At 69.4% G+C, this 43172-nt stretch carries 43 protein-coding genes; 19 read left to right on the forward strand and 24 right to left on the reverse strand.

Annotated elements, in window-relative coordinates:
- Positions 1–163 precede the first annotated feature (163 nt).
- The 6 genes from WS95_RS01350 to WS95_RS01375 all read left to right on the forward strand — a co-directional run bounded on the left by WS95_RS01350 (position 164) and on the right by WS95_RS01375 (position 6928).
- On the forward strand, positions 164–2437 hold the full coding sequence (locus WS95_RS01350) for a TonB-dependent hemoglobin/transferrin/lactoferrin family receptor (RefSeq protein ID WP_059821884.1): 2274 nt from the start codon (positions 164–166) through the stop codon (positions 2435–2437).
- A gap of 49 nt (positions 2438–2486) precedes the next feature.
- Positions 2487–3578, forward strand: a complete 1092-nt coding sequence (locus tag WS95_RS01355) for a hemin-degrading factor (protein WP_059821886.1) — start codon at positions 2487–2489, stop codon at positions 3576–3578.
- Positions 3575–4480 (forward strand): heme/hemin ABC transporter substrate-binding protein, encoded by a 906-nt coding sequence (locus tag WS95_RS01360; RefSeq protein ID WP_059821888.1) that lies wholly within the window; start codon positions 3575–3577, stop codon positions 4478–4480. The genes WS95_RS01355 and WS95_RS01360 overlap by 4 nt, the downstream gene beginning before the upstream one ends.
- Before the next feature lie 15 nt (positions 4481–4495).
- Positions 4496–5584: a FecCD family ABC transporter permease gene (locus WS95_RS01365; protein ID WP_059821889.1), complete on the forward strand. Its 1089-nt coding sequence runs from the start codon at positions 4496–4498 to the stop codon at positions 5582–5584.
- A 19-nt stretch (positions 5585–5603) separates the two neighbouring features.
- On the forward strand, positions 5604–6434 hold the full coding sequence (locus WS95_RS01370) for a heme ABC transporter ATP-binding protein (protein WP_059821891.1): 831 nt from the start codon (positions 5604–5606) through the stop codon (positions 6432–6434).
- A 116-nt stretch (positions 6435–6550) separates the two neighbouring features.
- A complete protein-coding gene (locus tag WS95_RS01375) occupies positions 6551–6928 on the forward strand; it encodes a VOC family protein (RefSeq protein ID WP_082746829.1) in 378 nt (125 codons plus the stop codon).
- A 30-nt stretch (positions 6929–6958) separates the two neighbouring features.
- Here the strand turns inward: WS95_RS01375 and WS95_RS01380 are convergent, their stop codons facing one another.
- Positions 6959–7570 carry a trimeric intracellular cation channel family protein gene (locus tag WS95_RS01380; RefSeq protein ID WP_034206008.1) on the reverse strand — a complete coding sequence of 204 codons (612 nt, stop codon included), beginning with the start codon at positions 7568–7570 and terminating at the stop codon, positions 6959–6961.
- 8 nt (positions 7571–7578) lie between these two features.
- Positions 7579–9723 (reverse strand): penicillin-binding protein 1A, encoded by a 2145-nt coding sequence (locus WS95_RS01385; protein WP_059821894.1) that lies wholly within the window; start codon positions 9721–9723, stop codon positions 7579–7581.
- A 239-nt stretch (positions 9724–9962) separates the two neighbouring features.
- On the opposite strand from WS95_RS01385, the gene WS95_RS01390 reads away from it, so the two are divergent.
- On the forward strand, positions 9963–10757 hold the full coding sequence (locus WS95_RS01390) for an aminoglycoside phosphotransferase family protein (protein WP_034206006.1): 795 nt from the start codon (positions 9963–9965) through the stop codon (positions 10755–10757).
- A gap of 80 nt (positions 10758–10837) precedes the next feature.
- Here the strand turns inward: WS95_RS01390 and WS95_RS01395 are convergent, their stop codons facing one another.
- The 5 genes from WS95_RS01395 to WS95_RS01410 form a co-directional block, all read right to left on the reverse strand.
- The gene (locus WS95_RS01395) at positions 10838–11674 is read right to left on the reverse strand and encodes a bifunctional allantoicase/(S)-ureidoglycine aminohydrolase (RefSeq protein ID WP_059821896.1); all 837 of its coding nucleotides are present in this window, start codon (positions 11672–11674) and stop codon (positions 10838–10840) included.
- Between the two features lie 856 nt (positions 11675–12530).
- Positions 12531–12968 (reverse strand): hypothetical protein, encoded by a 438-nt coding sequence (locus tag WS95_RS01400; RefSeq protein WP_027781621.1) that lies wholly within the window; start codon positions 12966–12968, stop codon positions 12531–12533.
- Between the two features lie 375 nt (positions 12969–13343).
- Positions 13344–14003: a methyltransferase family protein gene (locus WS95_RS01405; protein WP_059780081.1), complete on the reverse strand. Its 660-nt coding sequence runs from the start codon at positions 14001–14003 to the stop codon at positions 13344–13346.
- Between the two features lie 159 nt (positions 14004–14162).
- On the reverse strand, positions 14163–14339 hold the full coding sequence (locus WS95_RS35260; RefSeq protein ID WP_179949012.1) for a hypothetical protein: 177 nt from the start codon (positions 14337–14339) through the stop codon (positions 14163–14165).
- A gap of 248 nt (positions 14340–14587) precedes the next feature.
- Complete coding sequence (locus tag WS95_RS01410) at positions 14588–15007, reverse strand: HIT family protein (protein WP_034206003.1); 420 nt, start codon at positions 15005–15007, stop codon at positions 14588–14590.
- Between the two features lie 245 nt (positions 15008–15252).
- Between WS95_RS01410 and WS95_RS01415 the strand changes: the two genes are divergently transcribed.
- Positions 15253–16665: a serine hydrolase domain-containing protein gene (locus WS95_RS01415; protein WP_059821898.1), complete on the forward strand. Its 1413-nt coding sequence runs from the start codon at positions 15253–15255 to the stop codon at positions 16663–16665.
- Positions 16666–16740: 75 nt separating this feature from the next.
- Here the strand turns inward: WS95_RS01415 and WS95_RS01420 are convergent, their stop codons facing one another.
- The 6 genes from WS95_RS01420 to WS95_RS01445 all read right to left on the reverse strand — a co-directional run bounded on the left by WS95_RS01420 (position 16741) and on the right by WS95_RS01445 (position 22305).
- Positions 16741–17364, reverse strand: coding sequence for a glutathione S-transferase family protein (locus WS95_RS01420; RefSeq protein WP_034206001.1), 624 nt, complete (start codon positions 17362–17364; stop codon positions 16741–16743).
- Between the two features lie 72 nt (positions 17365–17436).
- Positions 17437–18936 (reverse strand): TIGR01777 family oxidoreductase, encoded by a 1500-nt coding sequence (locus WS95_RS01425; protein WP_059821900.1) that lies wholly within the window; start codon positions 18934–18936, stop codon positions 17437–17439.
- Entirely contained in the window at positions 18933–19802 is an 870-nt protein-coding gene (locus tag WS95_RS01430; RefSeq protein ID WP_059821902.1) for a thiol-disulfide oxidoreductase DCC family protein, read from the reverse strand. The genes WS95_RS01425 and WS95_RS01430 overlap by 4 nt, the downstream gene beginning before the upstream one ends.
- Positions 19803–19896: 94 nt before the next feature.
- Positions 19897–20367, reverse strand: a complete 471-nt coding sequence (locus tag WS95_RS01435) for a DUF2269 family protein (protein ID WP_059821904.1) — start codon at positions 20365–20367, stop codon at positions 19897–19899.
- Positions 20364–21683, reverse strand: a complete 1320-nt coding sequence (locus WS95_RS01440) for an SDR family oxidoreductase (RefSeq protein WP_059821934.1) — start codon at positions 21681–21683, stop codon at positions 20364–20366. The genes WS95_RS01435 and WS95_RS01440 overlap by 4 nt, the downstream gene beginning before the upstream one ends.
- Before the next feature lie 88 nt (positions 21684–21771).
- Positions 21772–22305 carry a GbsR/MarR family transcriptional regulator gene (locus WS95_RS01445; protein WP_034205998.1) on the reverse strand — a complete coding sequence of 178 codons (534 nt, stop codon included), beginning with the start codon at positions 22303–22305 and terminating at the stop codon, positions 21772–21774.
- Positions 22306–22468: 163 nt separating this feature from the next.
- On the opposite strand from WS95_RS01445, the gene fabV reads away from it, so the two are divergent.
- Entirely contained in the window at positions 22469–23671 is a 1203-nt protein-coding gene (fabV, locus tag WS95_RS01450) for an enoyl-ACP reductase FabV (RefSeq protein WP_034205997.1), read from the forward strand.
- A 49-nt stretch (positions 23672–23720) separates the two neighbouring features.
- Here fabV and WS95_RS01455 read toward each other — a convergent pair whose 3' ends face one another.
- Positions 23721–24425: an SDR family oxidoreductase gene (locus WS95_RS01455; RefSeq protein WP_059821906.1), complete on the reverse strand. Its 705-nt coding sequence runs from the start codon at positions 24423–24425 to the stop codon at positions 23721–23723.
- A 337-nt stretch (positions 24426–24762) separates the two neighbouring features.
- Between WS95_RS01455 and WS95_RS01460 the strand changes: the two genes are divergently transcribed.
- Complete coding sequence (locus WS95_RS01460) at positions 24763–25347, forward strand: TetR/AcrR family transcriptional regulator (protein ID WP_059821907.1); 585 nt, start codon at positions 24763–24765, stop codon at positions 25345–25347.
- A gap of 39 nt (positions 25348–25386) precedes the next feature.
- Here the strand turns inward: WS95_RS01460 and WS95_RS01465 are convergent, their stop codons facing one another.
- Both WS95_RS01465 and WS95_RS01470 read right to left on the reverse strand, forming a co-directional pair.
- Positions 25387–25965, reverse strand: a complete 579-nt coding sequence (locus WS95_RS01465; protein WP_059821909.1) for a hypothetical protein — start codon at positions 25963–25965, stop codon at positions 25387–25389.
- Between the two features lie 25 nt (positions 25966–25990).
- Positions 25991–26521, reverse strand: a complete 531-nt coding sequence (locus tag WS95_RS01470; protein WP_059821911.1) for a GNAT family N-acetyltransferase — start codon at positions 26519–26521, stop codon at positions 25991–25993.
- Positions 26522–26725: 204 nt separating this feature from the next.
- On the opposite strand from WS95_RS01470, the gene WS95_RS01475 reads away from it, so the two are divergent.
- The 3 genes from WS95_RS01475 (at position 26726) to WS95_RS01485 (ending at position 28144) form a co-directional block, all read left to right on the forward strand.
- Positions 26726–27091 carry an ArsR/SmtB family transcription factor gene (locus WS95_RS01475; protein ID WP_059780090.1) on the forward strand — a complete coding sequence of 122 codons (366 nt, stop codon included), beginning with the start codon at positions 26726–26728 and terminating at the stop codon, positions 27089–27091.
- Positions 27063–27548, forward strand: coding sequence for an SRPBCC family protein (locus tag WS95_RS01480; RefSeq protein WP_059821913.1), 486 nt, complete (start codon positions 27063–27065; stop codon positions 27546–27548). The genes WS95_RS01475 and WS95_RS01480 overlap by 29 nt, the downstream gene beginning before the upstream one ends.
- A 119-nt stretch (positions 27549–27667) precedes the next feature.
- Positions 27668–28144 (forward strand): SRPBCC family protein, encoded by a 477-nt coding sequence (locus tag WS95_RS01485; RefSeq protein WP_059821935.1) that lies wholly within the window; start codon positions 27668–27670, stop codon positions 28142–28144.
- Between the two features lie 15 nt (positions 28145–28159).
- Here the strand turns inward: WS95_RS01485 and WS95_RS01490 are convergent, their stop codons facing one another.
- The 4 genes from WS95_RS01490 to WS95_RS01505 form a co-directional block, all read right to left on the reverse strand.
- Positions 28160–29275 (reverse strand): amidohydrolase family protein, encoded by a 1116-nt coding sequence (locus tag WS95_RS01490; protein WP_059821915.1) that lies wholly within the window; start codon positions 29273–29275, stop codon positions 28160–28162.
- 1 nt (position 29276) lies between these two features.
- Positions 29277–30584, reverse strand: coding sequence for an MFS transporter (locus WS95_RS01495; protein WP_059821917.1), 1308 nt, complete (start codon positions 30582–30584; stop codon positions 29277–29279).
- Between the two features lie 83 nt (positions 30585–30667).
- Positions 30668–31960, reverse strand: a complete 1293-nt coding sequence (locus WS95_RS01500) for a CaiB/BaiF CoA transferase family protein (protein WP_059821919.1) — start codon at positions 31958–31960, stop codon at positions 30668–30670.
- Positions 31957–32943, reverse strand: coding sequence for a hydroxymethylglutaryl-CoA lyase (locus WS95_RS01505; protein ID WP_059821921.1), 987 nt, complete (start codon positions 32941–32943; stop codon positions 31957–31959). Before WS95_RS01505 ends, WS95_RS01500 begins: the two co-directional genes overlap by 4 nt.
- A gap of 172 nt (positions 32944–33115) precedes the next feature.
- Here WS95_RS01505 and WS95_RS01510 point away from each other — a divergent pair, with 172 nt between their 5' ends.
- On the forward strand, positions 33116–33934 hold the full coding sequence (locus WS95_RS01510) for an IclR family transcriptional regulator (RefSeq protein WP_059821923.1): 819 nt from the start codon (positions 33116–33118) through the stop codon (positions 33932–33934).
- Between the two features lie 144 nt (positions 33935–34078).
- Entirely contained in the window at positions 34079–34717 is a 639-nt protein-coding gene (locus WS95_RS01515) for a 2-hydroxychromene-2-carboxylate isomerase (RefSeq protein WP_034205985.1), read from the forward strand.
- 27 nt (positions 34718–34744) lie between these two features.
- On the opposite strand, the gene WS95_RS01520 is transcribed toward WS95_RS01515, so the two are convergent.
- Complete coding sequence (locus WS95_RS01520; protein WP_059834305.1) at positions 34745–35728, reverse strand: LysR family transcriptional regulator; 984 nt, start codon at positions 35726–35728, stop codon at positions 34745–34747.
- Between the two features lie 101 nt (positions 35729–35829).
- On the opposite strand from WS95_RS01520, the gene WS95_RS01525 reads away from it, so the two are divergent.
- Entirely contained in the window at positions 35830–37074 is a 1245-nt protein-coding gene (locus WS95_RS01525) for an MFS transporter (RefSeq protein WP_059821937.1), read from the forward strand.
- Positions 37075–37500: 426 nt separating this feature from the next.
- Positions 37501–38193 carry a phosphatase PAP2 family protein gene (locus tag WS95_RS01530; RefSeq protein ID WP_034205983.1) on the forward strand — a complete coding sequence of 231 codons (693 nt, stop codon included), beginning with the start codon at positions 37501–37503 and terminating at the stop codon, positions 38191–38193.
- A gap of 100 nt (positions 38194–38293) precedes the next feature.
- On the opposite strand, the gene WS95_RS01535 is transcribed toward WS95_RS01530, so the two are convergent.
- Complete coding sequence (locus WS95_RS01535) at positions 38294–38953, reverse strand: glutathione S-transferase family protein (RefSeq protein ID WP_059780097.1); 660 nt, start codon at positions 38951–38953, stop codon at positions 38294–38296.
- A gap of 122 nt (positions 38954–39075) precedes the next feature.
- Entirely contained in the window at positions 39076–40146 is a 1071-nt protein-coding gene (locus WS95_RS01540; RefSeq protein WP_059821925.1) for a rhodanese-like domain-containing protein, read from the reverse strand.
- A gap of 319 nt (positions 40147–40465) precedes the next feature.
- Here WS95_RS01540 and WS95_RS01545 point away from each other — a divergent pair, with 319 nt between their 5' ends.
- Both WS95_RS01545 and WS95_RS01550 read left to right on the forward strand, forming a co-directional pair.
- Positions 40466–41371: an HTH-type transcriptional regulator ArgP gene (locus WS95_RS01545; protein ID WP_059821927.1), complete on the forward strand. Its 906-nt coding sequence runs from the start codon at positions 40466–40468 to the stop codon at positions 41369–41371.
- A gap of 147 nt (positions 41372–41518) precedes the next feature.
- Positions 41519–41731 carry a DUF1059 domain-containing protein gene (locus tag WS95_RS01550; protein ID WP_034205979.1) on the forward strand — a complete coding sequence of 71 codons (213 nt, stop codon included), beginning with the start codon at positions 41519–41521 and terminating at the stop codon, positions 41729–41731.
- A 109-nt stretch (positions 41732–41840) separates the two neighbouring features.
- Here WS95_RS01550 and ltaE read toward each other — a convergent pair whose 3' ends face one another.
- Positions 41841–42854 carry a low-specificity L-threonine aldolase gene (ltaE, locus tag WS95_RS01555; protein ID WP_059821929.1) on the reverse strand — a complete coding sequence of 338 codons (1014 nt, stop codon included), beginning with the start codon at positions 42852–42854 and terminating at the stop codon, positions 41841–41843.
- Positions 42855–43172: the final 318 nt, after the last annotated feature.

The following is a 43172-nucleotide window of genomic DNA, read 5'->3' on the forward strand; positions in this document are numbered from 1 at the left end:
CGCTTCGCGTCCTTGTATCGATAATAATTCTCATTTACACTGACAAAATTGTCAGTTGCCTTTCAAATCGCCGTTTGCCGCATGCCGCGCGCAAACGGGCCAGCCAGGTGAACGCGTCACCCAGCCAGCCTTCGGGCTTGTTATCGTCAATGGGAGACCACCTGTGCATTGCTATACGCTGGCGCGGCGGCCGATCTGTGCCGCGCTGTTCGGCGCGTTCGGCCTGTCCGCCGCCACGGCTCACGCCGATTCGTCGCCGCAAGGCGCCACCCCGCCTGCCGCCGTCCTGACCGCCGCCGCGTCCACGCGCGGCGATGCGGCGCTGCTCGACCCCGTCACCGTCACGGCCACCCGCACCGCCACCGCGGCGAGCCGCACGGCGGCGTCCGTGTCGGTGATCACCGACGAGGATCTCGAAGCGCAGCAGGCCACCAACATCAAGGACGCGCTGCGCTACGAGCCCGGCATCACGGTGCGCCGCACCGCGTACCGGCCCGGCAGCGCCGCGCTCGGCGGCGGCCGCGACGGCGATTCGAGCATCAACATCCGCGGCCTCGAGGGCAATCGCGTGCTGCTGATGGAAGACGGTATTCGCCTGCCGAACGCGTTCTCGTTCGGGCCGCTCGAAGCCGGGCGCGGCGACTACGCCGATCTCGACACGCTCAAGCGCATCGAGATCCTGCGCGGGCCGGCGTCGGCGCTCTACGGCAGCGACGGCCTGACCGGCGCGGTGAACTTCATCACGAAGGATCCGCGCGACCTGCTGTCGATCTACGGCAAACCCCATTACTTCTCGTTCCGGCCGAGCTACGACTCGGCCGACCGCAGCGTCGGCGCGACCGTGTCGGCCGCGGGCGGCAACGATCGCATCCAGGGGATGATCATCGCCGACGGCCGGCGCGGCCACGAGGTCGACACGCGCGGCGGCAACAACTCGGCGAGCACGCTGCGCACGACGTCGAACCCGCAGGACGTCTATTCGGAATCGTTGCTCGGCAAGCTCGTGCTGACGCCGACCGCGCGCGACACGATCAAGCTCACCGCCGAAACGGTGCAGCGGCGCGTGAGCACGGATGTGCTCTCCGCGATCAATGCGCCGGCGACGCGCGGCCTCACGACTCGCGACCGGCTCGAGCGCAACCGCTTCAGCGTCGACTACGACTTCCGCGACGACGCATTTCGCTGGTTCCAGACCGCGCACGTGCAGTTCTACTACCAGGACGCGAAGCAGGACCAGTACGCGTTCGAGACGCGCGGCGCGCCGCTGAAATCGCGCTCGCGCGACAACCAGTACAAGGAACGCACGTTCGGCGGCGCCGCGTTCGCCGAAAGCGGCTTCGCGACCGGCCCGCTCGCGCACAAGCTGCTGTACGGCGTGGACGGCAGCCTGTCGCGCGTGACGAACATGCGCGACGGCACGGTGCCGGGCGTCGGCGAAGCGTTCCCGAACAAGGCGTTCCCCGACACCGACTACACGCTGTTCGGCGCGTTCGTGCAGGACCAGATCGGCTACGGCCGCCTGCTCGTCACGCCGGGCCTGCGCTTCGACACGTACCGGCTGAGCCCGACCGAAAACGATCCGCTGTTCACCGGCAAGGCCGTGTCGACGAGCGCGAACGAACTGTCGCCGCGCGTCGCCGTGCTCTACGAGATCACGCCCGCGGTCATTCCGTACGTGCAGTACGCGCATGGCTTCCGCGCGCCGACGCCCGACCAGGTGAACAGCAGCTTCTCGAATCCGGTGTACGGCTACACGTCGATCGGCAATCCGAACCTGAAGCCCGAAACCAGCGACACGTTCGAAGCCGGCCTGCGCGGAAAGGCCGGCACCGGCTACGGCGTCGTGCGCTACAGCGCGGCCGCGTTCACCGGCCGCTACCGCAACTTCATCTCGCGCACGACGATCGCCGGCAGCGGCCGCCCGGTCGACCCGTTCGTGTTCCAGTACGTGAACTTCGCCGACGCGCGCATCCACGGCCTCGAAGGCCGCGCCGAATGGGTGATGCCGAACGGCGTCACGCTGAAGACGGCGATGGCGTTCACGAAAGGCTCGACGCAGAACGACGGCGCGGCCAGCCAGCCGCTCAACACCGTGAACCCGTTCTCGGCCGTGTTCGGCGTGCGGTACGAGCCGGGCGAACGCTGGTTCGTGCAGACCGACCTGCTGTTCCAGGCCGCCAAACGCGACAAGGACGTCGACAAGTCCGACTGTTCGAACAAGGCGTGCTTCACGCCGCCGTCGTCGTTCGTCGTCGACCTGCGCGGCGGCTACCGCTTCAACAAGCACGTGAGCGCGACGATCGGCATCCGCAACCTGTTCGACCGCAAGTACTGGAACTGGTCGGACGTGCGCGGCATCGCGGCCGATTCGCAGGTGCTCGATGCGTATTCGTCGCCCGGCCGCACGGTCGCCGTCAGCATGAAAGTGGATTTCTGATGCGCGGTGCCCGCGCTGCCACCCCAACCGTTACTTGAAGGAGTCCGACATGATGCCATCCGCCCTTCCCGGTCAATCGGCCACGCCGGCCCGCGCGGCCGCCGCGCTGCGCGACGCGTTCATCAAGCTCAAGACCGAGCGCCAACTGCGCAACCGCGACGTCGCGCAGGCGCTCGGCGTCAGCGAAGCCGAGGCGCTCGCCGCGTTCGTCGGCGAGCACGTCGTGCGGCTCGACGCGCGCTTTCCGACGATGTTCGAGGAAATGCCGCGTCTTGGCCGCGTGATGGCGCTCACGCGCAACGACACGGCCGTCCACGAAAAAGACGGCGAGTACGCGCAGATGAGCCACGACGGCCCCGTCGGCCTCGCGCTCGGCGACATCGACCTGCGCATCTTCTATCGTCACTGGGTGTCGGCGTTCGCGGTGCGCGACGAAACCGCGCACGGCCCGCTGAAGAGCCTGCAGTTCTTCGATGCGCAGGGTTATGCGATCCACAAGGTCTACCTGCGCGCGCACAGCGATCATGCCGCATACGACGCGTTCGTCGAACGCTGGCGCGCGCCGTCGCAGGAGCCGGGCCTCGAGGTCGCGCCCGCCGCGCCGAAAACGCCCGAGCGCGCGGACACCGAGATCGACGTCGCAGGCTTTCGCGCCGCGTGGGACGCGATGACCGACACGCATCAGTTCTTCGGCATCACGCAGCGCTTCGGCGTGAGCCGCATGCAGGCGTTGCGTCTCGCCGATCCGCACTACGCGTATCCGGTCGAAACCGCGCATGCGTTGCGCCACGTGCTCGAACAGGCGGCGAAGAGCGGCCAGCCGATCATGGTGTTCGTCGGCAACGCGGGAATGATCCAGATCCATACGGGCCCCGTCGCGAACGTGCGCGAGGTCGGCGCGTGGATCAACGTGCTCGATCCCGGGTTCAACCTGCATGTGCGCGAAGACCTGATCGCCGCCGCGTGGGTCGTGAAGAAGCCGACGAGCGACGGCATCGTCACGTCGCTCGAGCTGTTCGACCGACAGGGCGACCACGTCGCGCTGCTGTTCGGCGAGCGCAAGCCCGGCAAGATCGAGCGCGACGACTGGCGTGCGCTCGTCGCGACGCTGCCGGCGGCCGCCCGCGGAGCCGCGCGGTGAGCGCGCGGCCGTTCGATCCGGGCCGCCGGTCGCTGCTGGCCGGCGCGCTCGCGGCCGCGCTGCCCGGCGGCGTGCTCGCCCAGGCCGCGCCGGCCACCCCGAAACGCGTGATCGTGATCGGCGGTGCGCTCGCGGAAACCGCGTTCGCGCTCGGCGGCGCCGAGACGCCGCGTTACCGGCTCATCGGCGCCGACACGACCTGCACGTATCCCGACGCCGCGAAGCGCCTGCCGAAGGTCGGCTACCAGCGCGCGCTGTCGGCCGAAGGGCTGCTGTCGCTGCGGCCCGATCTCGTGCTGGCATCGGCGGAAGCCGGCCCGCCGACGGCGATCGCGCAAGTGAAAGGCGCCGGCGTCACGGTGACGACGTTCGACGAGCGCCACGACGTCGAATCGGTACGCGCAAAGATCGCCGGCGTCGCGCAAGCGCTCGACGTGCGCGACGCCGGCGCCGCGCTGCTGCGGCGTTTCGATCGCGACTGGCAGGCCGCGCGCGACGCGGTCGCCGCGCGCGTGCCCGGCGGCGCGCAGCCGCCACGCGTGCTGTTCGTGCTGAACCATACCGGCACCCAGGCGCTCGTCGCCGGCCAGCGCACCGCCGCCGACGCGATGATCCGCTACGCGGGCGCGCGCAACGCGATGCAGGGCTTCGATCACTACAAGCCGCTGACGACCGAGGCGCTCGCGGCGGCCGCACCCGACGTCGTGCTGATCTCCGACGAAGGGCTGGCGGCCGTCGGCGGTCACGCCGCGCTGCTCGCGACACCCGGCTTCGGCGCGACGCCGGCCGGCCGCGCGCGGCGCGTCGTGTCGCTCGACGCGCTGTTCCTGCTCGGCTTCGGCCCGCGCCTGCCGCTCGCCGTCACGACCCTGCATCGACGCCTGTCGGATGCGCTCGCCTGATTCCGGATCGACCCGATGCCCGCTCACGTTTCGTCCTTCAACGCGTCATCGTCCGCCTCGCGCACCGGCGCCGCGCGCGTCGGCACGTCACGCCGCTTCGCGCCGTTCGTCCTGGCCGCGCTCGCCGTTCTGGTGGGCGCGATGTCCGTCGTCGCGCTGTGCGTCGGCGCGTACCGCATTCCGCTGGCGCAAGCCTGGGCCGCGCTGAGCGGCGACGCGGCCGCGCAACAGGCGCGCGCCGTGCTGTTCGACATCCGTGCGCCGCGCGTCGCGCTCGCGCTGCTGGTCGGCGGCGGCTTCGGCGCGACCGGCGCCGCGATGCAGGCGCTGTTCCGCAATCCGCTCGCCGATCCGGGGCTCGTCGGCGTGTCGAGCGGCGCCGCGCTCGGCGCGACCGTGCTGATCGTGCTCGGCCCCGCGCTCTTCGCCGCCCACGCGAGCGCGGCCGCGCTGCCGGTCGCCGCGTTCGCGGGCGGCCTCGCGGTCGCGGCGCTCGTCTACCGGCTGGCCGCGTCGCGCGGCCGGCTTGCGCTACCGCTGCTGCTGCTCGCCGGCATCGCGATCAATGCGCTGGCCGGCGCGGCGATCGGGCTGCTCACGTTCGTCGCCGACGATGCACAGCTGCGTTCGCTGACCTTCTGGAGCCTCGGCAGCCTCGGCGGCGCGCAATGGTCGACGCTGGCGGCCGTCGCGCCGTGCGTCGCGATAGGCTGCATGCTGCTCGTGCGCGAACGCGACGCGCTGAACGCGCTGCAGCTCGGCGAAACCGAAGCGCTGCATCTCGGCGTGCCCGTGCAGCAACTGAAGCGGCGCGTGCTCGTCGCGGTCGCGCTCGCGGTCGGCGCGCTCGTGTCGTGCGCGGGCATCATCGGCTTCATCGGGCTCGTCGCGCCGCATTGCATGCGCCTCGCGTGCGGCCCCGACCAGCGCATCGTGCTGCCCGGCGCCGCATTGCTCGGCGCGTTGCTGACGCTCGCGGCCGATCTCGCCGCGCGCACCGTCGCCGCGCCCGCCGACATTCCGCTCGGCGTGCTGACCGCGCTGCTCGGCGCGCCGTTCTTCCTCGTGCTGCTGTGGAAGAACCGCGGCGCGCTCGGCGGGTGATCCCTTCTTCGAGACGACCATGCTGACCACCCACCACCTCGACGTCGCCCGCCGGCACGGCACGATCCTGCGCGACCTGTCGCTGTCGATCGAACCCGGCCGCGTGACGGCGCTGCTCGGCCGCAACGGTGCGGGCAAGAGCACGCTGCTGAAAGCCTTCGCCGGCGAGCTGACCGGCAGCGCCGCGCCGAACGGCGTGCGCGTGACGGGCGACGTCACGCTGAACGGCGAATCGCTCGCGCGCATCGACGCGCGGCGGCTCGCGTGCCTGCGCGCGGTGCTGCCGCAGGCCGCGCAGCCGGCCTTCCCGTTCAGCGTCGACGAAATCGTGCTGCTCGGCCGCTATCCGCATACGCGGCGCGGCGGTACGCGGCACGTGATCGCACACCGCGATCGCGACATCGCGTGGCGCGCGCTCGAACGCGCGGGCGCCGATGCGCTCGTCGGCCGCGACGTCACGACGCTGTCGGGCGGCGAACTCGCGCGCGTGCAATTCGCACGCGTCCTCGCGCAGCTGTGGCCGGACCACGACACGACGGAACCCGGCCCGCGCTACCTGCTGCTCGACGAGCCGACCGCCGCGCTCGATCTCCCGCACCAGCACCGCCTGCTCGATACCGTGCGCGCCGTCGCGCGCGAATGGCAGCTCGGCGTGCTCGCGATCGTCCACGATCCGAACCTCGCCGCGCGACATGCGGATGCGATCGCGATGCTCGTCGACGGCACGATCGTCGCGCATGGCGCACCGCGCGACGTGATGACGCCGGCCCATATCGCGCGGTGCTATGGCTTCGCGGTGAAGATGGTGGAAACCGGCGACGGGACGCCGCCGGTGATGGTGCCCGCGTAGCGCGGGCGTGTGTCGCGCGATCGTTGCGTCGCTCGATGTCGTACGCCGCCTTTGGCTGCGGCGTTCTTTCCAGATCCGTCGTATCTCCCCTTCGAGGTGCCCCTGTGCCGCTTCCGATGACCCGCATCATCCTGTACGTCCGCGACGTCGCGTTGCTGAAGGCGTTCTATCGACGGCATTTCGCGCTGCCCGTCATCGAGGAAATCGACGGAGAATGGGCCGTGCTCGACGCGGGCGCGATCGAGCTCGCGCTGCATCGGGCCGGCCCGGCGTTCCGCCCTGCGGCCGCATCGGCAAGCACGAACGCGAACGTGGCCGCCGGTAACGCGAAGCTCGTATTCACGATCGACGCCGATATCGACGCGTATCGCGACCGGCTCGCCCGCGACGGCGTGACCGTGCACGCGCTGAAGCGCTACGACGGCTTCCCGTACCGGATGGTCGACGGCATCGACCCGGAAGGAAACGTCTTCCAGGTGATGCAGCCGGACTGAACGCCGGCGCGCAGGCTCGGGCACGAGTACTCAATGCTCGACGTCCGCCGCGCCGAAGCTTCGCATCTTCCAGCCGAGCCGCACGGCGAGCATCCGCATCGAGAAGCCGGCCGCCAGCGCGACGAGCGTCGCGCATCCCGCGTCGATGCCGACATGCTGCATCCCGACATACAGCGCGCCCGTGACGAACGCGACGCTCGCATACAGTTCCTCGCGCAGGATCAGCGGCATCTCGTTGCACAGCAGGTCGCGCAGCATCCCGCCGCACACGCCGGTGATCGCGCCGGCCAGCACCACGATGATCGGCGCCGTGCCGGTCGATGCGCCGATGTCGCAGCCGATGATCGTGAACGCCGCGAGGCCGATCGCATCGACGGTGACGAACAGCGTCTTCATCCGCGCGACGTGCCGCGCCGCCCACGACGCGACGGTCGCGGCGACGAGCGTGATCACCAGGTATTCGGGATGCGCGATCCAGCCGAGCGGATAGTGGCCGAGCAGCACGTCGCGCACGGTGCCGCCGCCGAGCGCCGTCACCGCGCCGACGAGCGCGAGCCCGAAGCGGTCCATCCCGCGGCGCATGCCCATCAGCGCCCCCGACATCGCTTCCGCGACGATCGCAATCAGATAGAGCGTATGCATGGCGCGCGTCAGTCGTCGGTCCGGAACAGGTCGAGCACGCGTTCACGCTCGGCCGCATCGACGGCGGCGGGCATCGGTGCGTCGCGCTTGCCGTGGTCGGCCGGCGCATCCGGCGCATCCGGCGCATCCGGCGCATCGACGGCCGCCGCGCAGCCGCATGCAAAGCGGCTGCGGATATACGCCGGCACGTCGGCCGTGCACGTGCCGCGCGTGTATTCGGCGTAGACGAAATCGCCGTCGACGAGCGCGACGTCCTGCGGCGGCGTCGCGGCGACCGGCGTGCGCCCGTCGACGGCCGTCTTCATGTAGTCGAGCCAGACCGGCAGCGCCAGCGTCGCGCCGGTCGCGCGCCCCATCGGGCGCGGCGTGTCGTAGCCGAGCCACGCGACCGCGACGATGCCCGACGAGTAGCCGGCGAACCATACGTCCTTCGACCCGTTCGACGTGCCCGTCTTGCCCGCCGTGTCGTCACGCCGCAGCGCGAGCGCGCCGCGCGCGGTGCCGGCCCGCACGACGTCGCGCAGCATGCTGTCCATCACGAACGCATTGCGCGCCGATACGACCCGCTCACCCGCCGGCACGGTCGCCTCGTACATCGCGCCGCCGTGGCGCTGCTTCACCGACAGGATCAGGCGCGGCTCCATCCGCGTCCCGCCGTTCGCGAACACGCCGTATGCGCTCGCGAGTTCGAGCGGCGTCACGGCGCCCGCGCCGAGCGCGAGCGGCAGCGACGCCGGATTGCGCTGCGCGTCGAAGCCGAAACGCACCGCGTGCTGCTGCACGTAGCGCGCGTCGGCCGCCTGCATCAGGCTGACCGCGACCAGGTTCTTCGAGCGCACGAGCCCGCGCCGCACCGGGATGAAGCCTTCGTAGCGATTGCCGAAATTACGCGGACGCCACGGCCGCGCGCCGGTTTCCGCGTGCGTGAGCGTGCGCTGCGTATCGTCGACGAGCACGCCGGGGAAGTAGCCCTTCTCCAGCGCCGCCGAATAGACGAACGGCTTGAAGCTCGACCCCGGCTGGCGATACGCCTGCAGCGCATGGTCGAACACGTTGCGGTCGAAATCCGCGCCGCCGACCAGCGCGAGCATGTCGCCGGTGGCCGCATCGAGCGACACGAGCGCGCCTTCGAGCCCGTTGCGCATGTCGCGCTTCGCGCGCGGCTGCCGGCTCAGCGTGCGCTGGAGCGCGGCTTCGGCCGCGCGCTGGTCGCGCATCGAGATCGTCGTCGTCACGTCGAGGCCCAGCGTGTACGCGTCGTCGTGAAACCGCTCGACCATCATACGGCGCGCGCGCTCTGCGACGTACGGCGCCGCGACGATCCCCGGCGGCGGCGTGGTCGCCAGCACGATCGGCGCGTCGACGGCCGCGCGATACGCCGCATCGTCGAGCTGGCCGAGCGCATGCATCCGGCCGAGCACGTAGTTGCGCCGCGCGGTCGCGCGCGCCGGGTTGACGACGGGGTTGAACGCGGACGGCGCCTTCGGCAACCCGGCGAGCACGGCCGCCTCGCCCGCGCTCAGTGCGTCGAGCGGCTTGCCGAAGTACACGTGCGCGGCCGCCGCGAAGCCGTACGCGCGCTCGCCCAGATAGATCTCGTTCATGTACAGCTCGAGCAGCTTGTCCTTGCTGTATTCGCGTTCGAGCTTGGCCGCCATCAGAATCTCGGCGAGCTTGCGGCTCAACACCTTGTCGCGCGTCAGGTAGAAGTTGCGCGCGACCTGCATCGTGATCGTGCTGCCGCCCTGCCCCGGCTGCCCGGTGACGACGTTCGCGAACGTCGCCCGCGCGAGGCCGCCGACATCGACCGGGCCGTGTTCGTAGAACTTCGCGTCCTCGGCCGCGAGCAGCGCATGCCGCATCAGCGGCGGGATGCGCTCGAGCGGCACGAACTCGCGCCGCTCGACGCCGTATTCGGCCAGCAGGTCGCCGTCGCGCGAGAAGATCCGCAACGGCAGCGCGGGACGATAGACGGCCAGGTGTTCGACGGACGGCAACTGCGTCCAGATGCGGCCGATCGTCCAGGCGCCGATGCCGGCGCACGCAAGCGTCAGGCCGAGCAACGCGCCCGCGAGCGTGCGCCATACGCGGCGGCGGCGCGGCGGTGCGGAGGGCGGCGCGGGCGGCGGCAGGTTGGCGGTGGGGTCGGTCATGTCGGGCTCCTTCTTCAATGCCGCGACGGCCGGCGCGCGAGCGGCGCTGATCGGTCGCGAAAGGCGCGCATTGTCGAAGGGATGACGTGAAACCGGAACATTCTTTAGCCAAAGTTTGGCTGGCTAAATTTTATTTAGGAAAGGGCGGCGGGTCGGTTCGCGGCGCGCGTGCGGGCCTGCGGCACGCGGACATGGCGGACCGCGCGGCGCGCGAGCCGGTTCGCCTGTACCATCGCGTGATGTTCGATCGATATCTCGACCTGTGGGGCCTCGTCCCCGACGGCGGCCCGATCCTGACCGCGAGCGGCGGCCTGTTGCCGGTCGTCTGGCGCGCGCGGCCCGCGATGCTGAAAGTCGCCACATGCGACGAAGAGCGCCGCGGCAATGCGCTGATGGCGTGGTGGAATGGGCAAGGCGCCGCGCAGGTGTGGCGGCACGACGGCGACGCGATCCTGCTCGAACGCGCGCAGCCGGCGCCATCGCTAGCCGCATTGTCGGCAGCAGGCCACGACGACGACACGATGCGCATCGCCTGCGACGTCGTGGCGCGGCTGCACGCACATCGTGCGCCGCAGGTGCCTGCGGTCGTGCCGCTGCATGACTGGTTCTACGCGCTGCTGTCGAGCGATGCGGACCACGATGCGCTGCGTTGTTCGGCGGCGGTCGCTCGCCAGTTGCTGGCCAAGCCATCCGTGGACGAAGTCGTGCTGCACGGCGACATTCACCACGACAACATTCTTCATTTCGACGATCGCGGCTGGCGCGCGATCGACCCGAAAGGGCTGCGCGGCGAGCGCACGTTCGACTACGCGAACCTGTTCTGCAATCCCGCTCACGACATCGCGGTCGATCCCGTGCGTTTCGAGCGGCGCATCGTGCTCGTGGCCGACGCCGCACGACTCGACCGGCGCCGGCTGCTGCAGTGGATACTCGCGTGGTCGGGGCTGTCGGCCGTGTGGTTGATCGAAGACGAGCTGCCGCCCGATACGCGGCTGCAGATCGCCGCGCTGGCTGCGGCCGCGCTCGACCGGTAGCCCCACACCGCGCGCATCGCCCATGAAAAAAGCCCACCGGCTCACACCGGCGGGCTTTCGTATCCGACCTACGTCGCGCTTCAGCGCGCCGGGTTCAGCGTCAGGTTCATGTGACGGTTCACGTCCTTGTACAGCAGGTAACGGAACCGCCCAGGCCCGCCCGAATAGCATGCCTGCGGGCAGAACGCGCGCAGCCACATGAAGTCGCCGGCTTCCACCTCGACCCAGTCCTGGTTCAGGCGATAAACGGCCTTGCCTTCCAGCACGTACAGGCCGTGCTCCATCACGTGCGTTTCGGCGAACGGAATCACGCCGCCCGGCTCGAACGTCACGATGTTCACGTGCATGTCGTGACGCATGTCGCTCATGTCGACGAAGCGCGTCGTCACCCATGCGCCGTTGGTGCCCGGCATCGGGATCGGCTCGACGTCCTGCTCGTTCGTCACGAACGCTTCGGGCAGTGGAATGCCGTCGACGGCTTGGTAATGCTTGCGGATCCAGTGGAAACGCACCGCCGCATCGCTGACGTTGTGCAGCGTCCAGTCCGCGCCCGGCGGAATGAACGCGTAGCCGCCCGGCTTCAGCGTGTGCTGCTTGCCTTGCAGCGTCAGCTCGGCTTCGCCTTCGACGACGAACAGCACGGCTTCGGCCTTCTTGTCCTGCTCGGGCTTGTCGCTGCCGCCGCCCGGATTCACTTCGACGATGTACTGCGAGAAGGTTTCCGCGAAACCCGACAGCGGGCGGGCGATCACCCACAGGCGCGTGTGGGTCCAGAATGGCAGCCAGCTCGTGACGATGTCGCGCATCACACCCTTCGGGATCACCGCGTACGCCTCGGTGAACATCGCGCGATCGGTCAGCAGATCCGTTTGCGGCGGGTGGCCGCCGTGCGGCGCGTAATACGTTGTCTTAGACATATTGCATCCAGGCAATGGGTTGGTCCGGCCCCGGGCGCAAACGACGTCGGGCGGTCCGCATGCGCGTGGGGCACGCATGCGACGGCGGGACATCGTTGCCGGGGTGGCTTGAAAGCGCATGCGCCTTCGATCGGTCGGCCAGGCTTCGCGTCGGGTCCGTCCGGTTCGGCGGACGCGGCGGCCCGAGTCGTCGGGCCGGCGGCCGGGCCGCCGCGCTCGCGATCATGCGGCGAGGCGCGGACGACGGCACGGTTCGGTGCCGTACGCGAGCATCGCCGACGATAGCGAAGTCGATCCCGATCGACCAATTAAATGTTGCGATGACATCCATTCGATTTGCCACTACCCGCCGGCGCCCGTGATGCGCGGTCGGGAAGCGTCGAGGGACGGGCCGACTATCGGGGAAATCCTGACGGTTGCGACGTTCGCCGGAATGCGTCGATACACGGCAATGCGGCGCGCAAGCGACAGTCTCGGTGCATTTCGTGGCGCGGATCGAAGTCGGTTGCTACGTGCGGGGCAGCGGATCGCTGCGACAGGATCGCGGGAGACGATCAGGTCAAGTCAGGTTGGAACGAGTCGACGTGTCGAAGGAAAAACAGATGTCGTTCGGCCGATCCTGTGCGGATGCGTTCGGACGCGGCAGACGATGTCGTCGAGAAACGGGCAAAACGGCGGGAGGAGAATGGCCGGCCCGTCGATCGGGCACACGGCAGCGGCTGATGCAGCCAGAGGAGAATCGCCGGTCTGGCCGGCGAAGCGGCCCGGCAGGACGCCGGGCTGAAGTTCGCGTCGGGATGCCGACGCCGTCGGCGCGCCGGTGCGCGGCTCGCGCACCGTGCCGCGCCAGCGGCGATCAGTCCCAGTCGCGGTGGTGACGATGCTTGCGGTGACGGTAGCCGCGGTCGCCGTGATCGCGATCGTACGAACTGCGCGACATGTTGCCGCCGAGTGCCGCGCCGGCGCCGCCGCCGACTGCCGCGCCCAGCAGGCCGCCCGTACGGCCGCCCATCGCGTTGCCTGCGGCGGTACCTGCGCCGCCGCCAAGGGCGCCGCCGATGATCGCGCCGGTGCGCTCGCGACGGTTCGACGTCACCGCGCCGCCGGCGCCGCCGCCGATCGCGCCGCCGATGACGGAGCCGGTGCTGCCGCCGACCGCGCCGCCGACCGCTGCGCCGGCAACCCCGCCGAGCGCGCCGCCGAGCGCGTTGTTCAAGTCACCGGCCACTGCCGGCAGTGCGGTCGCGCCGGTCAGCACGGCGACGACGAGAGCGGGGGCGATTTTCTTCCACATTCCCGTATTCTTCCTTGTTCGCAATTCTGGTTATCGAGGTCCGCTCGGTACGACGATCTGAATCGATCGACGTCGGGCCAGGCATTGTGCCGAACCGCGGACCAATTCATTTCAATGAGCTTGCGGCGAAGAATAGCACCGGTCCCGCATTCCTGCCGTAGACATTCTGGTAACAAGTTGTTTACGAATCGCGCATACCGCACGCGTACCGTAAATCGCTCGAAATCCTTGCTGGTATTGACTTGTGCGAGGGTCCGGCCCCGTTCCGGAATAGACCGCTCATGCACGCGAACGCACGTTCGAGACACACGTGGCAACACATCTGCACATGCGGTAAGCGGCCTCCGAACGACGGGCGGCGAAAAGATGGCGGGGTCAGTACACGCCGGGCAGCAAGCGCCACGTCCGCGCGCAGTACGCGTCGTATTCGGCGCCGAATTGCGAACGCAGCAATGCCTCCTCCGAGCGGATCCGCGCAACGAGCGGCACCAGCATCAGCACGACCAGCAGCACGCCGACGCCCGAACGGAACACCAACGCCCAGCCGAGCGAATTGACGAGCAGACCGAGATAGCTCGGATTGCGGATGCGGCTGTAGATGCCGCCCGTCACGAGCGTATGGCCCGGCTGGATCGCGACGAGCCCGCTGAAGCGCTTGCCGAGCACGAACACGGGCCAGATGCGCAGCACGCCGCCCGCGATGTACAGCACGACGCCGATCCAGCGCACGGTGTCGCCGCCGAAGGTCCAGACGTCGAGCCGGTCGGTCAGCGCGGGCAAGTACGCAAGCAGGAAGCCGCTCGCCGCGAACGCCGCGAGCACCCAGCGATTGTCGCGGTTCTCGCGCTCGCCGCTGCTCAGGTTGCCTTCGGTGAACAGCGCGGCGACGGCCATCGCGAGCGTCGCGACGACGACGACGATCAACGACGGATGCGAGAAGAACGCGGCGAACCCGCCGCTGCCGAGGACGGCGAGCCCGAGATAGACGAGCGTGGAGACGCTCGACAGGACGACGACCTTGGGAGTAACGGTCATGATGACGGCCTCGCGGGGGCGTGCTTTCCCGTGAAGTATAGGAACTGCACAAACCCGGTGCCGTGCGCCGCGGTCATGCGGCGCGCGCGTTCGCGCGCATCGTCGAGCCGCGGGCGGCCGACCGGGCCGATATGGCCGAGGCGGGCGCCCTACAGCGGATCAGCGGATGCGGAAGTGGCCGCCGATTCCGACGCTGACGGGCGGCGCGTAGTACGCGGGGGCATAGCCGTAGCCGTAACCGTAGTAAGCCGGCGCGGGCGCGTAACCGTACGGCGGCGCGACGTAGCAGCCGGACAGGCCGGCGATCAAGGCAAGCGTGATGAGAAGTCTGGACATGACTCGGTTCCCCGCGCAAAAAACGAACGGCACCGCGCGAAGGCCGTGCCGCCGCGACGGGCGGCGGCCGGCACGAAGGGGCGATCCGCCCTTCCTGTCGCTCGATGAAACAATGCGCGGAGTCTAGCGCCGGGCCTGGCCGGCCGAGTTTCCCGGGCGGTTACACGTGTTACCTGGTGTGACCGCTGAAACACGCTCGGGCGGCACGGCGGTCGGTGGACGGCGGCTGCACCGAGTACGTCGGGCCGTTACACGAAGCGGGCGCGAATGCGCTGCGCGAGCGCTTCGAGCGTCGCCGCGTCGGCGACGTCGCGCGCATGCATCCGCAGCTCCGCGCCTTCCCAGCGCGGAATCACGTGGAAATGCACGTGCGGGACCGTCTGGCCGGCTGCCGCGCCGTTGAACTGGCCGATGAACACGCCGTCCGGATCGAGCGCCGCGCGCACCGCCGCCGCGACGCGCTGCGTCATGCGGATGCCGGCCGCGGCCGCATCGCCGGACAGCTCGAAGATCTGCGCGGCCGGCTCCTTCGGAATCACGAGCACGTGACCGTCGGCCTGCGGCATCAGGTCCATGATCGCGAGCGTCGCGTCGTCTTCGGCGACCTTCACGCACGGCAGTTCGCCGCGCAGGATCCTGGCGAACGGGTTGTTGTTGTCGTAGGACATGGCGTTTTCCGATCTCGGTTGGACAGTGGGACTGGGAGAGAGCAATGCCGGACGATTATCGGCCGATGGCCGGCCCGATATCAACTCGCCCCGACGCGCGACGCCGGCCGACCTGTCGGGCACGCGGCAGCGCGAACGCACGCGGCCGTCATCGCGCGTCACGCGGCTGCGATTGCAACGCCTCGCCCGAACCTGCGACACTGCCGCATCGTTGCCGGCCGGCACGCCACCGAGGATGCTCGCGCATGACGATCCCCCTCAAGAAAGTGATTCTGCGCGCTGTCGCGTTCATGCTCGTTGCCGCGCTCGGCTACACGGGCTACATGCTGTCCCGGCTTGCGCCGATCGCGACCGGCTATGCGGCCAAGGCGCTGTGCTCGGGCGTATTCGTGTCGGGCCGCCCGGCCGCGTCCGTGATCGACGTCGACATCATGGCCGGCGTCCATCCGCTGCTGAAACTGGTGCGCCCGTCGATCGACCCCGACCGTCATCGCGCGGTGGCGACCTTCGCCGGCTTCGCCGAACGCGAAGCCGACTTCCGGCCGGGACTCGGCTGCACGCTCGCGCTCGTGCCCGCGACCGGTGCGGCGGCGGCCACCTTGCCCGCCGCGTTGCCGCCCCTCCCCGATCCGCCACCCGAGCCGCCCGCACCGGCCACGCCGCCCGCCGGCATCGACGCCCACAAGCTGCAAACCGCGCTCGACCGCGCATTCGACGAACCCGATCCGGCGCGGCCGCGGCGCACGCGTGCGGTGATCGTGATGTGGCGCGGCCAGGCGATCGCCGAACGCTATGCGCCCGGCTTCACGGCCGACACGCCGCTGCCCGGCTGGTCGATGACGAAGACCGTGACGGCCGCGCTGGTCGGCACGCTGGTCGCGCGGCACAAGCTGTCGCCGGACGCGTCGGCGTTGCTGCCCGAATGGCGCGGCAGCGGCGATCCGCGCGCGGCCATCACGCTCGACGAGCTGCTGCGGATGACGAGCGGCCTGCAGTTCAACGAGGACTACGACGACCCGCTGTCCGATGTCGCGGTGATGCTGTTCACGCAGCCCGATACCGCGCGGTTCGCATCGGCGAAGCCGCTTGTCGCGACGCCCGGCGCGCAGTGGTCCTACTCGAGCGGCACGAGCGCGATCGTCGCGCGCGTGATGCGCGAAGCACTGGGCGGCAGCGACGCCGACTACCTCGCGTTTCCGCGCCGTGCACTGTTCGCGCCGCTCGGGATGCACAGCGCGGTATTCGAGCCCGACGCGTCGGGCACGCTCGTCAGCGCGTCGTACATGTATGCGAGCGCACGCGACTGGGCGCGCTTCGGGCAACTTCTGCTGCAGGACGGCGTGTGGAACGGGCAGCGGCTGCTGCCGGAAGGCTGGGTGCGCTACCTGACGCGCGCGACGCCGCAGTCGTCGCGACAGGAATTCGGCGCGCAGCTGTGGGTCAAGGTGCCGGAGCCGTTCAACGATCGCGATCCGCACGCGCGGGCGATGCCGGCCGACGCGTTTCACGCGGTCGGCCATGAAGGCCAGTTCGTGAGCGTGGTACCGAGCCGTCAGTTGGTGGTCGTACGGCTCGGGCTGTCGCGGCCGGAAGCCGCGTGGAATCACGAGGCGTTTCTCGCGCGCGTGCTCGACGCGGTGCCGGCGCCCGGGGCATGACGTCCGGCCGTTGCCCGCCGGACGCGAGAAAGCGGCGGCAGTGACGCCGCCGCTTCACGCGCTATCTGCACCGCATTACGGATTCGCGCTGCCCGCGTACTGCTTGAAACCCTCGCGCGTCGCGAGGCGTTCGATATAGCGCGACACCGCCGGCAATTCCGGATGTTCGAACGGCGTGCCGAACCAGCGATTCACCGACAGGCCGATCGGAATGTCCGCGAGCGTGAAGGTATTGCCGGCCACGTACGCGCCGGTCTTTTCGAGCTGCGCATTCAGCACCTGCATGTGCTTCGTCCAGCCCGCGATCGACTGCGCGATGCCGTCCGGATCCTGATGGTCAGGCGATTTGCGCACGAGGCCGAGGAATGCGCCGACCCACGAGCGGTTCAGGTCCGAGCCCTGCCAGTCGATCCACTGGTCGACCCGCGCACGCGCCTGCGGCTCGGCCGGATACAGCGCATCGCCGCCGTAGCGGTTCGCGAGATAGCGGATGATCGTGTTCGATTCCCAGAGCACGAAATCGTCATCCTTGATGACGGGTACGAGCGCGTTCGGATTCAGCGCGAGATAGGCCGGATCGTGGGTCGTGCGGAAGCCCGCGCCCCAGTCTTCCTGTTCGAACGGCAGGTTCAGTTCGGTGCACAGCCACAGCACCTTGCGGACGTTGATGGACGGAATCTTGCCGAGGACGTGCAGCATGCAGTCTCCTTGTGAGGTCGGATGCGGCGCATTCGGCGCGCACGACACGCACCGAACGCGTTCATGCGGAATTTATACACGACCTCGCGGGAAACGGCAGGCCGCGGGCGCGAAATCGGCGTGCGGCCGATTCGTCAGGTCGCGCAGCGCGTGCTCGGCCGTCGGGAAGCGGAACATGAATCCGTCCTGATGCAGCCGTGCCGGCACCACGCGCTGCCCGTCCAGCAGCAGCTCGGCCATCTCGCCCATCGCGGCGCGCAACGGTGCGGCCGGCACGTGCAGGAACGCCGGGCGGCGCAGTACCTTCGTCACGATCCGCACGAACGCGCGCTGGGTCAGCGGCGCCGGTGCGACCGCGTTGTAGACGCCGCGCATGCCCGCGTTGGACATCGCTCGCGCGACGATCCGCAACACGTCGTCGCGGTGAATCCAGCTCATCACCTGCGCGCCGTCGCCGAATCGGCCGCCCAGCCCGAAGTAATGCGGCATCAGCATCGGGCGCAACGCGCCGCCCGGGCCGAACACGATGCCCAGCCGCAGCACCACCGCGCGCACGCGGTGGCGCTCGAGCGGTTGCACGGACTGCTCCCACTGCCGGCACAGCTCGGACATGAAGCCGGTGCCGGTGCTGCTGCCTTCGTCGAGCCGTTCGTCGCCTGGCCGCACGCCGTAGTAGCCGATCGCCGACGCCTGGATCCACGTACGCGGCTTGACCTCGGCGGTTTCCACCCAGCGCATCAGCGCCTGCGTGACGCCGACGCGGCTGGCGAGCAGCACTGCCCGCCGGCGCTTGCTCCAGCGTGCGCCCAGCACCGGCGCACCGGCGAGATTGACGACCGTGTCGAAGCGCTCGTGCGGCTGCAACTGGTCGACGGACGTCACGCTGCGCACGCGGCCGTGAAACAGGTAAGCCGCGCGCAACGGATCGCGCGCCAGCAACGTGACCGTATGCCCTGCTACGAGCAACCGGTTGACGAGCGTTTCGCCGATGAAGCCGGTCCCGCCGGTGACGAGCACGTTGCCCGGCCGCTGCCCCGCGAACGGGTTGGCGGCCGGCGCGCGTGGCGCGATACGGCACGCGGCGATCCCGTCGCGCACGCCCGACACCGTCACGCCGACGGCGAACAGGCCGAGCAGCCAGCCGCGCCAGCCGAGGTCGATCGCGTGCAGCGCGGTGGGCGCGTGCGCCCACACGGCGAGCTGCATCGCGATCATGCCGAACAGCGCGCCGCCGTTGACGGCCAGCAGCGTATGCAGCACGCGCTCGGTCGCCGGCAGCTTGCGGCTCTGGTCCTCGACGACGAAATCCCACAGCGTCAGCACCACTTCGACGAGCACGACCGCCGCGAGCACCGCGACCCACGCGCCGTGAAACGCGACGTTCGCGATCGACGCGAACACGAGGCCGTACAGCACTGACCGCACCGCGTGAATCGCCAGTTCGAGCCGCGCGCGCGGGCTGTGCGGCAGATCCTGCGTGAGTTCGTGGTGGTAAAGCGTATCGAATGCGCCCATCACGCCCTGCACGATCAGCAAGTCGAGCGCCCAGTCGAAAGCAGGCAGCATGTTCATGCGGTATCCCTCCTCCACAACCAGACCAGCGGCGGCACCATCGCGACGAGTGCGGCCACGTCGATCGCCACGTGCCCCCACACCTGCGCCTGCCACGACAACAGCATGTCCTGCGGCGCCCAGATCAACAGGCCGGCCAGCAGCCAGCCCCACACTTCCCGCTTCCGCAACCGGTTGCCGAGATGTACGAGCGCGAGCATCCAGACTGCGGCGCACTGCACCGTCGCGCCAAGCAGCGACATCCACCAGATTTGCTGGGCGCGCGCGGCGTCGGGCGCCGCGGTCGACCGGAAATGCCACTCGATGCCCCGGTGATACGCGTCGAGCCACGATGCGCCGGCAATCCACGGAATGGCCGCGCCAACGAGCAGGTGCGCGATCGCGGCTGCGTACATCCAGCGCACGACGGTGCGGCGCGGGATGTCGCGCGGCGGGCGATTCGCTGCCGTGCTTTCGGCGTTCCGGCCGAGGCTGCACGCGCCGCCTTCACGGCAGGCTTCCGCGCGATACCCGAGCCAGTGCGATACCGCATACCGGTTGCGGGCCAGGCGGCGATACAGCGGCGTGAACACGGCACGCATCGCCGGCACGCGAAGCAGCGAGGCGAACCAGCGACGCCCAACCAGCGCATGGGCGGCCGCGATCCCGTCGATGCCGGTCAGCATGCGTCCGTCGGGCAGGCGCGCATGCAGTTCGCGATTCAGCGCGGGCAGGTCGACGCCCAGCGGCCCCGGATCGAAACCCGGCTCGGCGATGTCGACGAACGCCAGCCGATGTCGCGCGTCGCGCTCGCCAAGACGCCGGATTTCCGCGACGCATAACGGGCATCGCCCGTCGAAGTAGAGAACCAATTCACTTGCATCCATGCTTTGCACTCCTTCTTGTTATCGCTGGCATCAGGAACCGGTCGATCGACTGCTTTCCCGCGCACGCCGCCGCTCCCGCGCGACGGCGACCGGCTCACATCGGCTTGACGACCATCAGGAAGTAAATGGTCAGCATCGCGAAGAACGCCGGATAACCGAGCCGTTCCCAGCGCTTCGCATAGCGCCAGTAGCGCTCGGGCAACGCGGCGTCGCCGTTCGCGTGCGCGAGCTTCGCCATCGATGCAAGTTCGAGCTGCAGCCACACGACCGGCAACCAGCACGCGCCGGCGAGCGCATACAGCACGATCGACGCGAGCAGCCACGGCGTATGCCACGGCCAGCCGGCCGTGTGCGCGAGCCACAGCCCGGAAGCCGGCTGGAAGATCACGGCCGGTGTCGTGAACCACCAGTCGGCGCGCACCACGAGCCGCGATACGGCCGCGATCGCGGGCACCGACCGCGTGCGGTTCGCGAAGAACAGATAGAACGCGGTGCCGAACCCCGTGCCGACCAGCAGCACCGAAGACAGGATATGAAGCGCCTTGACGACGAGATAGGTATTCATGCGTGTTCTTCTTCTGAATAGAGGATCAACAGGATGGCGAGAATCGGCACGTTCTTGAGCACGGGGCCGAACGGTTCGGCCAGCAGGCCTGGCATCGTGACCGCGATGACCGCCGAGTACGCGACGATCAGCGCGGCTTGCGCGGCCCACAGGCGCCGCGACGGCGCGACGACGGTCGCGATGCCGAACGCGAAATCCAGCGCGCTGGCCGCGTAAAGCGCGATCAACGCGGGCAGGCCCGTCAGGTGCGCAGGCGCCAGCAGCGCGAGGCTCGCGTGCAGCGGATGGATGAAGGCGCTCGCGATCGCCGTCCAGGTCCATACGATCGCGAGCGCGCCCAACAGCAACGGGCGCCGCCACATCGCGAGCGCGTCGCGGCGCAATGCGCCAGCGTCCGCGCCGATGAAGCTGCCGAGGCCGCGCGGCGGCCGGCCCAGCACGGCGGCGGCGGCCGCCGGATCGCCGGTGTTGCCGCCGCGCAGCATCGTCCACGTATCGCGCGTCAGCATCGCCCCCGGCAGCGTGCCCAACAGGGCGGCCGCCGCGCCGACCAGCGGACCCGGCAGCGTCACGCGGGCTGCCGGCGGAAACCCGAGCGCGGCGCGGTAGCAGGCCAGCATCTCGCGGTATTCGACCTCCTCGCCGCCGACCACGTCGATCACGCGGCTGCCCGCCGCCCGCGAATCGCCCGTGTGCTCGACGAGCCGCACCACGACTTCGGCGAGATCGTCGACGTGCACCGGGCGCAGCCGCTGACGGCCGCCCTCTGGCAGTCCATGCACGGGCAGGCTCGCGAGCATCCGGAACAACCGCGCGGACGCGCCGGCCGCCCCGTAGACGAGCGCGGGGCGCACGATGCGGAAGTCGATCGGCAGCGTCTGCAGGAAGCGGTCGGCCGCGTGCTTGCTCGCGAAGTACCGCGTGTCGCCGCGCTCGACGCCGAGCGCCGAGATCTGGATCACACGCCCCACGCCGGCAAGGCAGCATGCGGTAAAGAGCGCGCACGGCGCGGCGCGATGCACGGCGTCGAGCGTCGCGCCGCGTCGATCGGCCAGCATGCCGACCGCGTTGATCACCACGTCGACGCCCTTCAGCCGCGCGCGCCACGCTCGAGGATCGACGTCCCGCGCGAAGTCGATCGCGACGTCGTGCGGGCCGGCCGCGCGGCGCACGCCGCGCAGCACGCGATGCCCGCCGCCTTCGAGCCGCGCGCACAGCGCCTGCCCGATGAAACCGTTCGCGCCGCACACGAGCACGGTCATGCCGCGCGCGCCGGTGCGATCGGGCGAACAGGTCGATGGCAACGCTGCGTTCATGTTCATCCTCTATTTACAGTTATTTCTGTACAGACAGAAATAAAAACCCCGAAAAAAGCGGGCTGCGTGCCCGCTCTGCCGTGACCGCTTACTTCGACGGCTTGCGCCTGACCGTCTGGCTGATCTTCGCGCCGATGCCGAGCGCCTTCATCAGCGTATCGGGCTTGAGCCGCAGCATTTCGTCGGACCAGGTCGTGAGCGTCTCGACGAACTGCAGCGTGTCGCGAATGCGCTGTTCGGTCTCGCGGCTCTCGTTCGCGATGTCCGGATTCGTCAGGCACTCGCGCAGCACCGTGAGCGTCGGCTCGATCTCGCGTTGCCGCCGCCCTTCGACGATCAGCTTGAACAACTCCCAGATGTCGGTCGACGTCTCGAAGTGGTCGCGGCGATCGCCCAGCACGTGCACGACCTTCGCGAGCCGCCACGCCTGCAGCTCCTTCAGGCTCGTGCTGACGTTGGAGCGCGCGACGTTGAGCGTCTCGGCGATCTCGTCGGCCGCAACCGGCCGTCCGGCCAGGTAGAGCAGCGCGTGAATCTGCGAGACAGTACGGTTGACGCCCCACCGCGAGCCCATTTCGCCCCAGTGAAGAATGAATCGTTCGGCAATCGGTGTGAGTTCCATGGTGGGGAATTTAGATATTTCAGTTATTTCTGTCAAGAGAGAAATAACCGGGCGATCCGACGCCTTCCGGCCGCGCCCGCCCGCGATCGGCCGCTTCCTTTACAATGCGCGGGATTTTTCCGATTTCAGGCCGTCCCCGCCTTTCTGATAGACAGAGGTTTCCATGATCATCAAACCGCGCGTGCGTGGCTTCATCTGCGTGACGACTCATCCCGTCGGCTGCGAAGCCAACGTCAAGGAACAGATCGACTACGTGACTTCGCACGGCCCGATCGCCAATGGCCCGAAAAAGGTGCTCGTGATCGGCGCGTCGACCGGCTATGGCCTCGCCGCCCGGATCTCGGCCGCCTTCGGCTCGGGCGCGGACACGCTCGGCGTGTTCTTCGAGCGCGCCGGCAGCGAAACGAAGCCGGGCACGGCAGGCTGGTACAACAGCGCCGCGTTCGAGAAATTCGCCGCGGAAAAGGGGCTGTATGCGCGCAGCATCAACGGCGACGCCTTCTCCGACAAGGTCAAGCAGGTCACGATCGACACCATCAAGCAGGATCTCGGCAAGGTCGACCTGGTCGTCTACAGCCTCGCGGCGCCGCGCCGCACGCACCCGAAGACGGGCGAAACCATCAGCTCGACGCTCAAGCCGGTCGGCAAGGCCGTCACGTTCCGCGGCCTCGACACCGACAAGGAAGTGATCCGCGACGTGTCGCTCGAACCGGCGACGCAGGAAGAGATCGACGGCACCGTCGCGGTGATGGGCGGCGAGGACTGGCAGATGTGGATCGACGCGCTGGCCGAGGCCGGCGTGCTGGCCGACGGCGCGAAGACCACCGCGTTCACGTACCTCGGCGAGAAAATCACGCACGACATCTACTGGAACGGCTCGATCGGCGAAGCGAAGAAGGATCTCGACAAGAAGGTGCTGTCGATCCGCGACAAGCTGGCCGCGCACGGCGGCGATGCCCGCGTGTCGGTGCTGAAGGCCGTCGTCACGCAGGCCAGCTCGGCGATCCCGATGATGCCGCTGTACCTGTCGCTGCTGTTCAAGGTGATGAAGGAAACCGGCACGCACGAAGGCTGCATCGAGCAGGTGTACGGCCTCCTGAAGGACAGCCTGTACGGCGCGACGCCGCACGTCGACGAGGAAGGCCGCCTGCGCGCGGACTACAAGGAACTCGATCCGCAAGTACAGAACAAGGTCGTCGCGATGTGGGACAAGGTGACGAACGAGAACCTGTACGAGATGACCGACTTCGCCGGCTACAAGACCGAGTTCCTGCGCCTGTTCGGCTTCGAGATCGCAGGTGTCGACTACGACGCGGACGTGAACCCGGACGTGAAGATCCCGGGCATCATCGACACGACGGTCTGACGGCACGACCCGCCGCCGCGCGTGCGGCGGGCTCGCATTGCCGGCGGCGTCAACGCGGCGCCGGCTCTTCCAGATAGACGCCCGACGATAGCGCGGCCTTCACCTGCCGCGTGAATTCGTCGGTCGACACCTCCTCCGCCCCCGCTTCGATGGCGTCGTACGCCTGGCGCACGACGTCGGCCGGCGTGGCCTTCGGCACGTCGAGGCCGGCCGTCAGGTCGGTATCGATGAAGCCGGCATGCAGCCCGACCACCTGCGTATGCTGCTCGCGCAGCGAATGGCGCAGCCCGTTGGTCAGCGCCCATGCGGCCGATTTCGACACGCCGTAGCCCGACAGGATCGGCCGGTTCACCCAGCTCGCGACCGACAGGATGTTCAGGATCGCGCCGCCGCCGTGCGCCGCGAGGGTTCCCGCAAACGCCCGCGACATCGCCAGCATCCCGAACACGTTCGTCTCCAGGTGAGCGCGTAATGCGTCGACCGCACCGTCGTCCGTCAAGCTGCCGAGCCGCGCGATACCGGCGTTGTTGATCAGCAGCGTGACGTCGCGCGCGGCATCGGCCGCCGCGGCCACCGCCGCCGGATCCGTCACGTCGAGCTTCACGGGCACGACGCCCGGCAGCGTCACGCTGGCCGGATCGCGCGCCGCCGCATAGACCTTGCGCGCCCCTCGGGCGAGCGCCTGCTTCGCAAACCCGAGCCCCAGCCCGCGGTTCGCGCCCGTGATGAAAACGACTGCACCTTCGATCTTCATGATCGTTCCTTTCGCATGATGAATCGCCTGCGCGCCGGCTCGCCACGCGCTTGAGATCCGGTGAAAAACGAGGCTAGCCGAGCCGTTGCGCCGCCGGTGGCGAACGACGAGCCGTCCATCCGCTGCCGGCATGACCCCGCGACGTCGCAAACGTCGTCCGATTGCCATCCCCGCCCCCGACTTGGCTTTGCGTTGCCTGCCAAGTCGGCTACACTCGATGTCAATGGTGATCGCCATCGTCTTTGCGATGCATTGTGTTCGCGCCGGACGATCATGTCAATGGCGATCACCATTGTGTTTTTCAATCGACGCGATCGGCAACGATCAGGAGAGATCGATGGGCGTATCCAGACAGCAGGCTGCCGAGAACCGAAGCGCGATCGTCGCGGCCGCCGAGCGGCTGTTCCGCGTGCGCGGCGTCGATGCGGTGGGATTGACGGAGCTGATGAAGGAGGCCGGCTTCACGCAGGGCGGCTTCTACAACCACTTCAAATCGAAAGACGCGCTGGTCGCCGAAGTCATGGAAAAGGCGATGCGCGACCGCGCGGATTCGCCGAGCGCCGGCAATCTCGACGCGCAGGTGGCGGCGTATCTGTCGCCCGCGCATCGCGACAACGTCGAGGCCGGGTGCCCGCTGTCCGGCTTCGCGGGCGACGCACCGCGGCTGACCGATACGGCGCGCGCATGCTACGCGCACGGGCTCGCCGCGTATCTCGATCGACTGGAACGGATGGTGGCGACCGACGGCGCCACGCCGGAGCAGACGCGTCGCGACGCGCTTGCGGCCTTCAGCCAGATGGTCGGTGCGCTCGTGCTGTCCCGCGCGATCGCCGGCAGCGATCCCGCGCTGGCCGACGAAATTCTGGACGCGGGGCGGGACGCGCTGACCGGCCGACGCGGCGATCCAGTCGCGTCGGCGTAACGGCGCGCGTTTCGTCGCGCCGCCGCCGTCCTGGTCGCACTATTCGATTGCCCGCGCGGCATCCCACAGCGGCTGCGTGCCGCGCGCCGCATTCCACGCCGTGAACTGCGTGCGCCACGATTCGAACGGTTGCGCGAGCGGATGGCGCGGGTCGTCACTGAGCGAATACGCCATCCCTTCGATCAGCCAGCGCGGCTTGGTCAAGACGGCCAGGTTGCCGAGCACTTCGGCCTGGCGATGATGGATCAACTCGTGCGCGAGAAAGTAGGTCTGCCAGCCGCGGGGCGCGATCACGATGCCGAAATCGCCGAGCGTCAGCGCCGCGCGCGTGCCGAGGCCGAACGCATCGGCGCACGCACGCGTCGCGCAGAACACGATGCGCGGTGCGGCGCGGAACGCGCCGACGGCCGCCGCCGCGCGCGCGGCGCCGTCGCGGTAGAGCTGCTGCGCGGCGCCGAGCGTCGCGACATCGTCCGTGCAGATGTCGGCGCTCGGGCACGACACGCCGGGAACCAGCGCGGGCGCGACGACGCGCAGCGGTTTGACGAGCGCGTACGCGGCAATCGGCAGCGCGACGAGCAGGCCCGTGAGGGCGAAAGCGATAGGGGCGCGTTTCATCGAGGCGGCGGTTTGACGGATGCCATCACGCGAGCTGCTTGTGGAAATACGTCGTCGCGCAGAGCGCGCCGTCGGGCATCAGCGCGTAGTTCGGCACGACGCCCACGCGTTGCCAGCCGGCCCGCTCGTACAGCCGCTCGGCGTCGCCGCCCGTCACCGTGTCGAGCACGAGCACGGTCTTGCCCGCATCGCGCGCGGCCGCGTCGGCCGCCGCCATCAGCCGCGCGGCGATGCCCTGCCGGCGCGCGTGTCGCGACACGAGCATCTTCGCGACGTCCGCGCGATGCGGCTGGTTCTCGGGCTGCGCGGTCACGAGCTGCACGGTGCCGACGATGCGGCCCGACGCATCCTCGGCGACGAGCAGGATGCGCTCGTCGTTCGCGACGCCCTCGGCCACGCGCGTCCAGAATGCGACGGCGGTCGTCCGCTCGATCGGCAGCATGAAGCTGACGGATGCGCCGCCTTCGACGCAATCGATCAGCACGTCGGCCAGCGCATCGACACAGGCCATCGCTTCGCTCGCGCCGACGCGGCGGACGGTAACAGGTTCGGTCATGCCCTCTCCGGTAGTCAGATGGGCCGCATGCACGGGTGCGGCATGGGCCGGAATCGGAACGCACGCCGGCCGGGTATCGAGGCTCGCGCGACGGCGGCAGGCGTCCGGTAACGTGGCGCCCGGTCGGCGCGTGTTACCGCCCCATCATCGTACGCGACGGAAATTTTCGTTGCATCGGTTTCGACATCGCCTACACTTAGCCGAATGGATAACATTCAACCCGGCATCAGCGACGTGTTCCATGCCCTCGCCGATCCGACGCGCTGCGCGATCGTCAGCGCGCTCGGCCACGGCGAGCGGACCGTCTCCGCGCTGGCCGCGCCGTTCGACATGGCGCTGCCGTCGTTCATGAAGCATGTCGCGGTGCTCGAGCGCAGCGGCCTCGTGGCGACCCGGAAAACCGGCCGCTCGCGCACCTGCGCGCTGGTCGGCAGCCGGCTGACCGAGGCCGAGGCATGGCTCGCCGCGCAGCGCGCGCAGTGGGAAGCGCGATCCGATCGTCTCGTCGAATTCGTCGAACGCCGTCACCAGGAGGAGCAAGATGTCCGCAAGCCACGTCGAACCCGCTGAAGCCCACGATCTCGTCATCACGCGCACGTTGCGCGCGCCGCGCCACGCGCTCTGGCGCGCATGGACCGACCCCGAACTGCTGAAGGAATGGTGGTGTCCGAAGCCGTGGACCACCGAGGTACGCGCGTTCGACCTGCGGCCGGGCGGCGCCTTCCATACGTTCATGCGCGGCCCCGACGGCGGCACGAGCGACAACCCCGGCTGCTTCCTCGAAATCGTGCCGGAATCGCGCATCGCGTTCACGTCGATGCTCGCGGGCGGCTGGCGGCCGCAGGCGCCATGGCTGGGCTTCACGGCGATCGTCACGATGGCCGACGACGACGCGGGCAGCCGCTACGAGGCGCGCGTGATGCATCCCGACGCCGCGACGCGCGAGCGCCACGAAGCGCTCGGGTTTTTCGAGGGCTGGAACACCTGCATCGCGCAGCTCGACGCGTTCGCCGCCACGTTGCGCTGAACGCCGCCTCGCGCGCGGTCATTGCATGCCGCCGCGCCCGCGCCTAGGATTCCTGAAGGAAGCACGACGACACGCCGGGCGCCGGCATGCACCGTCGCGCGCGCTTCGCGGGAGGCGACATGTTGCACACGCACACACATTCGACCCGGGTCAGCCGGCACCTGAACGCCCCGCGGGGGCGCGTCTATCGCGCGCTGCTCGACCCGCACGCGGTCGAACAGTGGAAGGTGCCCGACGGCATGACCTGCCGCGTCCATGCTTACGACACGCGCGAAGGCGGCGCGCTGCGCGTGTCGCTGAGCTACGACGCGCCGTCGGCCGGCACCGGCAAGACCACCGCGCGCACCGACACCTATCACGGCCGCTTCGTCACGCTCGTGCCGGACCGGCAGATCGTCGAGATCGATGTATTCGAAACCGACGACCCGATGCTGCGCGGCGCGATGACGATCACGATCACGCTGTCCGACGAAGCGGGCGGCACGCGCGTGGACGCGGTGCATGACGGCGTCCCGCCCGGCGTGCCGGCCGCCGACAACGAGACCGGCTGGCAGATGGCGCTGGCGCGGCTCGCGGCGCTGGTGGAAGCCGGATGACGCCGCGCAAGCGCATCAGCCGAGCCGGTACACCCGCGTAGCCGTGCCGCGGAACAGCGCGTCGCGCTCGTCGGCGCCGGCCTGCGCGGTCAGCCGCTTGAACGCGTTCCAGCCGTTCACGAACGCATACGATCCCTTGTCGACCGGGAAATTGCTCTCGAACATGCAGCGCCCGGGGCCGAATGCGTCGATGCAGGTCATCATCCACGGCTTCCACGCATCGGCGAGCTGCGCCGAGGACGGTGGCTTCGCGCCTTTCTCGAAATCGAACCCGTTGATGCGCATCCCGAGGCCGCCAACCTTCACGTACACGTTCGGCAACTGCGCGAGCGTGCGCATCGACGCCGACCAGCGCGCGAACACCTCGGGCCGCTTGTCCGCATAGCTGCCGATCCGCACGACACCGCCGCAATGATTGACGACGATCCGCGTGTCCGGGTTCGCTTTCGCGAGATCGAACAATTCGGGTAACTGAGGGAAAAACAGCCATGCGTCGTACGACAGCCCGAGCGGCGCGAGCTGCGCGACGCCGGCCCGGTACGCGGGATCGAGCAGCAGCCCGCGCGGCACTGCCGACAACGGATTGGCGAGCGTCGGATCGGCATCCCACGTGCTCAGGTGCCGCACGCCGCGAAACCGCCCGCGCCCGACTTCTACATGCGCTTCCAGCACGTCGCGCACACGTTCGCCGAGCCGCAGGTCCGCATGGCCGACGATGCCTTTCGCGACGGCCACGGGGCCGTGCTGCAGCGGCTCGGTCACGCCGGCGACATAGGCCGTCTCGCCTACCGGCTTCAGTTCCGCCGTGCCTGAATCGCGATAGCGCGTCTGCGCCTGCATGTAGACGGACGCCTGGATGTTGTGGCCCGAGCGTGCGTCCTGCAGATAGTCGTCGAGCATGTAGATCCAGCCCGGCCGTTCGTAGAAGTGATGATGCGCGTCGACGATCGGCAGGTCGGGCTCGAGCGCCGGTTCGAGCGCCGACGCGAGCCAGTCGGGACGGACCGCGAGGTAGTTGCTTTGCGTCATGCGGGGAGCTCCGTCGTGGGCCGGCGTGTCGGCGAACGCGGGCAGCGCGAGCGATGCGGCGGTTGCACCGATCAACCGGCGCCGTTTGATCGAAAAGGTCATGTCATTCGCTCCGGTCGAACGCGTACAGCGACAGCGTGAGCAGTGTCGTGATCGCCAGGACGATCGCGAGGCCGAGCATCCCGGCCGTGAACGTGCCGAAGCCGTCCTTCAGGTAGCCGACGAGGTAGGGGCCCGCGAAGCCGCCGAGCGCGCCGATCGAATTGATCAGCGCCAGCCCGCCGGCCGCGGCCTGGCCGGACAGGAAGCGCGACGGCAGCGTGTAGAAGATCGTGCGGCCGGCAATCGTGCCGATCAGCGCGAGCGTGATGCCGACGAGCGCCGGCCCGAGGGTCAGGAAATGCGTCGACACGCCGAGCGCCACCGTGCCGATGAGCAAGCCGATCGCCAGGTTCGCGACCGGACCGCCGCGACGGTCCACCCGCTTCGCCCACCACAGCAGCGCGACCGTTGCGAAGAAGTAAGGCACCGCGGACAGCCAGCCGGTCTGCATCGTCGACATCCCGTGCGCCTTCAGCATTTGCGGCAACCAGATGCCGATTCCGTACGAGCCCATCGTGAAGCCGAACGAAATCAGCGCGAGCACGTACACACGCACGTCGCGCAGCGCGACGCCGAAGCGCTTCTTGCGGCCGGCCGCCGCGCCGTCGCGCTCGAACGCACGCTGCAGCGCGGCACGCTCGTCGTCCGACAGCCACGCGGCATTCGCCGGCGAATCGGACAGCAGCTTCAGCACGAGGAAGCCGAGCGCGCACGCGGGCAGCCCTTCGACGATGAACATCCATTTCCAGCCGGCGAGCCCGAGCACACCGTCGAGCTGCAACAGCCACGTCGACAGCGGGCCGCCGATCAACGACGACAGCGGCGTCGACACGGTGAACCACGCGAGCACGCGCGTGCGGTAGCTCGCGGGAAACCACACGGCGAGGAAGAAGATCACGCCGGGAAAGAATCCGGCTTCGCCGATGCCGAGCAGCAGCCGGATCGCGTAAAAACTCGTCGGCCCCGTCGCGAGCGCGGTCGCGGCCGCCATCAGCCCCCACGTGATCATGATCCGGGCGAGCCAGCGGCGCGCACCGAAGCGGTACAGCGCGAGATTGCTCGGCACTTCGAACACGCAGTAGCCGGCAAACATGATCCCGGCACCCCAGCCGAACTGCGTGGCGGTCAGCCCGAGATCGCGATTCATCGTCAGCGCCGCGAAGCCCACGCTCGTGCGGTCCAGATAGTTGAAGAAATACGCGAGCGCGAGCAGCGGGATGAAGCGCCACGCGGCCTTGCGCACCGCGCGTTGCTCGATCGACGCGTCGGCCTCGCGATCGGCGGCCAGCGCCGGGGAAGCGGATGTCATGGTTGTCTCCGTGGATGCGGCGCTCCTCCCACGCGCGGCGCGCGGCCGGGACGCCTTTGTTCGTTCGATGAATCGCGGCTGCGCTACGCGCTCGCCACTTCGTTCGCCGAAGGCGCGCCGCCCGGCCCGTCGCCGTGCGCGGCGACGTCCGTGCCGGTCGGCCCCGCGACGACGCCCGCATCGATCAGCGCACGCGCGTCGTCGGGCGTGTAGCCGAGCTCGCCGAGCAGCGCGCACGTGTCCTGGCCGAGCGCGGGCGGCGCCGAGCGCAGCCGCAGGCGCTCGCCTCCCAGCGTCAGCGGCAGCAGCGCGGTGCGCGTGTCGACCGGCCGCCCGGCGCTGCTCGCGTCGGCCGGCAGCGTCACGGCTTCGAGGCCGCCCGTGGCGAGCAGATGCGGATCGTCGAACAGGTCCTGCGGCTTCGTGATCGGCGCATACGGCAAGCCCGTCGATTCGAAGATCGCGCCGATCTCCGCGGCCGAGTACGGCGCAAGCCGCGAACGCAGCTCGGGCAGCAGCCAGTCGCGCGCCTGCACGCGCAGGTTGTTGGTCGCGAGGCGCGGATCGTCCTTCAGCGCGGCCAGGCCGAACGCATCGCAAAACAGCGCCCACTGCGTGTCCGACACGACCGCGAGAAAAATCTGTTCGTCATCCTTGACGGAGAAGACGTCGTAGACGGCCCACGCGGAAATCCGGCTCGGCATCGGCGACGCGGCCTGCCCGGTCACCGCGAACTGCATCATGTGCTGCGCGACGAGGAACACGTTGTTCTCGAACAGCGAACTCTGCACCTGCTGGCCGCGGCCGGTGCGCTCGCGCTGCGCGAGCGCGGCCATCGCACCGATCGCGCCGAACATGCCGCCCATGATGTCGTTCACGCTCGCGCCCGCGCGCAGCGGCCGCCCTTCCGGGCCCGTCATGTAGGCCAGGCCGCCCATCATCTGCACGACCTCGTCGAGCGCGGTGCGGTGCTCGTACGGCCCCGGCAGGAAACCCTTGTGCGACACGTACACGAGGCGCGGATTCAGCGACTCCAGCGCCGGATAGCCGAGACCGAGCCGGTCCATCGTGCCGCTCTTGAAGTTCTCGCTTAAGACGTCCGCGGTCGCGACGAGCCGCCGCACGATCTCCAGCCCGCGCGGATCCTTCACGTCGACCGCGAGGCTCTTCTTGTTGCGGTTGAACATCCCGAAGAAGCCCGCGCCGGAACCCCGCAGCGCCCGCGTGCCGTCGCCCGCGATCGGCTCGATCTTGATCACTTCCGCGCCGAGATCCGCGAGCAGCATCCCGCACGTCGGGCCCATCACCATGTGCGTCATCTCGATCACGCGCACGCCCGCGTACGGCAGCGCGGCGGCCGGTTGCCGATCGTTCATCGTGCGACTCCCGCCACGCAACCTTCCGGTTGCACGGCCGATGGCGCGCGGCCGTCCGCATAGCGAAAGCCCTTCGGCAACCCCGCGTCGGGCACGTGGCCGTACAGCGCGTCGGACGGCAGCGCCGCATGCAGGATCGCGCGCGCGGCGAGCAGCGCGTCGACGTCGATGCCCGTGTCGTATCCCATCGCCTCGAGCAGGAACACGAGATCCTCGGTGACGATGTTGCCGGTGGCGCCCGGCGCATACGGGCAGCCGCCCAGGCCACCCTGGCTCGCGTCGATGGTCGTCACGCCCGCGTCGAGCGCCGCGACGACGTTCGCGAGCCCCTGCCCGCGCGTGTTGTGGAAATGCGCGCCGCCGGCCTTGTCGCCGACTTCGCGTCGCAGCCGCGTGAACAGCCGGCGCACCTGCGCGGGATTCGCATAACCGCTGGTGTCGGACAGGCCGATCTCGTCAACCCCGCATTCGGCCATCGCGACGGCCATCGCGATCGTCTCGTCGTCGGAGACCGCTCCGGCCATCGTGCAACCGAACGCAACCGACACGCCCGCCTCGATCTGCACCGACGGAAACCGCGCGTCGCGCAGCGCGACGATCGCGCGCACCTCGTCGATCATCTGCGCGGGCGTCTTGCGGATGTTCGCGAGCGAGTGCGCTTCGGTCACCGATACCGGCAACGTCAGCTTGTGGACGCCCGCGTCGAACGCGCTTTCGGCACCGCGCAGGTTCGGCGCGAGCGCGGCGACGTGCAAACCGGGAATCGCGAGCGCGTGCGCCACGACTTCGCGTACGTCGGCCATTTGCGGCAACAGCGTGGCCGGCACGAACGACCCGACCTCGATCTCGCGCAGGCCGGCCGCGGCCAGCGCGGTGATCCAGCGCAGCTTGGCAGCCGTCGGCATCACGGTCTTGATGCTCTGCAGCCCGTCGCGCGGCCCGACCTCGCTGACCAGCACCGCCGGATTTTTGGAAACCTTCATTCGACACCTCATCGTTCTATCTGAAAGAACATAGTTCTGTTTGATAGAACTTTAAGTGTGTGTCGAACGGGCGATAAGCGGGGTATACCCGTGAAATCGCGTTTTTCTGGAACTTGTGTTCTGCCAGATGGAACGATATAGTCCGCCGACCATCATTCGAAGGAAGCAGGCCGTGCCCAGGAATCCAGCAGATCACGCTCGCGACCCAGCCGATCCGGCGACGGAAGAAGCGTCCAGCGGCGTCGCCGTGCTCGACCGCGCGTTCGCGATCCTCCGTGCGTTCGGCCCGACCGACGACCGGCTGTCGCTCGCCGAACTGTCGCGCCGCACCGGGCTGTACAAGAGCACGATCCTGCGCCTTCTCGTCGCGCTCGAGCATGGCGGCTTCATGCGCAAGCTCGACGACGGCCAGTACGCGATCGGGCACGAACCGTTGCGGCTCGCCGCGCTGTACCAGCGCTCGTTCCGCGTCGGTCCGGTGGTCGAGCCGCTACTCGAGACGCTGAGCCGCGAACTCGGGGAAACGGCATCGTTCTATGTGCGCCAGGGCGACGTGCGCTCCGTGCTCTATCGCGTCGAGCCCGCGCGGGCGGTGCGCGTATCGATCCGCGTCGGCGAGGAGTTTCCGGTCGGCCAGGGCGCATCGGGGAAGGTGCTGCTGGCCTTCACCGACACGCAGGACGCCCGCTGGAGCGACGTGCGCGAACAGCTGTGGGCCGCGTCGTACGGCGAGCGCGACCCGGAGACGGCATCGGCGTCCGTGCCCGTGTTCGGCGCGGCCGGCGAATGCGTCGGCGCGCTGACGGTGTCGGGCCCGAAGTCGCGGCTCGCCGCCGCGCCGGCGATGACGGCGGCGCTCGCGATGCTGCTGCCGCTCGCGCAGAAGGCGACCGTCGCACTCGGCGGCGCGGGCGCACGCTACGACGCGCCCGCCGTGCGCGACAGTCTCGCGCGGCTCGCATCGTCGGCGGACGACGACGCCCGGTCGTAGGGAGCCGGTTGCGTCCGGCACGCGACACGGCAGCGCGAAAGGCAGCCGCATGCGACACTGGCCGCCGATGCACGCAGCGCGCCGTTCGCAGGCAACGCACCGCGCGTGCAACCGTCAACCGGACCCGCACGAGGAGACACCGCGATGAACGCCGCGCGCACCGCCACCTGGTATTTCGATTTCGTTTCGCCGTTCGCCTACCTGCAACAGGAACGGTTCGACCGGTTGCCGCCCGCCGCCGCGTTCGAGCCGCGGCCGATCGTGCTCGGTGCGCTGCTCGCGCACTGGGGCCAGAAAGCGCCGGCGGAAATCGCGGCCAAACGCGTGTTCACCTATCGGCATGCGCAATATCGCGCGGACAAGCTCGGCATTGCGTTCCGGATGCCGCCCGCGCATCCGTTCAATCCGATCAGGCCGCTGCGCCTCGCGATCGCGATGGGCAGCTCGCCGGACGCGATCCGGCGGATCTTCCGGCATATCTGGCGCGACGGCCAGGACGTGTCGACGCCGGCAGGCTTCGCCGCGCTGTGCGAAGCGGTCGGCTTTCCGGAAGGCGTGACGGCCGTCGAGGCCCAGCCGGTCAAGGACGCGTTGCGCGCGAACACGGATCGCGCGATCGCCGACGGCGTGTTCGGCGTGCCGACCTTCGCACTCGACGGCGACCTGTTCTGGGGCGAGGACGCGACCGACATGTTCGTCGACTGCGCGACGTCGCGCGCGTGGCTCGACTCGCCCGAAGTCCGCCGCATCAGCGCGCTGCCCGAAGGGATCCGGCGCGGCTGACGGCGCCCCCCGCCGACGTCGCCCGCTTCAGCCGTCGCGCCCTTCGACGAGCGCCGGCACGGCCTCGCGCATCATCGCCGCGAACCGCACGAGCCGCGACGGGTAGAACTGCGCATGCGGATAAGTCAGGTAGACGGGCAGCGGCGCGGCCTGCCATTCGGGCGCGAGGTGCACGAGATCGCCGCGCGCGAGATCGTCGGCCAGCATCCATGACGATCCGACACATGCGCCGACGCCCAGCAGCGCCGCGCTGCGCAGCGCATACAGGTTCGCGGTCGTGATGCGCGGGCGGATCGCGATGCGCCGCGTGTCGCCCGTCGCTGCATGCGTGAGCGCGAGCTCGGTACGGTAGTACGTACGCAACGCGAGCCACGGCAGCGCGGCGAGCGCATCCGGATCGGCCGGCACGTCGGCGCCGTTCAGTATGGACGGCGCGGCGACCACGAAGCGCGGCACCTTCGTCAGCCGGATCGCGACCACGCCCGGATCGGTCGGCTCGCCGACCTGGATCGCGCAATCGATACCGCTGCCGACGAAATCGCGCACCTCGTCCTGCAGCAGCCACTCGACCGACACGCGCGGATAGTCGCGCAGGAACTGCGCGAGCGGCGCGACGAAACGCTGCTGCCCAAACGCGTGCGGCACCGCGACGCGCAGCAGCCCGTCCGGCTCCTCCTGCGCGCCGCGCAAATCGGCCTCGAACGCCGCCCAGCTCGCCAGCAGCTCCTTCGCCCGCTTGAAGCAACGCTCGCCGTCGACGGTCAGCCGCATCGTATGGGTCGTGCGTTGCAGCAGCCGCATGCCGAGCGAATTCTCCAGCGCCTGCAACCGCCGGCTGACGGTCGGCTGCGTCGTATGCAACTGCACGGCGGCCGCCGACAGGCTGCCGGCCTCGACTATGCGCACGAAGGTTTCCATCAGCTCGAAACGATAGCCGGCGCCGTCCACCGGCACCGTCTGAATGCGCCGAGACCCGCCAGCAGCGGGAGAGGAAGAGGATTTTTCGGTCATGCATGCAGCGTATAACAAATCTGCGCCAGCCGGGACTACCGTCGCCGGCCGCGTACCGCCACACTCGCGTCCATTCCATTCTTCAACCGAGGATGTACGCGATGTCCACCCCGACCCGTCTCGACACCACGCCCCGCGTGGCGCATGCCCCGGCCCATCCGGCCGCCCATCCGGCCGCCCATTCGATGCCCGATCGCCGGCTCGTGCTGCTGCTCGCAGCGGCCGCCGGCCTCGGCGTCGCCCCGCTCTACTACGCACAGCCGATGCTCGGCGCGCTCGCGCCCGATCTCGGCGCATCGGCGCGAGCGATCGGCTTCGTGCCGACGCTCACGCAGCTCGGCTATGCGCTCGGCATTCTGCTGCTCGCGCCGCTCGGCGACCGCTTCGACCGGCGCCGCGTGATCGTGACCAAGGCCGCCGCGCTGGTCGTCGCGCTGCTGCTGGCCGCCGTCGCGCCGTCGCTCGGGCTGCTGCTTGCGGCGAGCTTCGCGATCGGTCTCGCCGCGACGATGGCGCAGGACGTCGTGCCGGCCGCCGCGACGCTCGCACACGACGCGCATCGCGGCCGCATCGTCGGCACGGTGATGACGGGGCTGCTGCTCGGCATCCTGCTGTCGCGCGTCGTGGCCGGATTCGTCGCCGAGACGGCCGGCTGGCGCGCGATGTTCGCGCTCGCGGCCGTCAGCGTCGCCGCGATCGGCGCGGTGGCCGCACGCGGGCTGCCGCGCTTCGAGCCGACCACGCGGCTGCCGTATCGCGCGCTGATCGGCTCGCTCGGCGCACTGTGGCGCGCCCATCCGGCACTGCGCCGCGCCGCCCTCGCGCAGGGGCTGCTGGCCGTCGGTTTCAGCGCGTTCTGGTCGACGCTCGCTGTGATGCTGCACGGCGCGCCGTTCCACCTCGGCAGCGCGGCCGCCGGCGCCTTCGGCCTCGCGGGCGCCGCGGGCGCGCTGGCCGCCCCGATCGCCGGGCGCCTCGCCGATCACCACGGCCCCGAGCGCGTCACGCGGATCGGTATCGGCATCGCGACGGTGTCGTTCGCGTCGATGGCCGCTGCGCCGCTGATGTCGCCGCATGCGCAGCTCGTCCTGCTCGCGCTCGCGACGATCGGTTTCGATCTCGGCGTGCAGGCCACGCTGATCGCGCACCAGGCGATCGTCTACCGGATCGATCCCGCATCGCGCAGCCGCCTCAACGCGGTGCTGTTCGTCGGCATGTTCATCGGGATGGCAGCCGGCGCCGCGATCGGCAGTTGGTTGCTCGCGCAACTGGGCTGGAACGCGGTGACCGCGCTGGCCGTCGCGACATCGCTGGCCGCGCTCGCCGTGCGGGTGTGGCGCAACTGAAGCCGGGCATCGCGTCGGGCCGGCGGGCGAGCCCACGAGGCTTGCCCGCTTTTTTTATTTTTCGATCGTCGCGCATGACGCTGCGCGGTGCGACAGATTCGCACCGTTGCGGCACGGCAATCGCTCATCCGGCGCAAGGACGGCGACGGCTCGCCGAATTGTCCAGTTCACCCAAATATTTTTTCCGATGCACGTGCACGCCCGCCCGCAAACGTCGGATGAATCGCCGCTGCCGCACCGCACGGCGCGCTCCCTTCCGGCCCCACCACACGGTCCCGGTTTATCAGGGGATTCCCGGTATTTTTTCGCATTTTCTTCGAAATAACGGGTGACATACTTGCCCCCCGTTGCGCTCCGTGCGAGCGCGCTTTCCGATCCAGCCGGCCGCCCGTCATGCGCTGCGCGTCCGCCCGGGTCGCACAGGACATGAACGATTTCGACACCACGATCCAGATCTTCCTCACCCACGTGACGTTCGGCCCGTTGATGAATCACGCGATCCGCGTGATCGCGGGCCTCTACACGTTCAAGGGCTTCGTGCTCATTCCCGTGCTGTGCTGGCTGTGGTTTCAGCCCGGCCCGAACCGCGAACGGCAACGCGAGCTGGTCGTCGCCACCGTCGCGAGCGGGCTCATCGCGCTGGCCGTCGGCCGCGTACTTGCGCAGGTGCTGCCGTTCCGCGTGCGGCCGATCTACAACCCCGACCTGCACCTGCACTTTCCGTCGGCCGGACTGCGCGCGGCGACGCTGCAGACATGGAGTTCGTTTCCGAGCGATCACGCGATGCTCTGGATGGCGATCGCGACCGGCATCTTCATCATCGCGCGCCGCATCGGCATCGTCGCGCTGCTGTATTCGGTCGTGTTCATCTGCCTGCCGCGCGCGTATCTCGGCTTTCACTATCCGACCGACCTGATCGCGGGCGCGGCGATCGGCATCGCGATCGCATGGCTGCTGACGCGCGACGCGGTCCGGTCGCGCTTCGCGCCGGCGGTGCTGGAGATGATCCGGCGCTTCCCCGCGCCGGCCTATACGCTCGCGTTCCTGCTGTGCTTCGAGTTGATCACGCAGTTCGACGAGTTGCTGACGCTCGCGCAGTCGGCCACGCACACGATGTGACGGGCGCCCCCGCGATGCTGCCGCTGCTGCTGTCGTTCCGTCGCCCCGGCGCGCTGCCGGCCATGCGCGGCCGCGGCACGCGGTGCGACGGCCGCGCCCGTCAGTCGCGATCGGGCGCGCCGAGCGGAAAGAACGAACGATACGGTCGTGCCTCGTCGACCGCGCGCGCGAACGACGGCCGCGCGAGCAGACGCTTGCGGTATGCGATCACGTTCGCGAACGCCGGGTCGATCCGGTGCGTCCAGTCCGCGTAGAACAGGAACGGCGCCGCGCCGCAATCGGCGAGGCTGAAGCGGTCGCCGGCCGCCCATTCGCGATCGGCCATCGTCTTGTCGAGCCACGCATACGACGTGTCGAGCATCGCGCGCGCATCGGCCACCCCACGCGCGTCGCGTTCGGCTTCCGGCCGCAGCGCATCGAACACGACCTTCTGCTGCGGCGTCGCCACGTAGTTGTCGAAGAAGCGGTCCATCGTCCGCACCTCGAGCGCCGCGCGCGGATCGTCGGGCAGCAGGCGCACGGGGCCCGGATGGTGCAGGCCGAGATACTCGATGATGATCGACGCCTCGATCACCGTGCGGCCCGCGTCGACGAGCACCGGGAAACGCTTCAGCGGCCACAGCGCGGCCAGTTCCTGCATCGGCTTCGGATCGTCGTGCGCGAGCACGCGATAGTCGAACGGCGTGCCGTTCTCGTACAGCGCGGTCAGCACTTTCTGGCAGTAAGACGAAAAGGGATGAGCGTAAAGCGTCGGCATCATGGACGGTCTCTCGGGTTTCGGCGCCGCGTCATGCGGCGCCACGTGATCGGATACCTTGACGACGAACGGCGCCCGGCCGTTTCGACATCGATCCGGAATTTTTTTCGAGGGACTGCCGGGGCCTACGAGCGGCCATCCGTCACGACACGCCCTTCGGCACGCCAGCGCAGCATCCCGCCGCCGAGATTCGCGACCGCGTCGAAGCCGGCCTTCTTCAGGATCACCGTCGCCTGCGCGGAGCGCCCGCCGGCCCGGCACACGGTCACGACCGGCCGCTCGCGCGCGATCTCGCCGGTGCGCGCGGCCAGTTCGCCGAGCGGGATCGGCATCGCGCCGGGCAGATGGCCGAGCGGGCCCGCGAATTCGTCCGGTTCGCGCACGTCGACGACCTGCACGGCCGGCAGATGATCCTCGAGCCATTGCGGATCGATTTCCCAGAAACCCGCGAACGTATAGACGAGCGGCGCCCAGTCGGCCGCCGCCCGCGCATCGGGCGCGTTCGCGGCGACGCCGCACTGGAGATTCGCCGGCACCGCGACGTCGATCTGGCGCGGATGCGCGAGCCCGAGGTTGCGCATGTAGCCGGCGAAATCGTCTTCGCTGAGATCGCCGCCGAGGCGCGGGTTGAAGCGCCGCTCCTCGCCGACGCTCGTCACCGTGAGCCCGCGATAGTCGTGCGCCGGATACAGCAGACACGCGGCCGGCAGCGTGAAGAGCCGGCCGTGCACCGCGCGATACAGCGCGCGCGGGTCGCCCTGCTGGAAGTCGGTGCGGCCGGTGCCGCGGATCAGCAGGCAATCGCCGGTGAACGCCATCGATTCGTCGTCGAGCACGAGGCTGATGCACCCGCTCGTGTGGCCGGGCGTCGCGCGCACGCTCAGGTAGCGCGAGCCGAACATGCAGCGGTCGCCGTCGTTCAGGTAGCGGTCGGCGCCCTGCGCGCCGCTCGCGGCCGAGATCGCGATCGCGCTGCCCGTGTGCTGCTTCAGGAGCCACGCGCCCGTCACGTGATCGGCATGCACGTGCGTGTCGACGGTCGCGACGAGCCGCAGCCCGAGTTCGTCGAGCAGCGCCGCGTCGCGGCGCACCTGCTCGAACACGGGATCGATCAGCAGCGCCTCGCGCGATGCGCCGTCGGCGAGCAGATACGTGTACGTCGACGATTGCGGGTCGAAAAGTTGCCGGAAGATCATGGCTCTGGGGCTCCGTCGCGGGTTCTTCAGTGGGTGTAGTCGAATCGGCATGCTGCATGGCGTCGCCGGGCGTCGGCGTCGGCGTCGGCGTCGGCGTCGGCATGACGATATCGCCACTGGACGAGCGACATCGGCCGCCGCGGTTCGCACATTCACACAGCGTAGATCAAAATACCCGCGCCGCCGGCAACACCCTGCGCGACAACCGTTTCCGACGACGAATCGCGCACGGCGGGACGATACGCGGCACCGGGGCGGCCGCGCACGCTGCCTTACACTACGGCCTGTTCTCGTCCCCGATCACAGGAATGCCCCCGACATGTCGATGACGATCGATCCGAAGCAGGCCGCCGCGCTGCTGGCCGTCGCCGACACCGGCAGCTTCGAGCAGGCGGCCGTGCGCCTGCACGTGACCGCGTCCGCCGTCACGCAGCGGGTCCGCGCGCTGGAAGCGAGCCTCGGCACGCCGCTCGTGCTGCGCACGCGGCCGTGCCGCCCGACCGTCGCCGGACAGCGCGTGCTGCAGCACCTGCGTCGCGTCGCGCTGCTGCAGGCCGACCTGCAGAGCATGCTCGCGGCCGAGCGCGAATCGCCGATCTCGGTGACGATCGCGCTGAATGCCGACAGCCTCGGCACGTGGTTCCTGCCCGCGCTGACGTCCGTGCTCGCGGGCGAGCGGATCCTGTTCGAGCTGATCGTCGAGGATCAGGATCACACGTTCGCGCTGCTCGAAAGCGGGATGGCGGTCGGCTGCGTGACGACCGAGCCGAAGCCGATGCGCGGCTGCATCGCGACGCCGCTCGGCACGATGCGCTACCGGCTGCTCGCCGCCGCCGCGTTCGCCGGTCGCTGGTTCCCGCGCGGCCTGAACCGCACGAGCGCGCGCCACGCGCCCGTCGTCGCGTATTCGCGGCGCGACACGCTGCAATCGTCGTTCCTGAAGGAGAAGTTCGGCTTGCCCGAAGGCGCGTACCCGTGCCACTACGTGCCGGGCACCCATTCGCACTTCGCCGCGGTGCGGCACGGGCTCGGCTACGCGATGGTGCCGGAGCCGCTGATCGGCGCCGCGCCGCTCGACGCCCAGGGGCTCGTCGATCTCGCGCCCGCGCATCCGACCGACGTCACGCTGTACTGGCACGCGTGGACCGTGCAGTCGCCGACGATGGCGTCGCTGTCCGCGCGGGTCGTCGAAGCGGCGCGCCGGCTGCTCGCGCCGTTGCCGTAACGCGCGGGCGATCGACGTTGCTGGCGCGGGATGCGCGGCGACAGGAAAGTCAGCCGCGCCGCCTATACTTTTTCCATCGGCCTCGCGAACGCGCCGCGCGGCCGATCATCCAGGTCCGGCCGTTCCCTTTCGTGTGAGGAGAACATCATGTCCCGCCGCTATATCGATTGCCGCGAGTTTCCCAGCGCGACGCATTGCTCGGTCGCCATCTCCGCCGACTCCGACAACGAACTGCTGGAGGCCGCCGTGCAACATGCGGTCTCGGTCCATCAGCACACCGACAGCGCCGAACTGCGCACGCAACTGAAATCGCTATTCCACGACGGCACACCGCCCGCCGACATGCCGAGGCAAGCGTAATCGGCTGGCACGGCAACGATCGAGCGACCGCGCGCCGCGTCACCCGTTCGTGCGTGACGTCATGTCGTACGACGCCGCGCCGGCCCGTCGCCGGCCGGCGCGTTCCGCTTCACACGCGACGCTGCGCGAAATACGCGCCGACCGCGCCGACGAACGTGTCGATGTCCGCGCGCGACACGTCGCAATGCGTGACGAAGCGCGACGCATACAGCATCTGCGTGAGGATCCCGCGCGCCTTGAGCCACGCCTCGAGCGGCACGCAATCGGCTTCGGGGAATTGCGCGAACACCATGTTCGTCGCATGCGACAGCACCTTCACTTCGTCGATGCGCGCGAGGCCGGCCGCGAGATGCGCGGCATTCGCGTGATCGTCCGCGAGCCGCTCGACGTTGTGATCGAGCGCATACAGGCACGCCGCCGCGAGAATGCCCGACTGCCGCATCCCGCCGCCCAGCACCTTGCGCCAGCGCTGCGCGCGCTCGATCAGCGCACGGCTGCCGACCAGCACCGAGCCGACCGGCGCACCGAGCCCTTTCGAGAAACAGATCGACACGGTGTCGAACGGCGCGCACAGCTCGGCGATCGGGCACCCCGATGCGACGGCCGCATTGCATACGCGCGCGCCGTCGAGGTGCGTGGACAGCCCGCGGCTGCGCGCGAACGCGACGGCTTCCTGCACATAGCCTTCCGGCAACACTTGGCCGCCGATCGTGTTTTCGAGCGCGAGCAGCCGCGTGCGGGCAAAGTGATTGTCGAGCGGCTTGATCGCCGCGGCGATCTTCGCGAGCGGCAGCGTGCCGTCCGGCGCGTTCTCGATCGGCTGCGGCTGGATGCTGCCGAGCACGGCCGCGCCGCCGCCCTCGTACTTGTAGGTGTGCGCGAGCTGGCCGACGATGTACTCGTCGCCGCGCTCGCAATGCGACATCAGCGCGGCCAGGTTGCTCTGCGTGCCGCTCGGGAAGAACAGGCCGGCCTCCTTGCCGGCGCGCTCGGCCGTCACCGCCTGCAGGCGCAGGACGGTCGGGTCGTCGCCCCAGACGTCGTCGCCGGTTTCGGCGGCGGTCATTGCGGCCAGCATCGCCTGGCTCGGACGTGTCACGGTATCGCTGCGTAAATCGATCATCGCTGTGCCCTGAGTAAACGAGCCGGCATCCCTGCGTCCGGCCCTGCCGAAAACGAGACTCAGAGTGTACGCAATTCACGCAGCGCGTGCCGGTGGAGGCACGCGGTCGCGCGGATCAATATCGCGGCGGGGGCGGCTGGACGCCCGCCGGCGGCATCGGCGGCGCGGCGCGCGGCGGCCCGGCGCGGCGCCCCCCCCCCCCCCCCCCCCCCCCCCCCCCCCCCCCTCCCCCCCCCCCCCCCCCACAGCTGGCCGGGCGCCACCAAGCAATCCCAGCAACCGAGGAGTTGTGGCCCCGCGGCACAGATAGCCGACGCC

It is taken from the genome of Burkholderia sp. MSMB1826 (assembly GCF_001526325.1).
In the GTDB taxonomy this organism is placed as follows: Bacteria; Pseudomonadota; Gammaproteobacteria; order Burkholderiales; family Burkholderiaceae; genus Burkholderia.

What these genes read in the sequence shown, in the direction of transcription:
- WS95_RS01355 (WP_059821886.1), top strand. Translation starts at nt 2,487, where the DNA reads ATGATGCCATCCGCCCTTCCCGGTCAATCGGCCACGCCGGCCCGCGCG.
- WS95_RS01365 (WP_059821889.1), top strand. Translation starts at nt 4,496, where the DNA reads ATGCCCGCTCACGTTTCGTCCTTCAACGCGTCATCGTCCGCCTCGCGC.
- WS95_RS01370 (WP_059821891.1), top strand. Translation starts at nt 5,604, where the DNA reads ATGCTGACCACCCACCACCTCGACGTCGCCCGCCGGCACGGCACGATC.
- WS95_RS01375 (WP_082746829.1), top strand. Translation starts at nt 6,551, where the DNA reads ATGACCCGCATCATCCTGTACGTCCGCGACGTCGCGTTGCTGAAGGCG.
- WS95_RS01380 (WP_034206008.1), bottom strand. Translation starts at nt 7,570, where the DNA reads ATGCATACGCTCTATCTGATTGCGATCGTCGCGGAAGCGATGTCGGGG.
- WS95_RS01385 (WP_059821894.1), bottom strand. Translation starts at nt 9,723, where the DNA reads ATGACCGACCCCACCGCCAACCTGCCGCCGCCCGCGCCGCCCTCCGCA.
- WS95_RS01390 (WP_034206006.1), top strand. Translation starts at nt 9,963, where the DNA reads ATGTTCGATCGATATCTCGACCTGTGGGGCCTCGTCCCCGACGGCGGC.
- WS95_RS01395 (WP_059821896.1), bottom strand. Translation starts at nt 11,674, where the DNA reads ATGTCTAAGACAACGTATTACGCGCCGCACGGCGGCCACCCGCCGCAA.
- WS95_RS01400 (WP_027781621.1), bottom strand. Translation starts at nt 12,968, where the DNA reads ATGTGGAAGAAAATCGCCCCCGCTCTCGTCGTCGCCGTGCTGACCGGC.
- WS95_RS01405 (WP_059780081.1), bottom strand. Translation starts at nt 14,003, where the DNA reads ATGACCGTTACTCCCAAGGTCGTCGTCCTGTCGAGCGTCTCCACGCTC.
- WS95_RS35260 (WP_179949012.1), bottom strand. Translation starts at nt 14,339, where the DNA reads ATGTCCAGACTTCTCATCACGCTTGCCTTGATCGCCGGCCTGTCCGGC.
- WS95_RS01410 (WP_034206003.1), bottom strand. Translation starts at nt 15,007, where the DNA reads ATGTCCTACGACAACAACAACCCGTTCGCCAGGATCCTGCGCGGCGAA.
- WS95_RS01415 (WP_059821898.1), top strand. Translation starts at nt 15,253, where the DNA reads ATGACGATCCCCCTCAAGAAAGTGATTCTGCGCGCTGTCGCGTTCATG.
- WS95_RS01420 (WP_034206001.1), bottom strand. Translation starts at nt 17,364, where the DNA reads ATGCTGCACGTCCTCGGCAAGATTCCGTCCATCAACGTCCGCAAGGTG.
- WS95_RS01425 (WP_059821900.1), bottom strand. Translation starts at nt 18,936, where the DNA reads ATGAACATGCTGCCTGCTTTCGACTGGGCGCTCGACTTGCTGATCGTG.
- WS95_RS01430 (WP_059821902.1), bottom strand. Translation starts at nt 19,802, where the DNA reads ATGGATGCAAGTGAATTGGTTCTCTACTTCGACGGGCGATGCCCGTTA.
- WS95_RS01435 (WP_059821904.1), bottom strand. Translation starts at nt 20,367, where the DNA reads ATGAATACCTATCTCGTCGTCAAGGCGCTTCATATCCTGTCTTCGGTG.
- WS95_RS01440 (WP_059821934.1), bottom strand. Translation starts at nt 21,683, where the DNA reads ATGAACGCAGCGTTGCCATCGACCTGTTCGCCCGATCGCACCGGCGCG.
- WS95_RS01445 (WP_034205998.1), bottom strand. Translation starts at nt 22,305, where the DNA reads ATGGAACTCACACCGATTGCCGAACGATTCATTCTTCACTGGGGCGAA.
- fabV (WP_034205997.1), top strand. Translation starts at nt 22,469, where the DNA reads ATGATCATCAAACCGCGCGTGCGTGGCTTCATCTGCGTGACGACTCAT.
- WS95_RS01455 (WP_059821906.1), bottom strand. Translation starts at nt 24,425, where the DNA reads ATGAAGATCGAAGGTGCAGTCGTTTTCATCACGGGCGCGAACCGCGGG.
- WS95_RS01460 (WP_059821907.1), top strand. Translation starts at nt 24,763, where the DNA reads ATGGGCGTATCCAGACAGCAGGCTGCCGAGAACCGAAGCGCGATCGTC.
- WS95_RS01465 (WP_059821909.1), bottom strand. Translation starts at nt 25,965, where the DNA reads ATGAAACGCGCCCCTATCGCTTTCGCCCTCACGGGCCTGCTCGTCGCG.
- WS95_RS01470 (WP_059821911.1), bottom strand. Translation starts at nt 26,521, where the DNA reads ATGACCGAACCTGTTACCGTCCGCCGCGTCGGCGCGAGCGAAGCGATG.
- WS95_RS01475 (WP_059780090.1), top strand. Translation starts at nt 26,726, where the DNA reads ATGGATAACATTCAACCCGGCATCAGCGACGTGTTCCATGCCCTCGCC.
- WS95_RS01480 (WP_059821913.1), top strand. Translation starts at nt 27,063, where the DNA reads ATGTCCGCAAGCCACGTCGAACCCGCTGAAGCCCACGATCTCGTCATC.
- WS95_RS01485 (WP_059821935.1), top strand. Translation starts at nt 27,668, where the DNA reads ATGTTGCACACGCACACACATTCGACCCGGGTCAGCCGGCACCTGAAC.
- WS95_RS01490 (WP_059821915.1), bottom strand. Translation starts at nt 29,275, where the DNA reads ATGACCTTTTCGATCAAACGGCGCCGGTTGATCGGTGCAACCGCCGCA.
- WS95_RS01495 (WP_059821917.1), bottom strand. Translation starts at nt 30,584, where the DNA reads ATGACATCCGCTTCCCCGGCGCTGGCCGCCGATCGCGAGGCCGACGCG.
- WS95_RS01500 (WP_059821919.1), bottom strand. Translation starts at nt 31,960, where the DNA reads ATGAACGATCGGCAACCGGCCGCCGCGCTGCCGTACGCGGGCGTGCGC.
- WS95_RS01505 (WP_059821921.1), bottom strand. Translation starts at nt 32,943, where the DNA reads ATGAAGGTTTCCAAAAATCCGGCGGTGCTGGTCAGCGAGGTCGGGCCG.
- WS95_RS01515 (WP_034205985.1), top strand. Translation starts at nt 34,079, where the DNA reads ATGAACGCCGCGCGCACCGCCACCTGGTATTTCGATTTCGTTTCGCCG.
- WS95_RS01520 (WP_059834305.1), bottom strand. Translation starts at nt 35,728, where the DNA reads ATGACCGAAAAATCCTCTTCCTCTCCCGCTGCTGGCGGGTCTCGGCGC.
- WS95_RS01525 (WP_059821937.1), top strand. Translation starts at nt 35,830, where the DNA reads ATGTCCACCCCGACCCGTCTCGACACCACGCCCCGCGTGGCGCATGCC.
- WS95_RS01530 (WP_034205983.1), top strand. Translation starts at nt 37,501, where the DNA reads ATGAACGATTTCGACACCACGATCCAGATCTTCCTCACCCACGTGACG.
- WS95_RS01535 (WP_059780097.1), bottom strand. Translation starts at nt 38,953, where the DNA reads ATGATGCCGACGCTTTACGCTCATCCCTTTTCGTCTTACTGCCAGAAA.
- WS95_RS01540 (WP_059821925.1), bottom strand. Translation starts at nt 40,146, where the DNA reads ATGATCTTCCGGCAACTTTTCGACCCGCAATCGTCGACGTACACGTAT.
- WS95_RS01545 (WP_059821927.1), top strand. Translation starts at nt 40,466, where the DNA reads ATGTCGATGACGATCGATCCGAAGCAGGCCGCCGCGCTGCTGGCCGTC.
- WS95_RS01550 (WP_034205979.1), top strand. Translation starts at nt 41,519, where the DNA reads ATGTCCCGCCGCTATATCGATTGCCGCGAGTTTCCCAGCGCGACGCAT.
- ltaE (WP_059821929.1), bottom strand. Translation starts at nt 42,854, where the DNA reads ATGATCGATTTACGCAGCGATACCGTGACACGTCCGAGCCAGGCGATG.